This is a genomic window from Sporolactobacillus spathodeae (genome assembly GCF_016908935.1).
Taxonomy (GTDB): Bacteria; Bacillota; Bacilli; order Bacillales; family Sporolactobacillaceae; genus Sporolactobacillus; species Sporolactobacillus spathodeae.
In genome coordinates, this window is the sequence record NZ_JAFBEV010000010.1 from 1 (window position 1) to 57,671 (window position 57,671).

Sequence of the window (57,671 nt, forward strand, 5' to 3'; positions counted from 1 at the left end):
GCTTGCTTGAAAATGATTTAATACCTAAGGTGTACAAATTAAGAACTAAGAAGTCCTTCCCTAGTAAAGGCTTCCGAGAAAACCTTGACACATACGGTGAAAAAGATCTAATTTGATTTTTGCTTATTTGTAGGCTACACTAGGTATCAAATATAAGAAGAGAAGTGGCGCATGAAACAATTCAGTAGTTGTTTGCAGTTTGAAAGGTTCTGAACAGGTATGATCAGCTTGGATTAACCGGTCCATCGATCCGAATCAATAGCTGCATGCAATTATTTGAGCGCTTCTGCTTCAACGGTTATTGCGCTTTATGTCAGGAGAATGTGCGGAAAAGAGACAGAGCTTCGGGCTCGGTTTTTTTTTGCACGTTAGAAGGCATCGATTCCAGAGGAATGAAGGATAAGACAGACTAAGACTCAGCCATCTTCTACAAGACTTGGCTTCGCTATTTTTTTAAAGAAAGCTATGTTTAAAATTAATGTTGTTTTTTGGCTAAAGGCAATGTGTGAAACGCCAGCGGGAAAAACGATCAGCCGAAGTGCATAGTCACAAAAAATACTTGGCGGAGACTCATATTTCTAACAATTCTTTGTGTTTGACAGCGCGGTGATTGTTGGCAATAAAAAGGGGAATAGACGTGTTACTTATTGAAGCAAAAGATTTGAATTTTTCTTATGGTGATAAGCTGATTTTCCGTCAGATGAATTTTCGCCTTGTTGAAGGGGAACATATCGCGCTTGTGGGACCAAATGGCGCAGGAAAATCAACTTTTTTAAAACTGATCACTGGCAAGTTGTTGCCCGATGAAGGAACGCTCGAAAAGCGCCAGGGTCTTAAAGCCGGTGTGATCGAACAACATCTTCATTTTGGCACGGATAAAACAATTTATGACGTACTGAAAGGTGCGTTTCAAAAATTATTTGACGCTGAAGAGAAAATGATCCGGCTTGCAGAAGCGATGCAGCGTGCCGATGCCGATCCGTCGCTCATTGATGAATACGGCAAACTGCAGGATTTATTAATGACACATGATTTCTATACAATCGATGCGCGAATCAGCGAGTTGGCTGACGGGCTGGGCTTGTCAGCGCTCGGCATGGATACAAAAACGGGGCAGATGAGCGGCGGTCAGTTGACAAAACTTAGCCTAGGAAAGTTATTACTTGCGCAGCCGGAGATGCTGCTACTGGACGAACCAACCAACTATCTGGATACGGCGCACATTGACTGGCTCGTCGGTTATTTGCAGCATTATCAACATGCTTATCTTGTCGTATCCCATGATATAGAATTTTTAAACCAAATTTCGCAAATTGTTTATCATCTGGAGAATCATCAGCTGGTGCGCTACGTTGGTAATTATCAGTCTTTTTTGAAACAGCATGAAACAAGGCAAGAACAGCAGGCTGTAGCATTTCGTCAGCAGCAGCGTGAAATTAAAAAACTTGAAACTTATATTCAGAAGAATAAAGTGCGAACGGCTACGGCCAAGCAGGCAAAAAGCCGTGAAAAGATGCTAAACAGAATTGAACGCATTGATCCACCGGCTTCTGCGCAAAAACCGCATTTTCATTTTCAGGTCAGCAGGCAGCCGGTCCGTATCCTTTTTTCAGCGGAAAACTTGGTCGTCGGTTATGATCAACCACTTTTACCGCCAATTGAACGACAAATCATTCGTGGTGAAAAACTGGCGCTTGTCGGTCATAATGGAATTGGCAAAACAACTTTTCTGCGTACCCTGCTGGGTGAACTGGCGCCGTTCTCGGGAGACATTGTTCGAGGTGACCGCGTTGAGCCTGGCTATTTTGCCCAATTGTCGGCACCTCCTGATTTATCAGCGCTCGAATGGATGATGGCTCAATTTCCGACCATTCCGGAACGGGTGTTACGCCAGCATTTGGCACAATGCGGCGTTTTTGCGGAACACATGCGCCAGCCAATGCGGACGCTGAGTGGCGGTGAAGAAACGAAAGTTCGGATTGGTCGCTTGATGCTGCTACCCAGCAATGTGCTGATCTTTGATGAACCGACCAATCATCTTGATGTCGAGGCGAAAGAAGCGCTCAGCAAGGCGTTGCATGATTATTCGGGCACGGTGATCGTAGTCAGTCACGAAGCGGATTTTTATCAAGACTGGGTTGATAAAGTCTGGGACATTGAGGCGTGGTCTGAAAAAGTACTTGAGGAAAGTTGACGTAGATCAGGAGGAAGAGAATGGCAGATTTAAATGAGGAGATTCTGGCTGCTGTCGCGCAGATCTTCAAAGCATTGTCCCATCCGACGCGAATACGCATTCTTTATCTATTATCGCAAGGCGACCGATCGGTTTCAGAAATTGCTGAGCGGCTTGAAATGCAACAATCCGCTGTGTCACACCAACTCAGCTTTTTAAAAAACATCAATTTGGTCAAAGGACGACGTGAGGGGAAAACGGTTTACTACGCGGAAGCAGATGAGCATGTCATGAATCTTTTGGGACAGGCGATTGACCACGCGCGTCACGGTCGTTCCGAATAAAATCAGCATTTTAACGTGTACACACGCCGCTGAACGGCTTGGCAATGGATCATAAAATAGAATGAATCCATTCAAGCGGGAGGGGATACCGTGTATCAACAGTCGATTCCGGAACAATGTGGTCGTTTGATCAATCAATACGTCGAGATACGCTGTGCCGATGGATCTGTACACAGAGGTCTATTGACACACATTGATGAACACCACGCCTATCTTCAGAGCAACACGACACCGTACAACAGCCCGGGATTATTTGCCTGGGGTTGGAGCGGATGGGGTTTTCCCATTGCATTTGCTGCAATTGTGGCCATACTAGCCATTGGTCTACTTTGGTAAGTCGATCCAACCCACTTTTTTGAGAATGTCCTCAAGCCAATCCTTTCGAGCTTGAGGCATTCTTTTTTTATAGATTTTTAGTTATCACGACTCGCTTTGATCCTGTTAACTGTTCATTTACTTGAAAAATTGTTATTCTGTATGTAAGATCAACGGAACGGAAAAACAGGAATAGCGAATAAAGAGGCGTTCAAGGTGAATAAAGACGAAGCACTGATTGTTCTTAAAGCAAAAGGGTATAAGCATACGGATAAGCGCGAAGACATTCTTGATCTGTTCGATAAAAAAGGCGGCTATCTCTCGGCAAAAGATATCCAGTTCGCACTCCGCGAAGCCTATCCTGGGATTAGTTTCGATACAATCTATCGTAATTTATCATTGTTTAGAGATTTATCAATTTTGGAGGAAACAGAATTAGACGGTGAAAAAATTTTCCAGTTTCATTGTTCCGAGCACCATCATCATCATTTAATCTGTCTGCGCTGTGGACGAACCAAAACTATTGAAGTCTGCCCGATGCAGGATCTTTCGCGGCTTGATCCGGAATTTCTTGTGACTGGTCATAAATTTGAAATTTATGGTTACTGTAAGTCGTGCCAGAAAGCACTGCGCGAAGCAGATGAGTCGATTAATGAAGCGGATGCACTTCACATTCTGTGAGGGTTAACCCTATGGATTGGTAGTCCCATAATAGGTGGCAGATTTCCTCAGTCTTTGATTTTGGACAATGCACAACAAGAATAATTTGCGGCTCAGTCTTCTTTTTTCTCTTTCCCAGTATTACATTAATAAGGTAACCCGATAGAAAGCCGCCGACTGATGTGGCTATTCCCCAGATGATTGGACCAAGATTGAGATTAAAGCCGATACTTGCACCGATGGCGCCTGCAGCCGTCGCTAGGATAAACCCTAAATCCATACGGCGTTGAACGTCATCAATGGAGCGTTTCGTTGAATGGGGCGGTTGATCAAGCGGAAAAACGCCAATGTAGTTTTTATTGATATCTTTTTGCATCAAAGCGGATAAAACAATTTCAATAGAGAGCGAATGTTCGAATAAAGCGAGTATTTGCATCATGGTTATTCCTCTTTTCTTATTGGCAGGTTGATGTAAAAATGAGCAGGCTGCCATTCATTCCATAGATATTGTTTCTGCTCCAATGTAAAAATATGATTCTGTTCAACTGTCGAAGCAAGAGCATCGTAAGAAGCCCCGAAAATCAGTGATGGGAAAAAGAGGAGCCATTCCCCATCAACAATGCGCGTTGCTCCGATGATATCCCCGCTGACAAGTCGTTCTACGGCTTCAAGATCTTTCGAAAAATAACTGATGACCAGGGTCCAGATTAGCAGCGCAATTGCGGGAATGGTTCGTTTCGTGTAAATTTGGCCTAAGCCAGGCATAAAAAGAGAATAAATTGCGGCGATGAGTGGATTCCGTTTATCCAAGAAACAGATATCGCAGTTTTTGATCACCATTGCTTGCACAGTCAATTTCTCATCTTTAGCCAAATCATTTAATTTATTCATGTCAATCGCCGAACGATAACTGTCCCAGATGCAAAAAAAATAAAAAGGGATATAGAGCAATATCCAACGTGTATCTATTACGTTTTTGGCAGATTCGAATTTTCCACAAAAGGTATAGACCATGGCAAGATTCAGTTTGGCATTGACGTTGATTAATATTTCAAAAAGAAAGAAAAGATTTCCCCGAAGATGCATATTCAGAAGCATATGTCCGAAGCCGGGAAAAGCTGCCGACCACCATGCGACAACAAAAGGATTTCGATCGTACAGCTGTGCTATTCCCAAACAAGAGTGATAAGCTTTTATTCGTCGAGGCATTGGTGCTCACTCCAATCACATTTGCGGAAAATTGGGTCATATAAAGGTGTTACTCATTTTGTTGGCGTTTCGTCCTTATTTTTAGATAAAAAGACGTCATTCATGCATAAAGTGATGAATCCAGCTTTTGCGCTTTTTCTGTTTTTGAAGGTTAGAGAAAAACGATCTTTATCCTAAAAGGAGGGAAGAACAGATGATCTTTCCGGAACATTTGAATGAAGGGGATACAATCGGCGTGATTAGTCCAGCGGGACCCGCAGATCCGGAAAAAACGACGCGCGCCGCAGATTGGTTGAAGAGTCTTGGCTTTCAAATACGATTAGGCCGTCACATTTTTGATCGGGCGGCCTATCTTGCAGGTACGGATGAGGCACGTCTTGAAGATGTCCATACGATGTTTGCCGATAACGAAGTCAAAGCTATTGTTTGCGCGCGCGGTGGATACGGCAGTGCCAGATTTGTTGATAAGATCGATTTTTCACTAATTGGCGCGCATCCGAAAATCTTCTGGGGATACAGTGACATCACCTATTTGCATACAGCCATCCGCCAAGAAACCGGACTGGTTACCTTTCACGGACCGATGCTTGCCTCGGATATGGCTGAAGACGATGTACCGATGCTCTCTAAACAATTGTTTTCGCAGCTCTTTCAGCCAATTTCATTGCGCTATGATGAATCGATCGGACCTTTGACGATTCTCTCCCCAGGTTCGGCAAGCGGATATCTGGTCGGCGGTAATCTTTCATTACTTGTTAGCAGTCTGGGCACTTCTTTTGAGATTGATACACGGCGAAAGCTACTTCTGATTGAGGATGTCGATGAAGCGCCGTACCGCGTGGACAGTATGCTTAATCAATTACGACTGGCTGGAAAATTGGCACAAGCCGCTGGTTTTGTGATCGGCAACTTTAAATATGATAAAGCGCTAGATGATGAGGCAGGCAATTTTGATCCGATTTTTGAACATTATCTAGGTAATCTTCATAAGCCGGTACTCAAAGGGCTGATGATTGGACATTGCCAACCGCATTTTGCAGTGCCCCTTGGAACTGAGGCACTACTCGACGCAGACAGAAAACAATTATGGATTCAGCCCGGTGTCTGTTGATAGATACGGGAGAGGATGAGTCAAATGAAGATAGTGGCAATAGAAACAAAAAGATTAATGACACCGCTGAAAAAAACATTTAAGACAGCTATACGTACCGTAACCGCCGCAGAAAGTGTGATTGTCCTTATTCATTGTGACGATGGAACGACAGGGTTCGGGGGAGCAGCAGCGACACCGGTAATCACAGGAGAATCGCTTTCGAGTATTGAGGAAGCTGTTCTGAATATTATTGGCCCACAACTTATCGGCGAAGATATCCGTCAAAAGGCACGTATCGCGCGTAAAATTGATGGGGTGGTTCGACATAATACGAGTGCCTGCGCCGCCGTCAATATGGCTATTTATGATTGCTTGGCGAAAAAAGCGAATCTACCGCTTTATCAGCTTCTTGGCGGTTATTCAAACCAATTGAAAACGGATCTCACCGTAAGCGTCAACGCACCGGAGGAAATGATCGCCGATGCCAAACAATATATTCGCGAAGGTTTTGACACGTTGAAAATCAAAGTGGGCGGCGGCAGTATTGCTGAGGATATTGAGCGGGTTTCTATTATTCGGCAAGCGGTGGGTGAATCGGTGAAGCTGCGACTGGACGCCAATCAATCATGGTCGGAAAAAGAAGCTATCGCTGCCATCCGCCAAATGGAGGCTGATGGCTTGGCCATCGAACTGGTTGAACAGCCGCTTCCTGCATGGGATTTTGAAGGTATGAAGCGGGTCACACAAAGCGTTTTGACTCCAATCATGGCTGACGAGAGTGTTTTTAGTGTCCAAGATGCAGCAAAACTTCTTGCTATCCATGGCTGCGATATCATCAATATTAAATTGATGAAAACGGGAGGGATCGACGAAGCACTGAAGATTAATGCGCTTGCTGAAAGCTTCGGTGTGAACTGTATGATCGGCTGTATGATCGAATCAAGTGTGTCGCTGAGTGCGGCGATTCATTTCGCAGCAGCGCTCCCCAATGTAACCCGCTGCGATTTGGATGCGGCCTTGATGTTTCGTTCTGATCCGGTGATCAGCGGCATACGCTACGAAAAAGATCAGATCTTGCTCTCTTCGGACCCGGGCCTTGGTATCCAAAAAGTGATCTTTGATTAATCAGGAAAGGGAGTCGTGTGATGCCGCCAAATCGGGCAGCTAGGGTTCGTGTACCTGTCGCTACTGTCTGGTCTTTACCGGAAAGTCCTCGAAAAGTTGATGCCCCGGCTATTACGGCGTTGCCAAATTATCGTGAATGGTTAGCCAAGATGACACGAGAAGAGACCATTGCGCTCTGCGCGGAGAAAAGAATTCAGACACAGGTTTTGTTCGGTGATCCTTTAAACATCGAAGCATTTGATCGAGAATGGGCAAAAGTTTCGATTCCCTCACAAAGCACAAGCAAGTCCCGTACCGGCTACAGCGGATGGATTCCGACAGTCCAGCTAGAAATCGACCTTGACGGCTCGAAGGAAAGCGAATCTGTGGTGATTTTCCAGCCCTTTGCCACCTTGACCTTGTCAAACAATGCAGTGATTGAATTGAGCTATGCAACGCTGCTGGAACTGGTTGCAGAATATTCGGATCACCTTACCGTGTCAACGCCTCTTGGCAGGGGAACCCTTCTCCATAATGATTGTCTCTTTCTCCAAAGGAAAACTCAACCGTCTGATGGTTTATCTATTGTCCAACAGGCCAATCGTTTTCTTGGCCTACCCTATTTGTGGGGCGGCATGAGTGCTTATGGATTCGATTGTTCCGGCTTTTGCTATACGATTTATCGCGCGAGCGGTTATTTGATCCCAAGAGATGCCTGCGATCAATTTACTAGCGGTAGCGTCGTAAGCCGTGAGGAAATGCTACCTGGCGACTTGCTTTTTTTTGCCTATGAAAATGGTAAGGGAAAGGTGCATCATGTCGGCATTTATGTGGGTCATCAGCAGATGATCCATTCACCAACACCTGGCAGTAGGATCCGCATCAATGCCTTGCCGGGAACCATTTATGAGCGAGAATTATGCGGCGTCAGGCGATATTGGAAAAGCTGATTGACGATGAAACCGCACTTTAGCAAATATTGACAAAGTCTGAACACCGATTTAGTATGAAAGTAATTTGACAGGAAGTCTCGGTTCGCCAAAGTCAGGTACCGATGACTGAAGCAGTCTCTCTGGAATCGGGGAGGCCTTTTTTGCGAACGATACATAATAATTACGAAGTTTCACCAACACGCATCGGTGGATTTTTATTTTTTTATATGGCTTAAGAATGGATAAGATTTCAAAGGAATGAAGGATAAAAATAATTATAAGAGTAATTAATGGTTTTCCAAGTTCTTCTAATTCGGAGGTTGAAAACAATGGCTCAGCAAAATTTTGTCCGCGTCGCTACGGCTTGTCCCAAGGTCCGTGTGGCTGACATCACGTATAATTTGCAACAAATCAAGGATTGTATCGATCAATCCATAAAGAAGGAGGCCAAACTCATCATCTTTCCGGAACTTTGTTTGACCGGATACACATGTGCTGATCTCTTTCTTCAAAAGAAGTTGCTTGATGAAGCAGAACGGGGTATGGAAGCATTATGCCACTATTCAAAAGGCAAAGATATTGTCATTGCGGCAGGTCTGCCCCTTCGGATTCGGGCCGAAGTTTATAATTGTGCCTGTATTGTATTTGACGGGCGCATTCTCGGCATTGTGCCGAAAATCTATATCCCCAATTATGAGGAATTTTACGAACACCGCTGGTTTACTTCTGGACGATCGATTATCGGGGAAACCCTTGATTTGCCGTTTCAATCGTCCGTCCCCTTTGGTATTGATCTGTTGTTTGAGACTTCCAGTTTTGTTCTGGGCATTGAAATCTGCGAAGATCTATGGAGTGTTGTGCCGCCGAGCAGCTATCTCAGTCTTGGCGGAGCGACGATTATCGGTAACCTGAGCGCGTCGAACGAAGTTGTCAGCAAATCAGACTACCGTCGGTCATTGGTCAAAATGCAAAGTGCGAAATGTATGGGTGCATATGTTTATGCTGGTGCGGGAACGGGAGAATCAACAACAGATGTTGTATTCGGCGGCGAACTGCTGATTGCCGAAAATGGCACAATGTTAGCGGATAACAAACGCTTCCAGCGTCAAAATGAAGTCATGACCGCCTTGATTGACAAAGACCGTCTGGATTATCAGCGGACCAAAAATATTAGTTTCCGTGACGGACGCTATGCATTGCCGTTTCAACCGCGAATCATCGCATTTGCGCTGCAGGATGAGAAATTCGGATTATTTGATCGACTGGTGGACAAGTACCCGTTTGTTCCTTCTAATCTTGCAGACCGGGCCAAACGTTGCGCGGAAATCTTCAATATCCAGACGGCCGCGTTAGCCAAGCGTCTGGAACATACGGGTTTAAAACGAGCTGTTGTTGGGATCTCCGGAGGATTGGATTCCACGCTGGCGCTTCTAGTCGTTGCAAAAACCTATGATTTGCTGAATTGGCCGCGTCAGGATATTATCACAATTACTCTGCCTGGTTTTGGGACGACCGATCGAACGTATCGTAACGCAGTTGAATTGTGCAAACGCCTTGGCACCGATTTCCGCGAAGTGAACATTGTTGCCGCTTGTCTGCAGCATTTCAAAGATATTGGCCATGATCCGGCGAACCATGATGTCACTTATGAAAATGTTCAGGCGCGTGAGCGAACGCAGATTCTTATGGATGTCGCCAATAAAGAGGGCGGTCTTGTAATCGGAACCGGTGATTTATCCGAACTCGCACTTGGCTGGAGCACGTATAACGGCGATCATATGTCGATGTACGCGGTCAATTGTTCTGTTCCGAAGACGCTTGTCCGCTATCTTGTCCGCTATGTTGCTGAAGGCGAAATGGAAAAAGAAACAGCAACGATCCTGCTTGATATTCTTGATACGCCTGTTTCGCCTGAACTTTTACCGAAAAGCGCAACTGGTGAGATCGTGCAGAAAACAGAGGATATTGTCGGTCCTTATGCCCTACATGACTTTTTTCTCTATTATTTTGTCCGCAGCTCTTTTACGCCGGATCGGATTCTTTTTCTAGCCAAGCAGGCATTTAAAGAAGAATATGACGAAACAACGATTAAAAAATGGCTTCAATTATTTCTCCGCCGTTTCTTTACGCAGCAATTTAAGCGTTCAGCGATTCCTGATGGGCCGAAAGTGGGAACGGTCAGCCTTTCGCCGCGTGGTGACTGGCGGATGCCATCGGACGCTAGCTTTCAATTGTGGCTGAGCGGTATCGATGACTAACAAACAAGCCGGTACCATATTTTTGCGTTCACCATTTCGGATAAAAAGAGTTTTGGGTTTCGAATAAGATGTAAAAATCGATTTGCTTCAATAAAACATAATTAAAATTATGTTAACTAAATAATTTGTTTGACTTGGAACAAACAAATCCCCTGTCGATTGGATAGGGGATTTGTTTTAAGATAACATAGTATAAATTTTGTGCAAAAAATGCAGCGTAGGTGCGAGACGCCTGCGGGAACAGGTTGCCGGCGAGACCCCGCAGATTCTAGTCTGTTCGAGGAGGCTCGCGGTGCGCCCGCGGCAAGCGAGCAACCGAAGCGCATTGTTACAAAAAGGACTTGGCAAAGCTAAGTTTATCTTAATTTATAGGCGAAGGAGAGACAGTTAGGCGTGAGCCGTTTCGGCAAGAAGTTCATGCGCATCTTTGAAAGCATAGCCATGAGCGTCGGCAACGGCTTTAAATGTCACATAACCATCCAAGGTATTCAGACCTTTGAGAAGCGCTTCGTCTTCGAGACAAGCATTGATATAACCTTTGGCTGCGATTTTTGCAGCGTAAGGAATTGTGACGTTGGTAAGTGCGAGTGTGGATGTTCTCGGAACAGCGCCAGGCATATTAGCTACAGCGTAATGGATGACCCCGTGTTTGATGTAGATCGGATCATCGTGTGTTGTGCTGTGGTCAGAAGTTTCAACGACACCGCCTTGGTCAATCGCGACATCGACGATGACCGAGTTCTTCGGCATTGTGGCAACCATGTCTTCAGTGACAAGTTTTGGTGCTTTAGCACCCGGAATGAGTACGCAGCCGACAACTAAATCAGCATCTTTAACTGTTTCGGCAAGGTTATATGGATTGGACATAACCGTGTTGACCGATGTGCCGAAAATATCATCGAGATCACGCAAACGATCTGCACTAATGTCAAGAATTGTGACATCGGCGCCGAGACCAACAGCAATCTTAGCCGCATTTGTGCCGACAATGCCGCCGCCGACAATGACAACTTTACCACGGGAAACACCAGGTACACCGCCGAGCAGGATGCCTTTACCCTCGCCATCACTGAATTTTTCAAGGTATTGTGCGCCAATTTGCACAGCCATGCGGCCCGCTACCTCGCTCATAGGCTGCAGTAGTGGAAGTACACGATCAGCGCGTTGGACCGTTTCATAGGCAATTGAGACGACTTTATTGTCAACCAAAGCTTTGGTCAATTCAGCGCCGACAGCCGGAGCTAAATGTAGGTAAGTGAAGAGAATCAATCCCTCATGGAAAAAGTGATATTCTTCCGGCTCTGGTTCTTTAACTTTGATAACCATATCTGCGGCCCAAGCTTCAGCAGCAGTAACGATTTGAGCACCTGCATCTGCATATTCCTGATCGGAGAAACCGGCGCCTGTGCCGGCATTGGTTTCGACAAGCACTTTGTTGCCGTCTTTCGCCAAATGATAGGTTCCAGCTGGGGTAATAGCGACGCGGCGTTCGTTGTTCTTCAATTCTTTCGGGATGCCAATAATCAATTTAATTCCTCCTATTAATGAAAAGTGTAAGAGATACAAAGCGCAGCTTTGCTCAAATCTTTGAAACATTGTGTTATTCTATAGTTAAATCATACGAATTTAATACAAGATTTGCATCTTACATTTTGTCTAATTATTTAACAGAAAAAGTGACATTTTCTATCTATGTTATAAAATGTAACGTGATATGTAATATCACATAACGGGCGAATGGAGGGAAGATGATTGGCTGACGAAATGTCTTTTTGCGTGAAAGATGTGCTGAAGCGGCCGCTTTTTGCGCGAGCTCAATTGATCGCCGGTCAAAACGGCTGTTTTCGAGAGGTACGCTGGGTTCATATTCTTGAAATTACGCATGCGGCGCCTTACGTCAGTGAAAACGATCTGATACTGACAACCGGGTTATGGTTGAAGCAATCACTACAGTCTGAAATGGAATTTATGCGTCAAATCATCGAACATAAGACGTCAGGACTCTGCATTGAATTTGGAACGACCATTGATGAGATACCTGAAGAAATGATCGCAATGTGTGATGCTTATGATTTTCCCCTGATTTTATTCCGCCAGCCGGTACGATTTGAAGAAATCACGCAGGATATTCACTCATTTATTATTAACCGTCATTTTGATTTGCTCAAGCGACTCGAAGCTTATTCGCAGAAGCAGCAGCAATTGATTCTGCAGACTTCGGATATTCTGCCAGTTCTACGTCTATTACATACATACACGGAGATGCACGTCGTCTATCATTCGACAGTTAGTGGCACGCTTTATTATCCGGAGGTTGGTCAGGATTTATCAGAGAAACTGACTAAAAAATTACAAGATCTGCTCATGGCAGGCGAGCAGGCCCAAGAGACGAGGCTTGCGTCAATTGGTGAGCGGGAATTTCTATTTGTTGAACCCGTGATTTGTTTTGGACAAATCTTTTCCTATATAGGCGTTATCACGCAGCAGCCGCATCCAACCGAATATATGACGTTGCTCCTCGATTACACAGCCAAAGCTGTAGCAACCATATTGCTGCGTACACAGTTCCTTGAGGAGAAAATAATGCGCAGTCAGAATCAGCTGATTCAAGACATCCTCAGTCAGCAAATCGATAGCGAAGATCAGGCGCAAATGCGGATGGGATTGCCCTCTCCTGGTCAGCACAACTATAATTTTCTCAGTGGTATTATCGAATTTGAGCATAATGTTCTGGCTACTGGGCCGGAACGGATGGAAACAGTCAATCAAGATATTTCTGTGCTGCTTCGTTCCTTGCTGAAGAAATTTCAAATGCATCATTTATTGATGATGAAAAATAATCAATTTTATCTGCTCTGCGCTAAAGAAAAACGCGCGGAGTCCGCGGAAGAAGCGCTTCGCAAGCATATGCATGCGTTGATTGACGGTCTGCAACGGTTCGTTGATCAAAGCTTTGACGGGCTGGTTTATCATGTTGGGTTCGGGAAAATAAGGAACAGTCTGGTCGAATCATGGTTAAGCTTTAAAGAGGCTTATCAAGTGATTGAAGTCGCGCAGGCTATGCCTGATACAAAAAAACTATATTTTTACGATGATATCGGCATTTATCAATTATTGAAAGCTGTCCCGCAGGATTTTTTGGATCATTTTATCGCCGATCATTTGGGCGGTCTGATTGATTACGATGAAAAGCATCATCTGGATTTAGCACATACGCTTGCTGTTTTTTTTCGCTGTCGCGGCTCAAAAGGCGATACAGCCAAACAGCTCTATATTCATCGGCAGACCCTCTATAATCGTCTAGATAAAATCAGCCTCATTCTCGGAGATGATTTTACGTCGCCACAGCGCCGCTATTGTCTTGAGATGGCTTTGCTTAGCCATCAATTGCGTCAATCCGCAAAGAAGTAGGAAATGTTTAATCGTATTGGAATACAACGCGGAAAAGAGGGATTTGATGCATTTTTTACAACCCTATTGGCGGAAATACCGTCGCTTATTTTTTCTCGCGCTTCTTTTCCTGGCATTAGAAGCGATGGCGGATTTAGCCCAACCGGCGTTGATGGCGCAAATTATTGATCGCGGGGTCAAAGAGAGAAGCGTATCGCTCCTGATACACTATGGACTGTGGATGCTACTAATTACACTCGGTGGTGCGCTGTCTGCCTGTATGCGAAATATTTTGTCGGTCCACGTCTCGCAAAACTTTGCGAAAGACTTACGTGAGGATCTTTATCGCAGCATTCATCATTTTCCAATTGCGACAATTGATCATTTCGGCAGGGCAACGTTGATGACCCGTCTGACCAACGATGTGACCCGTGTACAGACCTTTGCGAATGGGACGATGCGGGTGATGATGAAAGCACCGTTAATCGGCATTGGTAGCCTAATAATGGCTGTGCGTCTGAATCCCAGGCTTTCGCTTATTCTGCTTGCGATCATCCCTGTGATTGCTTGCTGGATTCTCTTAAACGTGAAACTTAGCGCCCCCTTTTACATGAAGGTTCAGCAAGCGCTTGATCAATTAAATTTAAGGCTTCAAGACTATTTGCGAGGCGTCCGCGTTGTTAAAATATTTAATCGTTCCCGGGAAGAGGTGAAACGTTTCGCGGTCGATAGCCAAAATTTAGGCCAACTGTCTGTTTCAGCGGCTAGGGTTGGGAATTTCTTTGGGCCACTTGTCACACTGTCTGTGAATGCAGGGATTCTCGCGATTCTCTGGTTCGGAGCAATCGGTGTAGATGATGGTACAATGCAAGTGGGTACAGTTATCGCTTTTACAAACTATCTGATGCAGATTCTGTTTGCGATCATGATCGTCAATAACGCCTTTAATTTGTTTGTTCGCGCCAAAGCCTCTACTGAACGGATTAATGCGATTATGCGCTGCAGTCAGCCAAAAAAGTTGATTCACAAACCGTTCGCTGCGATGGAAGATGAGGGAACGCTTGAGTTCCAAGATGTGTTTTTCCATTATCCTGAAACGGTTAATAATTGGCAATTACAGGACATTTCATTTCGTGTTGAATCCGGTCAAATGATCGGTATCAGTGGTTCAGTTGCTTCGGGTAAAACGACGTTAACCCGGCTAATTCTACGTTTCTATGACGTTGACTCAGGTTCTATTCTGTTTGATGGACGCCGGATTGATTCTTTCTCAGTGGACATTTTGCGTCAGCGAATCGCAATTGTGCCTCAAGCACCTCGGCTTTTTTCCGGCACGATAAGGGAAAACATTTGTTGGGGGAAGCCCGGCGCGAGCGATGCGGAAGTTAAGCGCGCAGCAGAACTCGCCGAAGCGGATCCATTTATTAGAAGAACGCCGTTAGGCTATCAATCTCAGATTGGTCAAGGCGGCATTAATTTATCCGGGGGTCAAAAACAGCGTCTTTCGCTAGCTAGAGCTTTGATTAGAAATCCAGAGCTACTGATTCTGGACGAAGCAACCAGTGCAGTTGACGCATTGACGGACAAAAAAATTCGACGGAATCTCAAATCCATGGGGAAAAAAGTTACAATTTTGATGATTACGCAACGCGTGGCTGCATTGCGTGAGGCGGATCAAATAATTATCTTAGATGAGGGGAAAATTGAAGCAGTTGGAACACATCATCAATTAATTTGCAGCTCTCCCTACTATAAAACCATTTGCGAGGCACAGTCGCCAGTAGGAGGTGAATGCCATGGCTGAGCGCAAGAATCCGCTTACAGCGTTGGCACGCCGCCAGCAGCCCGTCAGACGCGGCGGACCGCGTGGCGCAGCCCGCTTTGCCCCTACAGAGAAACCAAAGAAACTGCGCGTTACTTTAAAACGTCTTTTGACGCTTTTCCGGCCAATAAAGGGTTCCCTGCTTTTCGTGTTTTTTCTAATAATCGTAGATTGTGCGGTTACACTATTAATTCCCTATTTGATTGGTCTTGGTATTAATCAAATCAGTACAGAAGTTCATCACGTCCGCTTTAGGTTGTTGATCGAAATTTTGCTTGTTCTTGCTGCCTTTTATCTATTGGATGCTTTGCTTACTTTCATGCAAGGGTGGGTGATGGCTGCTGCTGGACAGAAAATAGTGATACGCCTAAGAAAGGATCTTTTCAACAAATTACAGAAGTTGCCACTGCGTTTTTTTGACAGTCAGCCACACGGCGATACCATGAGCCGGTTGACCAATGATATCGAAAATATAGATGTGACACTGGCACAGTCAACCGTTCAGTTAATGAACGATTGTTTGATGATTGGTGGAACACTCGTTTTAATGTTGGAATTTAATCCCATTCTGACGGCTGCAAGTCTGATTACGGCGCCAATGGTTTTTCTTCTGACACGTCTGATTGCTCCACGCACCTCTCGTTTCTTTAGCCAACAGCAAAAGCAGCTTGGCGAGTTAAACAGCCGGATAGAGGAGTCGATTGCAGGGATTGATCTCGTAAAAGCATTCAACCATGAAGATGAAGAAATACAACGATTCGTAGAGACAAATGCCCGGCTGACTGATGTCGGCGCCAAAGCTCAAGTTTGGTCGGGTTACTTAATGCCGCTAATGAATGTGATTAATAATCTTGGATTTGCCGCTGTTGCGACGGTTGGCGGCTATCTCGCGCTGCGCCATCAGATAACGGTTGGCATGATTGCAAGTTTTTTAACCTATTCGCGCCAATTCACGCGGCCACTTAACGATGTCGCCAGCATCTTTAACACATTATTGTCGGCCATTGCTGGAGCTGAGCGGGTTTTTGAAATTCTCGATCAGCAGGAAGAAGTGCCTGACGCGAATCGTGCGATTCCAATTCAAAATTACAGGGGCCATCTGAGCTTTAATTCAGTCAGCTTCGGTTATCAAGCTGATCGGATGATCCTTAAAAAGGTTAGTTTTAATATTTTACCGGGGCAGCAGATTGCATTGGTCGGTCCGACAGGTGCAGGAAAAACGACAATTATTAATCTTTTGACACGATTCTATGAAGTGAATGAGGGACAGATTCTGCTTGATGGTTCACCTATTTCCAACTTTAAGCGGACTGAGTATCGCAACCTATTCGGTATGGTATTGCAGGAGCCCTATCTATTCAGAGGGACGTTTTTGGAAAATATTTGTTACGGAAATTCGGAAGCATCACGATCCGATGCTATTCGTGCGGCGAAAGCTGCAGGATGTGATGCATTTATTGAAAAGCTGCCTGCGGGTTATGACACAACACTCATTGAAAATGGGCAGGAACTGAGCGAGGGGCAAAAGCAATTACTGACGATTGCTCGGGCGCTCTTGAAAGATCCGCGTATTCTGATAATGGATGAGGCGACCAGCCATGTCGATTCACTGACAGAAATTGCTGTCCAGAATGCCTTACATCGTTTATTGAAAGGGCGAACCAGCGTTATTATCGCTCATCGATTAGCAACGATTCGATCGGCAGACTGTATCCTTGTTTTGGAAAACGGCCAAATTGCTGAACGGGGGACACATGAAGAATTGATGCGTCGGAATGGTCTTTATTCAGCGATGTATCGGAATCAATTTAAAGATTAAACGGTTGGTGCTGAAACGTGTTTTAAGAGAAACTTGATGCTTAAGCCGCATGCAAATTCTCATGTAAAAAGACCCCGGTTTCACTAAGGCTTTTACAAAGAAAGCTATATTTTATTTAATGTGGTTTTTCGAATCAAGTTCAGGGGCGTTTTTATTCGTGCGTCGGAACATGGCCATTATCATCGCGCAACTCCAGGAATTTGTGTCCATTGTACCTATGCTTTATTTGAGAAAGAGAGAAAATCAAGAACGATTTTTAAAATATGGTTGGGTCGGAAAATGCGTTGTGCGAGAAGCCTGTGGAAATAGCTTGCAAGACGGGTCGTGCAGATTTTAGCATGTCTGAGGAAGCTCGCGGATCGCCTGTGACAAGCGAGCGAGCGGCGTGCATGTGTAACAAAAGGACTTGGCTTCATAGCGTTTTTCTGAAAAAATTATTTATGGAAATGAAGACCCGTTCGCTTATTGAACGATTGATTACTAAGGAGCAAAGCAAACAGGCCGTATACCATAAAAATAAAAAAGGCAAAAAGCAGCGAAAATTCAACTGTGAAGCGATTAATACTCATCGATAGTTTATGAAGTAGGCTAAGCGGTTTGAGGATGTCCCACGAGTTAAGACGCAGGAAACGTCCAACATATACCGAGTAACCGCTGATCAGACAGAACATGACATTTGTCATCAGTGCCGTTGTCCGACCCCATGTCTGCAAAATCTGTTGTTCGATTAAGGCAAAAGAAAGCATTCCAGTACCGATTCCGGCGATCACAGCAATACCAATCTGGATAAGACTCATCCAAGCAAGCAGCGCGGTTGAATAGGAGACAGGTGAGTAAACGCTCGGTATAGCATAGATAAAAGTAATCCCTTGAAGATGAATAAAATCAGTTATTAAATAGGGAGAATTAGGAAAAAAGCAGAGCCAGAGAAGCCCGAAGATTCTTGCCATCATTACTTGTTTCTTCTCGCTGCTTCTGCAATACAAGTAGGCAAAAAGAAGCGGCAGCACAGCCAGAAAAAGGTTCCAAATCATCATTACGTGGACGAACTGTTGTGTAAGTGCGTATACCCCAAAACTAAACACGAAATAGACACCGCATGAAAAAAAGAAAATTTGTTGGAATTCATTGGATTGTTTAAACACCGTGACTTAGCTCCCCAATCTTTTGCCATCCGCTTGCTGTGAGAAAAAAGAGTGATCAGGTTTTGAGACGCGTTCTTTGGGTAGATACGCGTGGCGACTTGAACAAACGGATTATCTTGACAACGCCAAATGGTTTGATATTCTGCTCACTAGTATAAGTTAGTTTGTTGTTTCCGTCTAACTTTTTTCAAATGCTGTAGCTGCCGAAAAAAGCGAAGGCATGAGCTTCTCTCGTCTGAGTTTGTCAGCGAACTTTTAAAAGAACTTTATGAATATCGCATCAAACATACGCTTCGACATGTTGGTTACAATTTCTTACGGAATACTTTAAAAAGCAACATAAATTGACAGAATACAGAATAAAGCTTTATCTTAAAAAAGACGCAAACGAACGATAATATTTAGTAGAATCAATTTGGTGATGAATGTGATAAATGTTTGTAAAACAGTTAAATTAGATGGATTAACAGAGGCAGCAAAACAAGCTAAAGCTGTTCATGCGCCTGTTTTATTTAGTTTTGCAGAAATAATGGAAACAGAAGACCCATTTTCTTTTTTTGCGAAGGGCAGTTCGCTTTCTAGTGGAAAAAGGTTTATTTTCGGCAACGAAGAGATGATGATTGCCGGTTTGGGCGCGGCCTGCACTTTTTCGGCAACCGGCAACCAGCGGTTTGATCGCGTGAAACGGGATTGGCAGCAGGCAGCGGAACGGCTCGTTTTGCGTGCGCAACCAGGTGCTGAGACGGGAAAACCGATGCTCGTTGGTGGTTTTTCTTTTGATCCAGAAGCCGCACATTCGTCGCTTTGGGCCCCTTTCGCTGACGCACTTTTTTATTTACCGGCATGGTTTTTGCGCGTGCAGAATCAGCAGGTCATTCTAACCCATTCGATGATTTGTCGACCGGGGGTGCCGTTGGAACAATTGGTTGCTCAATTTTCTCGGGAAGAGGAACGTTTTCGGTTGGCAAAACCTATTTCCTCATTTGAAACCGAGAAGCGGTCATCAATTTTTCCGTTGCAAGACCGTGAGTCCTGGCGGGAACTTGTGACCAAGGCGATCGTGCAGATGCATCATTCTGATTTAAGAAAAATTGTTCTGGCACGGACGCTGCAGGCAGACTTGGTCGAAAAGCCCGATCTGGCATTACTGCTTAAACGATTAGCCGACCGTCAAAAAGGTAGCTATCTATTTTGTTTGGAAACTCCTGAAGGGGCATTCCTTGGTGCGACTCCTGAGCGATTGATAAAAAAACAAGGGGCCACAATTGAAACGGCTTGTGTAGCTGGATCAGCGCCGCGCGGCGACACGAAGGAGGCAGACATGAGATTGGCGGCTGCGCTTCTTGCGGATCCGAAAAACTGCAAGGAGCATCATTATGTGGTCACGATGATTACCAGTGAATTGCGGAAATTCGCACAAACGGTTGACTGGCCGGATCAACCACAAATTTTAAAAAATAAAAATATACAGCACCTATATACACCGGTTCATGCTGTCGCCGATCCTTCCGTATCGATTTTTGATTTGCTACAGACGCTTCATCCAACACCTGCACTTGGCGGTTTGCCGCAAGCGGATGCGTTGAATTGGCTTCGTACAAATGAAGCGATCGACAGAGGCTTTTATGGTGCGCCCATTGGCTGGTGCGATTGTGATGGAAACGGTGAATTTGTCGTCGGCATCCGATCGGCTCTTTTTGCTGGTTGTCGCGCCGTTTTATATGCTGGCTGTGGGGTTATTGAAGGATCGAATCCGGATAGTGAATTTACGGAAACAGCTTTAAAGTTTCGTCCGATTTTGGACGTTTTGCCGGGAGAGAATGAATGATGAATCATCAGCAGCAAATCACGCGCTATTTAAATGCCTGGATCGACGCAATGGTACTTTGCGACGTTCATGAAGTGGTGATTAGTCCGGGCTCACGTTCGACACCTCTTGCGCTCCTCTTTCAGGAACGCGAAGAAATCACAACATATATTGATGTTGATGAACGTTCTGCTGGTTTTCTTGCACTTGGACTCGCTAAAGCCCAGCGGAAACCCGTTGCGCTGCTCTGCACTTCGGGAACAGCGGCAGCTAATTATTATCCAGCTATTGTTGAGGCCAAGCTGTCCCGCGTGCCGCTCGTTGTACTCACAGCAGATCGACCGTACGAATTACAAAATGTCGGCGCCGCACAGACGATTGGCCAGGAAAATTTGTATGGAATCCATGTCAAAGGTTTTTATCAGCTACAAATTCCTGAAAGCAGTCTCGATTTGATTCAATATAATCAGATGATCGCCGCACGAGCGATTGAGCTAGCCTGCGATAAACCGCAGGGACCGGTGCACCTCAATTTTCCATTTCGGGAGCCGCTTTTGCCTGACCTCACGGCTGAACCCCAGGGAACGCAATCACTTGTGCCATTGATTCACAGCGGCGTTCGGACACTTTCGGAAAAGGAAATGACCGTCTCTGCTGCTTCACTTAATCATGCAAAACGCGGGGTGATCGTTTGCGGACCCTCCGATTCCATAGATTATTTGAAAGCCGTCGTCTCTTTATCGGCGACCACGGGCTTCCCGATACTGGCAGATCCACTATCGCAATTGCGTTGCGGCGATTGGTCGCACAATCTGATTATTGAAAGCTATGATACGTTTCTTCGAAATGAGACGGCTGTTTCACTGCTGGAAGCAGATTTTATTCTTCGTTTTGGCGCAATGCCTGTCTCTAAATCGTTGATGCAGTGGCTGAACAGACAGAAGGCAGAATATTGGGTTGTAGACAGTGGCGGCGGATGGCGCGATCCAACGGGGCGAGCGACGCAAATGTTTTATTGTGATGAGCGGATTTTTTGTGAGCAGTTGTGTGAAAAATTGGATCAAAAACAATCGGGTTTTTGGCAAATACTCTGGCAGAAACTGAATCGTTTGACACAAAGCGTTTTGCAGGATGTCACGGAATCAGAAGCGTTAACTGAAGAAACAGCATATATAGATTGTCTGCATTTGTTCCCCGAACGATCAGTTGTCTTCGCAGGTAACAGTATGCCGATACGGATGCTGGATACTTTTTTAGCCGGCGGTCAAAAACAATTAACGATTCAAGCAAATCGCGGAGCAAATGGTATTGATGGTGTCGTTTCGACCGCGGTAGGCGTTAGCCTAGTCAATCCAGGAACTTATTTAATGATTGGCGATCTCAGCTTTTTCCATGATATGAACGGACTGCTCGCCGCACGGCAGCTGAAGGCTGATCTGACCATCATTTTGATTAATAATGATGGCGGCGGTATTTTTTCCTTCCTGCCTCAGGCAGCTGAAGCGAAACACTTTGAGACTCTGTTTGGCACACCCCATGGTCTACAATTTGCCCACAGTGCAGCGCTTTACGGCGCTTTTTACCGGAAGGCTGCGACGCGCAATGAACTCGAAGAGGCGATGGAAGAGGCTACGGATCATCACGGATTGTCCCTAATTGAAATTCCAACGCAGCGTTCGGAAAACGTGGTAGCACGGCGCGTGATTGCAGATCGTCTCGAACAATTGATTGGCACGGTTTTGGCGGGTGAATCGCGTTGATAGTGACAGTTAATGGCGTAGCTTACCATGTTTGCAGCGATGGCGCGGGCAGTCCGATCGTTCTCTTGCACGGTTTTACTGGCAGTGTTTGCAGCTGGACACCTCTGCTTGCGGATTTCGTGCCTACTCACCAAGTGATTCGGATAGATTTGCTCGGTCATGGTCAGACGGATTGTCCGGAAACGGCAAAACGCTATTCAATGGAGCATCAAGTAGCGGATTTAGTCGCCATTCTTGATGCGCTCCATGTCAAAAAAACCGATTTGCTCGGTTATTCAATGGGTGGACGGACCGCGCTCAGCCTTGCTTGCCTGCATCCGGAACGGATTCGGACGCTTGTTCTTGAAAGTGCTTCACCAGGGCTAGAAAGTGAAGAGGAGCGAGAAGCCCGTCGCGCGCATGATCAGAAGCTGGCTCAGTTCATCAGTGATAAAGGGGTGGAAGCCTTTGCTCGTTTTTGGGAGACGATACCTCTTTTTGCTTCGCAAAAGAATTTACCGGAATTCGTTTGCGAACGACTTCGGCACGAACGGCTGATGAATCATGCCGAGGGTCTTGCTGGCAGTCTGCGAGGTATGGGGACAGGTGCTCAACCCTCTTGGTGGAAAGCCCTCCCTGAATTAGATCTACCTGTTTTATTAATCACCGGCAGCAAAGACGAAAAGTTCTGCAGCCTTGCGCGGCGAATGCGTCAGATTCTCAAAAATGCCGAATGGTCCGTTGTTAAGGGAAGCGGACATAATGTCCACCTTGAAAACCACTCGCGCTTTGCAGAGATTGTCCTTCAATTTTTGAAAGGACGGGTAGCGCATGAGGATTGATTCGATCACGGTACGTCTGATTGCGGCACCGCTAAAAGCATCGTTTGCCACGCATTTACAGACCGTAACGGAACGTGAAGCGATTATTCTCGAGGTGCGCGACTCAGACGGTCGATGTGGCTATGGTGAAGCCGATCCATTTTCGAGTCCCTGGTACTCGCCAGAAACCATCGATTCATGTCTCAATATCTTGACGAATGATTTAATTCCATTGCTGTCCCAACACACAATCGCTCAATTAGAAGAACTCGATAGGGCTTTTGATCCAGTGCGCGGGAATCACATGGCAAAATCCGGGCTAATTCAAGCAGTTTGGGATTTAATTGCCAAGCAGCAAAAGAAATCGATCCAAAATTTAGTGGGTGGCGACAAAAAAAGCATTTTAGCCGGTGCGGTTATCGCTGCAACTGATCCGGAACAGGCGATCGAACAAATCGCCGCTTACTCTGAAGCCGGCTACAAACGCTATAAAATAAAAATATCAAAAGAAAACGATCATCAGCTACTCACAGCTATCCGACAAAAATATCCGGAATTGCCGTTGATGGCAGATGCCAATTCTGCCTATTCACTCGCCGACATTCCGCATCTGAAGACACTCGATGATTACGGATTGCTAATGATTGAACAGCCGCTGGCATGGAATGATCTGGCCGACCACGCTTGTCTTCAGAAACAAATGCAAACGCCGATTTGTTTAGACGAAAGCATATGCAGTGCTGCCGATATGAAAGCTGCATTGCGGCTGGGCAGTTGCCGGGTCGCTGCGATCAAAATGGCACGGCTTGGCGGTTGGAACGAAACCCTCCGCGCGGTACAACTTTGCGCCGCAGCGTCGCTGCCTCTCTGGTGTGGAGGCATGATTGAATTTGGCATCGCTAAAGCACATAATTTGGCACTTGCTTCCCGAGCGGAGTTCGTACTTCCTGGTGACTTATTCGCTTCCTCACGCTACTGGGAGGAGGACATCATCGAACCGGAAATTCAAGTGGTTAATGGTTCGATTGATCTGCCAGAAAAAATCGGAATTGGATTTGCTGTGAATCAAAAACAGCTCGATAAACTGACAAAACAAAAATGGTTATTCAGACATTGAGCGTGTTTACTTGCGTGAATGCTTATTTTGTTTGCTAGATATACATATAATAATTTATGTAAACTAATGTTTCGAATGATGGTTATTGCTTAGAGATGTAATAAAATCTTTGAAAAAGCATTTTCACAATTGGAGGAACTGCGATGAAATTTGAAACCGTTCTTTTTGATTTTGATGGGACACTTGCGAACACATTGCCGCTGACCATTCACGGCATGCAGGCTGTTTTCGAAAAATATGACCAACGAATTCTTGACGGTCCAGGTATTATTGCAATGTTTGGTCCGACAGAAGACGGAATGATCGCCGATAATTTTCAACATCAGCATGCAATTAATGAAGCCATCCAGTTCTACTACACTATCTATGCACGTGATCATCAAGAGTACGTGGGTCAAAATCCGCAGATTAACAATTTATTGAGCGAATTAAGAAAACGAGACATTGTGACGGGCGTAATTACTGGGAAAAGCCGCCGTGCCTATGCCTTGTCTGAAAAAGCACTAGGTTTCGAAAATTTGTTTGATAGTGTGGTCACGGGTGATGACGTCGCTGAACCCAAGCCAAATCCAGAGGGCATTATAAAAACGATTGAAAAATTCCATGCCAATCCGGAAACAACGATTTATATTGGAGATAGTAATTGGGACGTTATGGCAGGCCAAGCAGCCGGCATTCATACGGCAGCTGTTCAGTGGCTGGAAATGGCGCAATCTAGCGAATATCCAGCCAATCCCGATTATTTATGGCACGACGTCGATGAAATGATTCGACTTCTCGAATAAACGCCTCGTTGATGTCCCTATCTTTCATGTTGAGACACAATAGAGGTGTGCTCTTTAAACTTAAAAAGCGAACGATGAATACTTTAACAAAGAGCGAGGTGTTATTAGGTGGAAGCCAGGCAATCGATGGATGATCTGATTAACAAATTAAAGCAAGATCCGAACTTGGCAAATTGGCAGACACTACCGGGGAAAGAGGCACAGCTAGTACCATATCCTGAGCAAATGGATCAACGTTTGCAAGCGGCGCTCCGCAAACGCGGGATTACGAGCCTTTACTCACATCAGGCAAAGGCGTTTCAAACAGCAATGAGCGGCAATGACTTGGTCTTAGTCACACCGACTGCCTCTGGTAAGACCCTCTGTTATAATTTGCCGGTGCTGCAAAGTATTTTAGACGATCCATCAAGCCGTGCTCTTTATTTTTTCCCAACGAAAGCTCTTGCTCAGGACCAAAAAAGCGAGATGACAGAACTGATCGGTGATATTGGTGTCGCGATCAAAAGTGATACTTATGATGGCGATACGGCAGGCAATATTCGGCAGAAAATCCGCGCGGCAGGTCAAATCATTATGACCAATCCGGATATGCTGCATAGCTCGATATTGCCGCATCATACAAAATGGGTATCGCTTTTTGAAAACCTGAAATTTGTCGTCATTGATGAACTTCATGTGTATAAGGGCGTCTTCGGCAGCCATGTGGCGAACGTGATTCGTCGCTTGAAACGCATTTGCGCGTATTACGGCAGTTCGCCACAATTTATCTGTACATCTGCGACAATTGCCAATCCCCAGTCGCATGCCGAGCAACTAACCGGCAGGAAAATGATATTACTCGATCAAAACGGCGCTCCGGCTGTGTGCAAGCATTTTGCTTTCTACAATCCGCCTGTCGTCAACAAACAGCTCAATCTTCGTGCGGATGAACTGCCGGTTGTAACTGATCTTGCCGGGCGGTTTATTCGAAACGGCATTCAAACCATCGTATTTGCACGAAGCCGTCTGAAGGTCGAACTACTGGTCAGTCATTTACAAAAAATAAACAGCGGGTTGAATGAACGGGCAAAAATCTGTGCTTATCGTGGCGGCTATCTGCCAACGGAACGTCGTAGGATTGAAAAAGGTTTGCGCAGCGGCGAAGTGATCGGCGTCGTCAGTACGAACGCGCTGGAACTCGGTGTCGACATCGGTCAACTTCAAGTTTGTATCATGGCGGGCTATCCTGGGAATATGGCTAGCGTTTGGCAGCAGGCGGGGCGTGCGGGACGACGCGCGCAAGATGCGTTAATCATACTTGTCGCTTCTGCTAATCCGCTCGACCAGTATATGGCCGCGCATCCTGATTATTTTTTCAGCGGCAACCCGGAAGACATTCGGATCAATCCGAATAACCTGATGATTATGATGGATCATATCAAGTGTTCCGCATACGAATTGCCTTTTAAAAAGGGGGATTTATTTGGTCAGGAGCCGGTTGACGACTTTTGCACATTCTTACAGGATGAAGATGTTTTGCATGAACAGCGCGGCCAATGGTATTGGATGAATGACGCATTTCCAGCTAATGAAATCAGTCTACGTTCAGCGGTCCAGGATTCTTTTGCGATCATCGACATCACGGATCGCGGGCACGCGCGGGTTATCGGAGAAATGGATCGTTTCGGTGCTATGACGATGCTCTATGAGGATGCGATTTATATCCATCAGGGGTTGCAATTTCATGTGGATGAACTTGATTTAAAAGAGCGAAAGGCTTATATCCGTAAAGTCAATGTCAACTATTATACTGATTCAGACCTAGCTGTCCAGCTCGATGTGCTTGAGGAAGATCAAACCAAACCCCTTCCTGGTTCGGCTCAAGCAGATACGGGTTACGGTGATGTCATGGTGCGCGCGCTACCAACTGTTTTTAAGAAAATTCGTTTCGAGACCTATGAGAATATCGGCTGGGGCCGTATCCATTTGCCTGAAATCGAAATGCATACCAATGCGGCTTGGATCAGCTTTCCGAAAACACTCATCGACCACTTTGGCAAAGACGTTTTTCAAAACGCATTGATCGGCTTCAGTCATGTGCTGCGCCACGCTGCGCCGCTTTTCGTTCTTACTGATCCCGCCGATCTGTCGGTTGTGGCAAAGATTAAAGCACCGCATAATCAATTGCCAACGATATTTATCTACGATAAATATCCCGGGGGGATTGGGCTTAGTCAGAAACTTTTTGAAACAATGCCAGAGCTCTTGCGCCGTGCAGAAGATATTATTGCTTCATGCTCATGTGACGCCGGCTGCCCCTCCTGTATCGGTTTTGTGCAAGAGGGAAGAAAAGCAAAAAAAGCATTAACAGAAATGTTTCTTCAGCTTTGAGAAACGACGAAGGGTCAAACAGCTTGAACCTTATTCGTTTTTTTCTGCAAGAAATTCCTTAATTCGCGTGACATACTCTGCGCGATCGTATTCCCTATAGAGTGTTCCAGCGAGCCGGACGGGATCGCCGAAGAAGAAACGCTCGTATAAGGTTTGCCTGCCGGCGAACGCACTCAGCGATAAATCCCAGGCGAGACGAAAGAGCTTAACTTTTTCATAGCCGTCCCGGTCTGTGCCCTGCAAATACTTGCGTAAATCCGCGCCCTGTGCAGAACTAAAATCTTTGGCTCCAGGGATAGAGACAAGACCGCTTGCACCAATTAACTGGATAATCTCAATCAGCCGTGGATAGATCCTTGGGAATATATTCATTGCTGCAAGCAACGGTTTGCGATCTGGAGTCATCGTGCCCCATCTGTCAAGTGACGCGTGTGTCTCCGCTGCTGTCAGTAAGGCTTTAAGGGTCTCTAAACTGATAATTACTTTCGCCGTTTTTTCTTGAATATGCTGGTATTCGCCAATATTTATTGAATCAATCATCGATTGGATGATGCCAAGTATAAATTCAATTTTTACGATATTCTTCGAAGTGACGTGGTGGACCTGATGGGGTATAAAGCCGCTCTCACTGTATAGTTTGCTCGCCGTTTCAGTATCTCCATGCAAAAAAACCCGATCCCATGGAACAATGACGTGATCGAATACAACAATACTGTCTGTTTCCTCGAAACGCGCGCCGAGCGGATGATCAAAAATACTTTTTCCATAATCAAAGGATTCACGAGATAGAAACTTCAATCCGGGCGTATTTGAGGGGATGCAGAAGGCGTAGGCATAGCCTTGATCAAAGTGAAAAGCGCCGGTTGGGAAGACCATGATTTCATCGGTAATCCCACCTTGTGTCGCGAGAAGACGTGCGCCGTGAATGACGATTCCTTGATCGTTCTGCGCAATCATTCGTGCGGCAATCGGATCGTCCGCATTATCAAAGTGAATAGCGGACCGATTGGTTTGCGGATTGATAAATGTATGGGTTAATGAAATATCATTCCCCTGACAAAAGTCATAATAACGCCGCATATTTTCAATTCCTTTTGGATTACCGAAAAATTCGGCACAAGCGGCAAAAGCCATCACAACGGTGTTCATATAGTCTGGCGAACGGCCCATCATGCCGCCATGGTAGCGGGCGCGGATCTGAAAAGCGAGACTTCTGCGCGACAAATCGGCTTTTGATTTCGGTTCAAGGTAGGACATGGGGACTCTTTGCCCAGTTTTTGACGAGATGAAAGTAAGCGAATCGAGCAAATCAGGCTGTCGCTGTAAGTCATAGAGCTTAGCTTGGCTAGACATCACGCCGCTGAATGCAGGATGATCGGAAATGTTGCCGGAAACCGGTTTGCCGTCGATCCAAACGTTATTTCCGAGCCGATTGATTCGGTTCAGGTAAGTTTTTCCGTCAACGCAAGTCATCATTCACGCTCCCCTTTTATTTGTCTTCCTAAAAAATTTATGTTCCAACAGGCGCGATCAGCACATAATTATTTCTTCAGGCGAATAGCTGTCATGGGCAAATGAAGAGGACGGGATTAGCGAACGTTTATTCGTTATGCTATAATGTCTAAAAATGTGGTCTGAACCATTTTTGGCGCCTGTCATTACGAGATTAAGAATAATAGCACTTTATGGGAACTTCTCTGTGTCTTGTTGCTTTAAAGCGGGGAGAATCGGAAACATGTCGTTGAAACAAAAGCTTCAGTTATATAAAAAACAATTGCACGAGGCGCAACAGGCCGAGCGAAGCACCCCGGAGAAAAACGATGGCTCGGAATCTGTTGTTGCAGCAGAAGAACGCTTAGCGGTTTGCCATGCAGCTCGTGAACTCGATGCAACGCTGCGTCAGTGGAAGGATCAATATGTGCTTGTTCATTCGGAAACGCTGCCGTTGACTAGCCAAACGGGTTTGTATCCATTTAGTGAGTTATTTGAAGCAGTGGCCGCTTGGCAGCAAGGTCCAGATGCTCACCCATTGTCGGCGCATGGATTAAAGGCAACTGATCTGCTTTTTTTCGATACGGAAACAACTGGTCTTTCTTCGGGTGCCGGACAAATGATTTTTCTAATTGGTCTTGCTCGCGTGACTTCGGGCGGCGTCGAATTGCGCCAGTATTTCCTGCCAGGACCTGGCCATGAGACAGCTTTCTATGACGCGTTTCTGCGCGATACGCAGTCGCTAAAGAATTTGGTTACATTTAACGGCAAAGCGTATGATTGGCCAAGGGTTAAGACGCGCCATCAATTTGTGCGCGAACATGTGCCGCGCCTGCCTCAATTCGGTCATTTTGACCTGCTTCATGCGGCACGGCGGCTATGGAAAAGGCGGCTCGATTCGGTCGGCCTGCAAAAAATTGAGCAAACGATACTGAAGATGGGTCGGTCAGAGGATGTGCCAGGCAAAATGGCGCCATTTCTTTATTTTCAGTTTCTGAAAAATCCACAGGCTTCCTTGGTGAAGGGCATTCTCGAGCATAATCGTGAGGATGTACTGACGCTCATTATACTCTATTGTCATCTGTCATTTAAAATTCTCGGACTGGCTACACCTGATACGGAAGAATCGTTTGAAATTGCTCGCTGGTTTGACCAAATCAAGGCAAAAAATTATGCGCAGCCACTATTTGAACGCTTAGCGGCTGCAGGTTCCGATTATTCGGTTGAAGCCAAAGCCTATCTTGCCCGCTATGCGAAACAAAAGGGCAACTTCGATCAGGCGTTAAGCCTTCTCAGGGAAGTCATACGGAGTGGTTCTGCTAACGACAGTCACTATATCCAGGCGGCGAAATTGTTGGAGCATCAATTTAAGAATAATCGACAGGCATTGCTCTATACACAGCAGGCCATTGCGCTGATGAATCATTGGCAGGGAAAATCGGAGCGCTTTTCGACGGCAAAATTGAACGCTTACCGCGAACGATTAAATCGTCTGGACACAAAATTGCTGAATAATCGCAATTGAACGGGAAAAAGAGGAAATGGGTATTTATTACCCGGGTAAGCGCAAAAACCGCCTGAAATCGGCAAAAAAAACATGACTCTTGCTTGATTCGACAATTTTTTCGGATAATAATATTTTCAGGACATGAGTTCTGAAGATGAAACATAATCTAGTCTTAGATTTCTAACAGAACTAGGGAGTGATGCGGATGGCGGGACATTCTTTTCTTGTATCAGGTTACACAGCGAATGAGTTGGGCGTTTTTGCTGCAAATCATCCGGGCATCCCGTCCATTCTTCATTGCCTCAAGAAAAAGTTGCGCGAATTGGTTGAGAACGGCACGGACTGGTTCGTGATCAGCGGTCAGGCAGGTGTTGAATTGTGGGCGGGTCAAACCGTTCTTACTTTAAAAAACGAAGAAAAACTGCCTGTGCATCTCGCAGTACTCCCGCCTTTTCTCGATCAAGAGAACCGTTACAAAGATTGGATGAAAGAAATCTATTATTCTGTTTTGGAGCAATCGGATTTTACGCAGCCGATCAGCAATCGCCCCTATGAACAGCCATTGCAGCTAAAGCAAAAAAATGATTTTCTTGTGAATAAAACAGACGGATTACTGTTGCTCTATGATGAAGAAGCGCCAGGTTCGCCGAATTATTATTTATCTGCGGCGAAGAAAAAAGCAGCGCGGACGCCTTATCCGATCCAATTGATAAATCGGTTCGATCTTGAGGACGCTGCAGAGGATTTACGCCAGCAAAACCCAGAGTATTGGGCGCAGATGTGATTGACAAGCGGCATAAAATTTGAAAAAATAAAATTAGATTTTAGTTGAGGTGATGAGTGGTATGACGGATCAGAAGACAATCAGACTAACAAAAGAAGAAATATTGAATAAGGAATTCAAGTCTTCGTTTCATGGGTACCAGCCTGATGAAGTGGATCAATTTCTTGACATCGTCATTAAGGATTATGAGGTTTTTAACGCAGAGGTTTTAAGATTACGCGAAGAAAATAAAAAGCTGAAAAATGAATTGATGAGTGAAGATACTACGCGAAACAAATCTGCCTATGATGAAGAACAGGGTCAGACAAATTATGACATTTTGAAAAGGCTTTCGAATCTTGAAAAACATGTATTCGGCAACCGAATCGGCAATTGAATGGATAAAAAAGAAAAAATAGGTTGCTTCTTTAAATAAAGTGGTTTATAATATGTATCCGTGACATTGTTTGTGTTCGGGTGATCGCTGTATTCCTTTGAGAATATAGAGGAAAGTCCATGCTCGCACGGTCTGTGACGACCGTAGTGTTCGTGCCTGGCGAAGTCATAAGCCAGGGTAGTCCGGAGCAATCTGGATTAACGGCAGAAGAAAGGCCTGTGTCCGTTTCGGCGGATATGGCTGACTATTCTTGAAAGTGCCATAGTGACGATGTCTTTCGGAAACGAAAGAAGTGGAACGCGGTAAACCCCTCGAGCGGGAAACTCAAACTTGGTAGAGGAACCCTTTGGAAGGAATCGAACGGAAAAAGGGACAGATATTTCTGTAGATAGATGATTGCCGCTTTTGTACGAGGAGCATTTGCTCCGGATGAAGTGCGAAAGTACAAAACATGGCTTACAGAACATGGATAATGCATATAAAAAAAGCCCTTTATGGGCTTTTTTTATTGCTTTAAATGGGCAAAATGCCGATACATAAAAGAGTATGAATTTCAGACAGGAGGTCAAGCTGTTGGCCAAAGAAATGACGCTTATTGCAACAACTGCAATGGGATTGGAAGCTGTAGCAGCAGACGAACTGCGAAAATTAGGGTACGCGGACTTAAAAGTTGATAATGGTAAAATAACATTCTCAGGTGATTCATTGGCGATTTGCCGGACGAATCTCTGGCTGCGAACCGCCGATCGTGTGCGGTTGAAAATGGGATCGTTCCGTGCCATCACGTTTGACAGCCTTTTTGAACAGACCAAGGCGCTACCTTGGTCGGATTTCTTACCTGAGAATGCCTGCTTCCCTGTGAAAGGAAAATCGCATAAATCGGGCTTGCACAGCGTTCCCGACTGTCAGGCGATTGTTAAAAAAGCGATTGTTGAACATATGAAAGCCCGCTATGGCAAGGAATGGTTTAATGAGGATGGACCGGTTTACAAAGTACAGGTCGCCGTTGAAAAAGATATCGCGACGTTGTCGATTGATACAAGCGGTGATGGTCTACATAAGCGTGGCTATCGTCAACTGCATAGCATTGCGCCACTGAAAGAGACATTGGCCAGTGCGATGATTCTGCTTAGTCGCTGGAGACCTGAACAACCATTTGTCGATCCATTTTGTGGATCTGGAACATTGCCGATTGAAGCGGCGATGATTGGTCAGAATATCGCTCCGGGTTTTAATCGATCGTTTGTATCGGAGACATGGCCATTGTTTGCGGATGAGTGGGATCGGGCACGTATTGAGGTTGAGGAAAAAGCAAACTATGATCAGGAGCTGAATATTCTTGGTAGCGATATTGATCATAAAATGGTTGAACTGTCCGAACATAACGCAATGGAAGCTGGGTTTGGCGGATTAATTCGCTTTAAACAGATGCAAGTCGCTGATTTTACAACACAAGAGCAATACGGCTGTCTCGTAGGGAATCCACCATATGGCCAGCGTATCGGTGATGAAACCGAGGTGCAGGCGATCTGTCACGATTTGGGCCGATTGTTTCGCACCTATGAGACTTGGTCTTTTTATCTGATCTCATCGTTTGAAACGTTTGAAACAGCATTTGGCCGTTCAGCTTCCAAGAAAAGGAAACTTTATAATGGCCGGATTCGCACAGATTTCTTTCAGTATTTTGGACGTAAGCAGCCGAGAGATCAGCACGGTGGCAGTTAAATGCGGCATACTTTTTTAAAATGCAAGCAGGAATTGACAAAATTGGAGAGAAAGAAATAAACAATGACAAAATAGCCGAAAAAGGCTGTGAACCGAAAAGAGTGAGAAAGACATGGATTTACAGGAGACGGAAGCGGCTTATTACCAATATGTAAAAAAAATAATGGATTTCAATGAAACAATCGCTCTTGCGGAATGGGATATGCGCACCGGCGCACCGAAAAAAGGCATTTCGCAGCGCTCAGAAGTGGTCGGAACGCTCGCTGATGAAGTATTTAGTCGTTCGACATCGGCAGAAATGAAAGCGTATCTGGATGTTTTAGCCGATCCGTCGATACAAAATCAGCTGAGTGCAGTGACGCGGCGAATGGTTGAAAAATCGAAAAAAACGTACGATCAAAACATTAAAATTCCTCAAGAAGAAAGCAAGGCTTTTACTATCTTGCAATCGGAGGCGCAGAGCGTCTGGGAAGATGCCAAAAAGGCAGACGATTTCTCGCTGCTGGAACCTTATCTGGAAAAAATGGTTGCACTAAAAAGGAAATTTATAAATTATTGGGGCGTAACCACGCATCGATATAATGCATTGCTTGATTTGTACGAACCTGGCGTAACGACTGAGACGATTGACCGGATATTCAGTCAACTACGTGCAGGCATTGTGCCGCTTGTTCAAGCTGTAAAAGATTCTTCCAATCAACCGGAAAAAGATTTCTTAACGACTCCTTTCCCGAAGGAACAGCTTCAGAAGTTTTGTCTCTATCTGCTAAGAGAAATCGGCTATGATTTTGACGCTGGGCGTCTTGATCAGACGGAGCACCCATTTGAGACAACGCTGAACCCTGGCGATGTTCGTGTAACAACAAATTATCTCGAAAATGATTTCATCTCGACTGTGCTTGGAACGATCCATGAAGGCGGTCATGCGCTGTATGAACAGCATATTTCTAGAGATTTGGTTGGCACACCACTTTGCGAAGGCACATCAATGGGCATCCATGAATCACAGTCTCTTTTCTTTGAGAATTTTATCGGACGAAGCAAAGCGTTTTGGCAGCATCATTACTCAGATTTAAATAAATATGCCGAAAACGCGTTCCGTGGACAAACAGTTGATGATTTTTATCGCGCCATCAACGCGTCGCATCCTTCTCTGATTCGCATCTTTGCCGATGAACTGACGTACCCGCTTCATATCATGGTACGTTATGATATTGAAAAGGCATTATTTGATGGCGATCTCGCTGTTCACGATTTACCTGCTGTCTGGAATGAAAAGATGCGGGAATACTTAGGCATCGTCCCGCCGACAGACCGTGAAGGTGTGCTTCAGGATATCCACTGGCCGAGTGGTGACTTTGGCTATTTTCCGTCATATGCATTGGGCTATGTCTACGCTGCTCAATTCCGACATAAGATGCTTAGCGATCTTCCAAATTTCAATGATTTAATTGCAAATGGCGAAATCGTTCAAATTACAGAATGGCTGAGCAAGAATATCCATCAATTTGGCAGCCTAAAAAAGCCGCTGGAAATTTTGCGCGATGCGACCGGCGAAGAACCAAATCCAAATTATCTCATCCAATACATGAAAGAGAAATACGGTGAAATCTATCGCTTGAAATGATGCGACAGAAGCAGGCTGACGAGAAAGAATTCGCATCAGTCAAGCAAAAGGATGTTTTTTCGCAGCCGTGAAAGGGGTTTTCTATTTGTCAAGACAGGTATCGGCTTACGATGATGATACAATTCAAATTCTCGAAGGATTGGAAGCCGTACGAAAACGGCCAGGTATGTATATCGGTTCTACGGATACGCGTGGACTTCATCACCTGGTTTATGAGATTGTTGATAATGCGGTTGATGAAGCACTTGCAGGTTTCGGCAATCAGATTCTTGTCACAATCCACACGGACGGCAGTCTGAGTGTCCGTGATTTTGGGCGCGGCATGCCGACAGGAATTCATAAAACAGGTAAACCGACAGTTGAAGTTATCTTTACGGTACTGCACGCTGGTGGCAAATTTGGGCAAACAGGCGGCTATAAAACGAGCGGTGGATTGCACGGTGTGGGTTCTTCGGTTGTCAATGCCCTTTCCGAATGGCTGGAAGTCACTATTTGGCGTGATGGCTCAATCTATCGGCAGCGGTTCGAAAATGGCGGTCACCCTGTCACAACGTTAGAGAAAATCGGAGCATCCCGAGAAACCGGATCACTCATTCATTTCAAACCCGATAGCAGCATTTTCAGCACGACGATTTTTCAATTTGATGTGCTCAGTGAACGGCTCCGTGAATCAGCCTTCCTCCAAAAGGGCATGAAAATCGTCTTATCTGATGAGCGAAGCGGGAAAGAAGAAATTTATCAATATGATGAAGGCATTAAAGCGTTTGTCGCGTATCTCAATGAAGATAAAGACGTCTTGCATCCTGTTGTTGCTTTTGAAGGCAAAACCAACGATATGGAAGTGGACGTGGCCTTCCAGTATAACGATGGTTATTCGGAAAGCTTGATTTCTTTCGTCAACAATGTTCGTACAAAAGACGGCGGGACACACGAATCGGGTTTCCGTACCGCGTTGACGCGCGTTTTCAATGACTATGCGCGAAAAAGCGGCTTGCTTAAGGAAAAAGATAAGAACCTTGAAGGTAGCGATGTCCGAGAAGGGTTTATGGGCATTGTTTCTGTGCGCATTCCGGAACATTTGCTGCAATTCGAAGGCCAGACCAAGGAGAAACTGGGAACGAATGAAGCGCGTTCGGCTGTCGATTCTGTTGTCTCTGAGCAATTATCCTATTTTCTTGAAGAAAATCCGCAGACGAGCGAAATGCTGATTCGTAAGTCAATTAAGGCGCGTCAAGTACGCATTGCCGCTCGAAAAGCACGAGAAGATGCGCGAAATGGCAAAAAGAATCGCCGCAAAGAATCGATTTTGAGCGGAAAATTGACACCAGCTTCCTCGAAAAACCCGGACCGTAATGAACTGTATTTGGTCGAAGGCGATTCAGCTGGCGGTTCAGCGAAACAGGGACGCGATCGCAAATTCCAAGCTGTTTTACCGCTGCGTGGAAAAGTGATTAATACACAAAAAGCGCGTCTCGATGATATTTTAAAGAATGAGGAAATCAATACGATTATCTATGCGATCGGTGCTGGCGTTGGCACTGATTTCACGATAAAAGACAGTAATTACGATAAAATCGTGATTATGACCGATGCCGATAATGACGGCGCTCACATCCAAGTTCTTTTGCTTACATTCTTTTTCCGCTATATGCGTCCACTCATTGAAGCGGGCAAAGTCTATATCGCACTCCCACCGCTCTATAAAGTCAGCAAAGGTACGGGCAAAAAAGAAGTTATCGAGTATGCTTGGGATGAGAACGGATTGAAAGAAGCGATTCAAAAAATCGGCAAGGGTTACGTGATTCAGCGGTATAAAGGGCTCGGTGAAATGAATGCCGACCAGCTTTGGGAAACGACAATGAATCCGGAAACGCGGACACTTATCCGGGTTAAAATCGATGATCAGTCTTATGCGGAGCGTCGGGTGACGACGTTGATGGGGGATAAGGTTGAGCCGAGACGAAAATGGATTGAATCGCATGTCGCGTTCGGTCTTGACGAAGAAACGAATATTCTCGAAAATGAGAATCTGACCGTTGTGAAAGGTGCTGAGACTGTATGAGCAAGAGAGAGAAATTGCTGGATTTGCCGCTTGAAGAAGTGATTGGCGATCGCTTCGGCATTTACAGCAAATATATTATTCAGGAACGTGCCCTGCCGGATGTCCGCGACGGATTGAAACCGGTTCAACGCCGTATTCTTTACGCAATGTTCCGTGATGGTAACACGAGCGACAAACCTTTTCGAAAATCAGCAAAAACTGTTGGTAACGTAATTGGCAATTATCATCCGCATGGTGATTCTTCCGTCTATGAAGCGATGGTACGGATGAGTCAGGATTGGAAAGTACGGATGCCGCTGATCGAAATGCATGGCAATAACGGTAGCTTAGACGGTGATCCGCCGGCGGCAATGCGCTATACTGAAGCCCGTCTCTCCAAAATTTCTGCTGAACTGATCCGCGATATCGATTCAAAAACTGTTGATTTTGTATCGAATTTCGACGATACGCTGGAAGAACCGATTGTTTTCCCTTCGAAGTTTCCCAATCTACTCGTCAATGGATCGACAGGAATTTCTGCGGGTTATGCAACAGAAATTCCGCCACATTCGCTTTCAGAAATTATTGATGCAACCATTCGTTTAATGGAGCATCCAGAAACAACCATCGATGATCTTATGACGCTTGTTAAAGGTCCTGATTTTCCATCGGGAGGCATAGTTCAGGGGATTGACGGCATTCGTAAAGCCTATCGCACCGGTAAAGGCAAAATTGTGATCCGCGCAAGAACTTCGGTTGAAACACTCCGTACAGGGAAACAGCAGATCATTATTACTGAACTACCCTATGAGGTCAATAAAGCATTACTCGTCAAGAAAATGGATGAGTTACGTCTGGATCATAAAGTCGAAGGCGTTGCCGAAGTTCGCGACGAAACGGATCGCAGCGGTATGCGAATGGTTGTTGAACTTAAAAGAGATGCCGATGCGCAAGGAATTCTCAATTATTATTTTAAAAATACCGATTTGCAAATTGCCTATAATTTCAATATGGTTGCAATCGATCACAAGACACCGAAACAGCTGGGCTTGAAAGAAATACTTGAAGCCTATATTCAGCATCAAAAAGAAGTGATCACGCGTCGCTCTCAGTTTGAATGGCAGAAGAGTAAGGATCGGATGCATATTGTCCAAGGTTTAATTAAAGCTGTATCGATTCTCGATGACGTGATTCGCACCATTCGCGCATCTAAAGATAAAAAAGACGCTAAATTAAACCTCTCACGTGCGTTCGGATTCAGCGAACCGCAGGCGGAAGCGATCGTTAGCCTTCAACTTTATCGACTGACGAATACAGATATTTTGACGCTGCAGCATGAGGAAGAAGAATTGAAAAAAACGATTGCGAGGCTTGAAGGCATTCTTTCCTCCGAACAGAAATTGATCGCGGTCATACGCGAAGAACTGATTGATGTTCGCAAAAAATATGCTGATACGAGACGGACAACCATTGAGCATGAAATCGAAGAGATAAAGATCGATCTCGAAGTCATGGTGGCTTCCGAAGAAGTCATGGTTTCGCTAACGAAACATGGCTATATCAAACGTTCGAGTCTCCGATCTTTTGCCGCAAGCAGCTCGGACGACGCGGCAATGAAAGAAACGGATCATATCCTCTTTCAGAAACAAATGAATACAACGGATACGCTACTTGTTTTTACCGATCAGGGGCGCTATCTCTTTCTGCCGATCCATGAAATTCAAGACAAAAGGTGGAAGGAAATGGGTCAGCACGTCGCCAGTCTTGTCCCTATCGACTCGGATGAGGAATTGATTACTGCTATCCCTGTTACCGATTTTGCCGAAAAAAACAAGTATCTCATTTTTATCACCGAGCAAGGCATGGTAAAACGGACGGATCTTGCTGACTACCAAGCGCAGCGCCGATCGAAACCATTAACCGCTTTAAAATTGAAAAAAGGCGATCGTTGCATGGATGCATATTTGACGGATGGAAAATCCGAATTGTTGATTGTAACGCGCGGCGGTTATGCCCTGCGTTTCTCTGAAGAGGAAGCGGGTCTCGTGGGTCAGCGTGCTGCTGGCGTCAAGTCGATATTATTAAAAGCGAACGATCGAGTGATCGGTGGTGTAGCTTTTCTATCTGAGGAAACACCGGAATTATTTGTGGCAACCGATCGTGGTGCTGTAAAGAAAATGTCTCTAGACGCTCAGATTGAACGAGGCACGCGTGCTCGGCGAGGTCTCACCATCATTCGTGAATTAAAAACAAAACCGCACCAGATTGCTGGCATAGCTCTTGCCGCACCTGAGGACGCTTTTGTACTCCTGACCAGTCAGGGAAAAGAGACGATCATTCATTCGGCAGATGTGCGATTGTCTGACCGCTATACGAACGGTTCTTTCGTCGTGGACCAGGAGGCAGACGGGACGGTTGTTGCCGTCTGGAAAAATGCCTCTGATGAAAATAAAAACCCAACTGTTTAAGACGTTTCAGACTGTTTCGACTTGTTCTTCTCTAATTGACCGATTTTGAGCGGTGGATCTCGGTAAAGGAACAGGTAAATGATCAGTGAAAGCGTAAGAACAAACAAATAGATTGGCAATGAATAAAACATTTGGTAGTTGTTGAGATAATGATAAACGCCTGCATGCCAAGAAACCGCTTCTGAGAAAATGGCAAAAAGCGACCAGACAGCAGTGTAAGTGAAATAGTTCCACCGTGTCTGACGCAACATGCTACATCCATAAAAGAAGAAATAGGCAAATGGGCCAAACATCAGCTGCGAGAGGTAGTCCCATTGATCAAAATGCGGGGTATCATTAATGGTGTAAAAATTAAACGGTTGCACGCAAAGTACATTATCGAAGAAAAGATCGAAATAGATACCGATAATGACTGCAAGTAAAGTCTGCGCTCGCGAAAAGCGTTTCGGCAAGAGGAAGAGCAGGGTATAACCAACGAAAATAATTATGAGAATGAATAGTTCATTGTAATTGAGCAGATCATTGTGCATGCGCATGGGACAACCCTCCTCTGGACTAAACTTCTCCGTTGCAATCGGACATTTGTGCGAAAACGTAGGATAGAAAACGAATAAAAAACAAGTAAAGAATAGAACCGGTGAGCCATATTGGCCAGCTAAGCGTATCCATTTGTACAAAGTGTTTTTCGATAAATAAATAAGCGTCGAAAATGAAGAGAAATAAAACATTGGTAAAGCGTCTACGCCAAATCTTCCTGTTCTGAACGGCCAGCAGATAAAGGACAGTCAGCAACGGTAAAATACCGTTTCGATTAATAAGCAACGCGAGAAATTCAGGAACAGAATAAGGTTTATGATCTGAATTCATCAGGAGCCCTGTCGCATTAAATAGGAGCATCAAAACGATTGAACTAGACATGAAAACAAAAAGCATCTGCTTGCTACTGAGTGATTTTCGGATACACAAGAACCAGCCAATTTCGGCCCAAAGTAGACAAATATTCGCTGCAAGTATCATAAAGGGATCTTCCATTCTGTTGATGAACTCTTATTAGAATGTGTTGCTGCACAAGATTCATTCGTTTAAAAAACTATTTTTTCGGGAAAGGTGCAAAACAGGTGTTGCTTTTACCTGTGAGAAAGCAATCTGTTCGCTTCTTTCGAAGAATTCCATTAAGATAAAGAATAGCTGAATGATTCATTGCAGCCAAAATAGAGAGTTGACATGTTTTGGAGGGATAATGGTGACAAGTCAAGACACTATATATGATGTAACAATTATCGGCGGTGGTCCGACTGGACTCTATACCGCTTTTTATGCGGGCATGCGCCAAATGAAAGTCAAATTGATTGAGAGTATGCCGCAGCTTGGTGGCCAACTCGGTGCGCTTTATCCGGAAAAAGAAATATTCGATGTGGCTGGTTTTCCAGCGATTAAAGCGAAGCATTTGGTTGCCAATTTAACCAAGCAAGCCCTTCAATTCAATCCAGATATTCTTCTTGATCAGAAGATTAATCAGTTAAACCGACAAGAGGACGGCACACTTGTCTTATCCGCGGAGGATGGGACGCAGCATTTGACGCGAACGGTGATTATTACAGCGGGAGTCGGTGCTTTTTCTCCGCGTCCATTAAAGGTCGATGGCGCAGAAAGCTACGAGGCAGGAAACCTGCATTATTATGTCAATGACTTACAGAAATTTGCTGGGCGACGCGTTGTGCTTCTCGGCGGTGGTGACTCTGCTGTTGACTGGGCGAACACGCTGGCACCGATTGCAGCTCATGTAACAATCGTTCATCGGCGCAATGAGTTTCGAGCGCATGAGAGTAGTGTTATGCAAATGAAGCAATCTTCTATATCAATTCTTACACCGTACACAGCTAAGGCGATTGTTGGCGATGGGACAACAATTGAGAAACTGATTGTTGAAGAAGTTAAGGGAACGAAAGAAGAAGTACTCCCACTCGATGATTTGATCGTCAATTACGGCTTTGTCTCAGCGCTCGGGCCGATCAAAGATTGGGGTTTAGCGCTCGATAAAAATTCAATCCTCGTGAATTCAAAAATGGAAACTAATCTGCCAGGTGTATACGCAGCCGGTGATATAGCTGTTTATCCGGGTAAGGTGAAACTGATTGCAACAGGTTTCGGCGAAGCGCCTACCGCAGTCAATAATGCCAAACATTTGATTGATCCGGATGCGCGGACACAGCCAATGCATAGTTCAAGCGCGGGCGAATTATTTTCAAAATAAATGGCCAGTGCCGCTCTAAAATTGAGCGGCATTTTTGCTGACTTACAAAAATAAGATTTCTAATAAATGGCGGTGACTTCATGCAAGACGATCAACGATTAACGTCCCTGTTTCAAATCCTTGCACTTCTAAACGCCCATCAGATCAGTTATACAATTGAAGGGGCAATGGCTCTAGCACTGCAAGGTGTTCCATCTGTGGAAAATGAAGAAGAGGCTTGCCGGATACTTTTTCAATGGGACGCTTTTGAAAAGATATCTCAACTCTTCGCAGACTATCCAGATTTTTGTATTATCGATGAGACGGACGGAAAGGCGATTACGCTAGCTTACGATCGTTGGTCTTATTATCTTCATTGTACATATGGGACAGTCATTCGAACCGATCCGGATCGTGTATTGACTCCTTGCCAGGGTAATGAGATTCCTGTCAAATGTTTTGATTCTTATTTGCGGGAATTAAATATTAATTCTCCGATGCGTCGCGCTGTCAAAGAATATTTAGCCCAATTGCAGCAAACGGATGCATCAGCAAATGGTGAAGCTTGGAATGAAGATGCCTTCCAAGCTTGGATTCATCGTTTTGGTACACCGCAGCAGGCTGCAGAGAAAATCAGGAAAAATCCAAAAGCAAAGCTCGGTACACTAGCACCTTATTTTTCGGAGAATGAAGTCATTGGTCGCCGGATTCTTAATATGCTTGGGTCTCATGGTGGCAAGGCTATCGCACTCGCTTCGATGGGCGCAGAAGTGACTGTTGTCGATATTTCATCCGAAAACGCCGCCTATGCCAGACAGACTGCAGCGGCAATCGAAGTTCCCCTTCATTATGTGGTCTCGGATGTACTCAATCTCCCTGAGGAAGAGAAAGCAAAGAGCTACGATTGCGTGTTTATGGAACTTGGCATTCTACATTATTTTATTGATTTAGAGCCTCTTGCAGCACTTATTATGGGGATGTTGCGGACTGGCGGGACGATGATTCTTCAAGATTTTCATCCTGTATCAACAAAGCTTGTGACCACAAAAGGGAAAAAGCAAGTTGTTTTCGGTAATTACTTTGATAAAAAATTAATCACACGTTCGGTTGCATACGAAAAGCATTTGGATCAAGATCGTCATCAGCAACTGAAGCATCACGTATATTTAAGAGAATGGACGTTAGGCGAAATCGTCACTGCTTTTGCCGCAGCTGGACTGCGTGTGGAACGGCTGGATGAGGCACCAAATATGAAGATTGCCGATATCGGTTTACCAAAGTTATTTACCCTTGTCTGTACCAAGGATTGATTAGCAAGTCAAACGGCATTTTTTAAAAGATACGAATGCATAAGATTTTGTATAAAAAAATGCAGCGAAGGCGCGCGGCGTCCGCGGCAAGCGAACAGCAGGAGAAAAAATTATCAAAAAAGGATGGGCATAACCAAGTTTATCTTATCTTGAGGAATACCTATGGCACTTTCAACACTAATGGATCATAAATTTCTCGTTCAAGTCATTAAGTTATTCAGTTTCATACTAAACTGATAATAAGCTGGTTTGAAGAAGGTGAATCGGGTTGAAAGAAAACAAACAAGGGAGTCGCTTAGACAAGAAACTGAAAACGAGTCTCGAATTATCGGATACTCTATCAAAGGCTTATCATTCTCAGACGAAAGCGTATAATCTTTTCCTAAAAAGGTGGGGATTGTCCTTACCGCAATACTCGATTTTGAAACAGATTCAGAGACATCAGCGCCTCTCACAAAAGGAGCTTGCGGAACATCTTCTTGTTTCAAAAGGCAATATTACACAGTTGATCGGAAAATTAGAGCGCGCTGGATGGATTGCACGCGAACAAGAATGGAAAACAAAATACCTGACATTGACTTCAAGCGGCACAGTATTGATGAATCAAATAGAACCTGAGCAAAAACAGTTTTTGCTTCAACTCTATCAGGACTTGACGAGGAAAGAGCAAAAAATGATGATCCGCTTATTGCAACCATTAGTTGACTAGATACTTTGCCAATCAAAAAATAAACATAGCTCTAATGGTTTTCCTAATGACGGAAGACCATTTTTTATGGGCATAAATGCGAACATATCTATTAATCAAACGTTTAATTAAGACATGTGTTCCATTCGACGCCTCTTTTCTTTGAATGAATTTTAGTTAGAAAAAATTGGTGTAGCCAAGTCATTTTTGCAGCATTACGCTTCGGCTGCTCGCTTGACGCAGGCGAAGCGTGTTTTCTCAGTAGGGTCGATATCCTGCTGGTTCTCAATTGGCTCGCTTCACTTTTTGTGCTAAGAGAATTTGATACAGTCTTATCTTTTGAGATAAACCAGCTACGCTACGTGCTTCGTCGTATAGAGATCCTCGCCGATTAACCGAGGATGGATCCCGAACTTCTTGTTTTATATGCATAATATAAGCATATTTAGTCGCCTTTTGTACGGTGCTTATCCTTTATTTATACGTATAACACGTGTATATTTATATGTATAAAACGAATAGACTCGTTCAAATCTTAGGGAGGATGTACGTGATGCCTAATAAAACGATTTATGTGCCGGATGCTGACCTGCAAGTTTTTGATGACGCTCAAAATGTTTCGGGAAAGAATTTATCCGCAACGATCGTTCAGGCACTTCGCTTTTATATCAAAATTGGCGAAGGTAAAGGATTCGAGCATATCGAAATCTCTGAGGGCGAGAAGGGTTTTTACACACGGAAACGGTTTATTGGCAGAGAACTCGCTTCAGCAAATGTCAGCGATCGGAACGGTGAACGGATGACAACATATGTTGTCTATGAAACGGCTCATGGTCGGTACGCTGTTTTTATTACTATCGAGATGAAGATGCCGTTTGAGCAGTCAATAGAGAGAGAGTTGGAGAAACGGATTATGGAACGTTTAGCTAGAACAGATAAAAATATCTTCGAACTGTCGAAAGAGGAGAGTCAGCCGCCAGAAGTCCGTCGACTTGAAATCTATCAATCGATCGATGCGCTCTCCGGTCATATTCCGAGTGATTTATATCGAGCGCTTCATGAAATCAGAGATGGAGAATTTCTTGACATCTGATTTTATTCCAATGCTGTCGAAGGATAAAAGGAGATTATGGAATGATTCGCATACTTGCAGTCTCAGACGGTAATCTGCAGGACAAGCTGAGTTTGTACGAACTATTCAAGCAAGAACCGAAGGACTGGTATTGGGTGGATATCAGTGCACCAAGTGAGAAAGAAGAAGCGGAGATTGCCCAATTCTTACCAGCCTCGCACAATCCATCAAAAAAAGAACCGCAAGTGAACCGGCGGCCACAGTTAAAATTTTTTGGTGACAGCTATCGATTGACACTGATTGTGATCAGTCCGAACACGCTGAAAGCTCATGAGCTGCATCTTTATATCAGCGGCAATACATTAATTAGCCGACACCATGATAATTTAAAAGCAATAAATGATGTCTGGCATGAATGCCGACCCATTGGGAAGACTCCTGATCCTGAAAATATTCATAATATTCTTCACCGTCTGTTTGATCGACTCCTCGAACAGTATTTTATGGTGGCCAACCAACTTGAAGATCAGATTGATCTGCTCGATGACAATTTGAAAGGTGAATCTATCCGCAAGCTGGACAATCGCGTCTTCCGGATTCGTCATCAATTACTTGGCTTTCGACGCAGTATCTCGCCGCTTCAGGATATCATTCAACGAATGATTGCATCACCGCTTATTGAGACGGCGGAGCAAGAAACCTTATATTTACGTGAGTTTAGTGAAAATCTGGCGCGTATTGTTCATATTATTGAAGCGAATTTGGAGATTACATCGGATATTCGCGACAGCTATCTTTCACTGACTTCTTACCGAATGAATAGTATTATGCAGACACTGACCGTGATCACAGTCATTTTTATGCCGCTCACTTTTATCGCTGGCGTATATGGTATGAATTTTAAGTATATGCCTGAACTGAAGTGGCATTACGGATATTACATCGTTTTAATCCTAATGATGGGCATAGCTATCAGCATGTACTTTTGGTTCAGAAGAAAAGGTTGGTTTAGAGATTAATCCAGATCAGCTGTTGGCCGTTATCCACGAACCATTACAGCTGATTTTCTTTTTTCCCGAGACATTTGAGTTATTGCATTTCTCGCATGCAAATCAACAAGATATCTTGTAAAACCCATTTTTACATCTACGCATCAAATCAGGTTATGTTACACTAATTGTTAAAAAGAACAGATCGCAAGTAAGGGAGAGCTGAAATGGAAGAATTGAAGGAACGGATACTCAGGGAAGGCGAAGTGATTGGCAATAACATTATCAAAGTTGATCGATTTCTCAATCACCAAATTGATCCGGTTTTTATGCAAGCAATTGGGAGGCAATTTGCTGCACAATTTGCTGATCAAAAAATAACCAAGGTCATTACAATTGAATCGTCAGGGATTGCTCCAGCGGTTATGACGGGTCTGGCACTCGAAGTTCCAGTTATTTTTATACGAAAGAAGAAACCAACTACATCAAAGGGTGAGGTTTTCGTTGCGGAAGTTTACTCCTATACGAAGAAAGAAACAAATGCCATCTATATTGAGAAAGAGTTATTGACGAATCAAGATCGCGTCCTGATTATCGACGACTTTCTGGCAAATGGGGAGGCTTCACTTGGTCTCGCTAAATTAGTAGAGATGTCAGGCGCTTTGGTCGCAGGTGTGGGCATTGTAGTTGAAAAATCATTTCAGAATGGGCGACATCGGCTCGATCATGCCGGTTATCGCGTTCATGCACTGGCTAGAATCGCTTCACTTGAAGGGGGAGAAGTGCGCTTTCTTGATTGAACGACATAACAAATTATTTTAAAGAGTACATAAATATTATTATGTAAACTTATTGAAAGATAGGGCACGGCTAGACAGTTCAGCCGTGTCTTCTTAGTTTTTTAGAGAAGGTCGCCGCCATGTTTCTCTTCATCAAAATGATCATCCATTTGATCAACTGCTTTTTTCAGCTCGTCATTTGTTAAATGCGTATAGATCATCGTTGTTTGAATGGATGAATGGCCAAGTTGACGTCGTAATTTTGGAATATCATTATTTTCCGCTTGGTAGCGTGTGGCAAATGAATGGCGCAGTTTATGGACAGATAAAGATGGTTTACCGAACGCCGTCGCGTATTTTTTGACAAGATTTTCAATTGCGCGTGGGCTGAGACGCCGCGTCGTGTCTCTCGGTCCCATCGCGTCAGAAACAAAAAGTGCCTTGTTCGTCGCAGGAATTTGATATTTTTTGGCGCGAACGGATAAATAATCTTCAAGATCGAGGCTGGCTTGCTCGCTGAAGAAGACATACTGCTCTTTGTTCCCTTTGCGAAGAACGCGCGCCATTCGCTTGCTCAAATCGATATCTGACAAATCAAGACCGACTACTTCAGAAAGTCGCAGCCCGGATCCAAGAATTAACGAAACAATCGCAGTATCTCGGATTGCATTTTGCTCATGAAAATTTAAGAGCTTTTTGTTATTTTTTACAGTTTCACGATAATCATTGGCTACAAACTGCCGGAATTGTTCATATTCATCATTCCAGAGGATTTTCCCGGCCATTTTCTGAGCAACGGTTTCTTGATCCTCTTTAATTTTATTAAAGGCAATCTTAGCCATCACATTGCGAACGATATATGGCTTCAGATCGTCCGTTTCAGCCACATTTTGCAAATAATTGAACAAAGATTTCAAAGAAGACAATTTGCGATTGATTGTAAACTTGTCGTTTTGCAGACGGAATTGTAGATAGGAGAGAAAATTTTCAACCGTCTGAGGGGTAAGCTTTTCTAAGCAATCGAGTGGTATGTCCGTTCGTTTTCCTTGATAGAAGCCTTCACTGAGCAACCAATTAAAGAAAATGAGATAGTCATGGCAATAATTCAGCAGCGATCTTGGTGACATCACACGCATTTTCTTATTGACGTACTCGGTGACATACCATGGGAGTAGTGCTGTTTTTTCATCAATACGATCATAAAGGTGAGGGGTACGTTCATCAGCCATAATAAAGTCTCCAGTCCTTAATTGTCCGTTAAGCAAGTATAAAATTTCAGAAGAATTAAGTATAAGATAAACTAAGTTTCAGCCGTCATTCAAAAGACTTGGCTTCGTCAAGTTTTTCTAAAGAAAATATGTAAATGACAAGTCAATCGTAGCATGCAGGAAAAGAGCAGTCAATATTTTACGCAGTAATGTCAATAAATAATAAAAGCCTCCAATTTAATGGAGACATTATTTGTGCAGATTTTTAATAACCGTTAGTATCTCTGCCGGATCAGTACGTTCTTTATAATCCGAGCTGACATGAGCGAAAGCAATGATTCCATTTTGATCAAGTACATAAGTCGCTGGCTTAGGCAACTCCCATTTTTCATTGCCATTACTTAGTTCGAGATCAAATCCTGACTGTTTATACAATTCGATCAGGTAGTCCTGAAGTTTGAATACCAATTGATATTGATTGGCCACTTTACCATCTTTGTCACTGAGTACGGCAAATTCAAGATTATTCTTTTCCTGTGTGGATAAAGATGCATCAGGTGTTTGAGGACTGATCGCAATCAATTGGGCACCAAGTTCCTGGATCTTGGGAAGGGCGCGTTGATAGGCTCTGAGTTCTAAATTGCAATAGGGACACCATCCGCCACGATAGAAATCGATGATGATCGGTCCCTTGGCAAGTTCCTGTGAAAGAGTGACGCGCTTCCCGGTAGCGTCAAGGAGAGAAAAATCAGGAGCTAAATCGCCAACTTTAAGGCCTTGCGCAACATGGGATTCCTCAAGTTCATAAATGGATTGCGCGTATAGGCGCTGCTTTTCCGGAGATGCTTTTTTCTTAAATGTAGCTTTGTATGCTTCGATATCGTCTATCAATGATGTCATGTTTGACAAACCTCCAAATCCAAAAGGGATATTTCTTTGTTTTTTATTTTATTAAAGCCCCGATAGTTTTGCAAAACATATTGACTCAATATTAAAAAGCTAGATAATAAAAACATGATTCTATTAAATTGTGGAGTGATTTGCTATGGCATTCGCAGAATATTCCGTATTAATCCGGAAACCCGTTCATGATGTTTATGAATTTATATTAAATGGTGAGAATAATAAACTTTGGCGACCATCCGTCACTGCGGTAAGCAAAGTGACAGCGGGGGAGATAAGAGTCGGCACCCAATTTTCGCAAATGATGAAAGGGCCTTTTGGAAAAAGCATCAGTGGTGATTACGAGATAATAAGCAGTGATCTAGATAAAGCAATCGCCTTCAAGGTCATTTCCGGGCCAGCAAGACCTACAGGAAATTACGTTCTTGAAGAGAACGGTGAAGAAACAAAAGTCACATTTACTTTATCCTACACACCAACAGGGTTTGCTAAACTCATGGATCCGATGATTAACAAACAGATGCAGCAAGAGACGGCAATGCTGATCAATATTAAAAATTATTTTGAAAATTAACTTCAAAGAAAGCAGAGAAAAAACGGGATTGAAAAGTGCAATAAAGTTTTACGCAGTGTTCAGAGTCCTTGATCACGTTGACCAGAGAATCTTCTAATGAAAATTGCAAAACGATACATGACATAGAGCTGGTCAATTTGAACCTTTTTATAAAGTGGAGAATCTGTATTTGTTGAACGATAAATAAATCATCGTAAATTTCTATTTTCGTTCCGTCAAACGCTGGGGAAAATGAATTGGTGTTGAAAAACAGATTTTTAGTGGGATTGGATCAATCAAGTAAAAAACAGCCAGTTAGAAGCACCTAACAAAAATATCTTGAGTTTACTTCGTCAAAATTATATTTTACGTAGTAAATATTCGGCAAGAAATTCTTCACCCCATCGTTGCAACCTTTCATTTTGTCTGGCGACACAAACTTGGGGACTGTTTTGACACAAACCTGGGGACTATATAAAAATTTAATGATTTGCGACACAAATCTGGTGACTGTTTGGTAAAATATTCAAGTTATTTTCTTCTAATGCGACACAAACCTGGGGACTGAATTACAATATCTGGTAAATTGTCGACACAAACCTGGGGACTCTCTGTTATTCTTCGGCATAAAGTTTTTGGATCCCCCTTTCTAATGGGTTTATATATCGTTCGTATTCTCTTTTATGATTGTGAATTGGACATGTTTTCGAACTAATATCACTGACATGATATAGCCGTCTTATAAAAACCATTTTCTTTTTTCCCTCTTTTGGGACCAATGCTAAATAAAAAGGTGTACCTCTGTTAATTAGCGGTTTATGGAATAATTCTGTTGAGACTTTATTCTTCCAGTATAAAAATCGTCCGATTAATAAATCGCTTGACATATGAAATAATAACCAGTTCAAAATTTCCTTATCTTCAATTTCTGAAAAATCCTTCAACCTGAAATTATTAAATGTATCATCAATATAAATTGAAATGACACCACCAAAATAAAAAGAAAAGTTATCATGATCGTTATATCTGATTTTCAGAGTCGAACCATTACCCCACCCTGATTCTACTTCCCACAATTCATTAATTTGTTCTGCCTCTTTTCTCCAGAGTAAATAGGCGAATGCGTCCGGGCACACGTCCCCTCCATGTGCTGCATTTTGAAAAATTTTTATACATTTCTTATGATCCTTAAGTAATTTCTTTCTGATAAATCGTGCTACCGACTTGTAGATGGCTTTGGAAAGATCATATACATACTTCTGATGATCATAACTTTTTTGTAATTTTAAATACTTTGCATTGTGCTTTCTGATCTTTTTATCTAAATTAGTAACATTCGATGTGGTAAAGATAAACCCTTTACTTTTCATTTGATTGTTTGATTCTTTATCATCGTTATTGTGAGTATGCTGAAATAATATAAGAGCCTTTCTTAATTCCGAGTGATTTTCATTTTTATCATGATCACTCAAAAAGGGATAATAGAGATAATTATCGTTAATAGTTTCTCTATCAAAATTGATCCAATCAGTATATAAATTTTTACTTGAATAATTATTACTCCAGGTCATAATAAATGTAAATGTGTTGTTTTGGGTTAACGGATGTTTACATTTGCAACAGAATGGATCATTACTTTGGGATAGTTCATAGCGTGTCTTGGCATGACATTGTCTACATGTGTTTTCTAAGCTCACGCCGTGAAAGACACATTTGTCAAAGAGTTTTATTTGATGAAAAAAACTGTGGTATCCTGTTTCGATACAGATAGGACAGAAAGTTAGATTTTCTCTAAAGTACTTCTCTCTGTGAGCTATTGGGTTTAAGATTGGTTGCAGTAGTTGATTAATCATTTTATCGTAGTATTCACATAAATCTAGACCTAAAACTTTTTTGGTTTTCTCACCATCAAAACACGAAAAAGAAATTAGGTTTCGGTAAGACTTTACAGTGGGATTAATGTTTCTTTTTTTTCGTAGATCCTTGTTTGCAAAAAAACGAATAACTTCGATAGTTTCAAGCTTATTTGCATACCGAAATTTTTCAAGTATTCCCCAAATTGATTCATAAGGCTGTATCCATTCATTTTTCCATGTAACACTTGATACATTTTCTTTTTCCATAGCTAAATGTCCTTCCTTCAATTCATTTCTGAATAAGTCTCTGAATTTATATACCCAGAGAATTCAATAGCGTTCTTTATTTCTTCTTTCGTGAGTGCATCAACATTAACTCCATCAAAACCATACTGGGTAAGAATGAACTCTACTGTTGTAGTTAGATATTGCATAGGTATTTCAAATTTACCGGGAATATTTGCTTTACGACGCATCTCTTGAAAGGTCTCATAAACTAAATCAGCATAAGTGGCTAGACGGAATCCTTCAGCATATAATTTTGGAAAGAAAAATTGTGTAAATGAGCAATCGCTCCCTTCCGGATACGATGATTCATCATCATAGCCAACGAGACAAGTTGTGATATCGTCTACTGTGCAAACTCCTTTAAAAGGGTATTCATGCACCATAAACCGTCCGATAATTTGTGCTCGTTTCATAGCAATGAAAGCACTTTTTTGATTTATTAACTCTTTTTGTCCTACAAGGATGACGGTTAATTGGACATTGGCTCGATCAAGTTCATTATGAATATCCATTAACCATTTATAATGCATTTCGTGGAGTTCTTGAGCGTCATCCATTATCACAATTACTCTATTTTCTTTTGAGGAAAGTCCACGCTCGATAAGAAACATGGATAAACGTCCCCGTTTGACATTTGCTTTCCCATTTGCAAAAAATTCGTGTCCTACATCTCTCAACATATCTTCAAAGAAGACTGATTCATTTGGGGTTTTGTAGTGGCGACAATTTATTATAAAAATTGGTAAATCTTCGCCATATTCTTCGGGTAGTTGACTCAATAAAAATTTTAAAGCCCTTGTTTTTCCTATCCTTGGACGCCCATAAATGATGCCTCCGGGCGTTCGACAATCAATCCATCTTGATATCGTATTGTACAAGTTACTAATTTCATTTGTTGCTAGAAGATATCTTCCCGTATAAACCGGGTGTGACTTAGGTGGTATAAAAGGTCTGTTAGCAGGTGTTTGATGATTTCCTTGCCTTAACATACTGCCACCTCCTCCATATCAATAAGTTATCGTCTTTTTAAATATTCTTTTGATCGGATTTTGTGACTTTCTAGAATCATTCATATTCTCTTTACCCTTACTTTCAGCTTTTTTATTCGTTAATTCTTCATCAACATACTGTGTTTTAGTTTTATTACCTTTTTTGGAACTCTCTTGATTTCTTTCTTTATTAAGCATTGACAAGCTGTTTCTAGTCTTTTTACTTTTTCTTGATTTATCAGCTAAATATTTATAGAACACATCAATTGGATCTTCGTTGTTGGTAAAATGAATTAATTTTTTGTTCTTTAGTTGATTAATTGCTTTACGAACTTTGAGCGAATGTTTCTGAATAGACCACTTACCTGTAGCATATAAGTAACCCAAGGAACTACCATCTGGTAAGAATGCTTGAATGACACGTAAATCGTCTATATTTATTAATAGTGTCAATTTAGTTCCGATTAGTTGAGGACTTCGTTCAATAATTTCATTACGGTAGATAACGTTTTCATACTGAATGTGAGGTCGTCTACCAGATGAAACATTTCCAGATATTTTTCTAACATCTTTCTTCGAGAAAAATATTACATTATTTCTTTCGTTTTCAGTCAGTTTTCTCAATATTGATCCGTTGCTCAAATTTACTTTTAAGGCTTCAAGCGGAGACAGATTATTTAACCCCGAATGCGGTGTTCCATTGTAAGTTGCAATTATTAACTCTGTTAGTTCTTCAATCTCTTGCTCTGTTATTTCATACTTGATTGCATTTTTTTCTGCATCAATTCTTTTTGGATCTTGCGGATTACTTCCTGTTGTATTTGGTAACCTATGATAAAAGTTTTCTTCCAGTGTACCAAAAAAGCGTTCAATAATAGCTCTTCGTTCTGGTGTATCTACAGGTCCAGCATTAATTGAGCATTTAACAATGTGCTCTAGTCTATCCTGAACAATGGCTGCTAAATTTGATTTACCATTATCAAACAAAAATTCATCCCATAAAGCCCATTGAGTGTCCTCTATCGCTTGGGAATGAAATCCCCCATTGTCAGGATACCTAAAACCAGGAATAGTGAAATTAAAAAGCTCCTTAGGCACAACTGCATTCCTGATACACTTTAATACGTCCGCAGATGAATATTCGGTATTTAAGCAGATATGATATCCGAGGACAAGCCGAGTAGCTTCGTCAATAATAGTCAATAGCCAGATTCGATTCATGATATCAGTTACTTCATGACCGTCAGGTGTTTTAAACTTGATAGCAAGAAGCAAATCAATTCGATGTCCATCAAATTGTACACGTTGGAAGGGCTCAGTTATTGCAGGCGTGTTTTTCTCACCTATCCCAGTATGAATTGCTGTCTTAAATGCCGCTTTGCTCTGTCGTTTTGCTGCTTTAGCAAAATGATTAAGATCGACCCTTTTTAAATATCGCTCAAGCGATCTTTTGGCACGATCTTTTGTAGTAAATGGATATTCATTAAAATTAATTTTTTCCGCTTTACACGCTTCAATAAATTTTCGATGAATATTCTTTTTGCGTATTATTGGCTCATGGAGTGCTTTATTCCCTTGTTTTAAGTATAAATTATCAATCGTATCTTTTATTTTGGGGTATTCTTCGAGCAAAAGTGTAAATGCTCCTGTAGCCTTTTTCATATGGTCCGAGGGAAGCTCTTCACGTGTATATGTTTTTATATTCTTATAAGGAATTAATGCTCGATAACCAAAGACATTGCCATATTCATCAAGCGTGAGGCAGCGATCAATGAAATTGTATAGGTCTTTCTTTTTCATTCCTGTTTGTCTTTCAATTTCTGGTATGGATAGGAGCGTATTAAAGTATAAATCGATACCTTTTTTTCTTTGTAGAAAGATAGGACGATCACTCTCATTTAAGTTAGTAATTTCGATTACTGACCAGTTTGCCGTGTATAGTTGCTCATCCGTCAGATGAGTATATTGACTGATCTTATGTCTATGCACCATCTATCCATACCTCCATTTTTCTGTTAATTGTCTGGATAGCAATATTTGACTGTACCTTTCCCGAATAAATCAAATACATGAGAGCAACCATAATGTCATCTTGAGATTCATTTTTCAAATGAAAAATCTGTTCTAATGTTCTTCTTTCGCCTTTAATTGCTTGGATAATGTCTAGTGTCAGTGCGTTCAGATCAGCAGGATTAAATTGCCTGACAAAAGAAATTATTTTACGGTAATTATTCAGCAGAATACGACTTTCTCTGATTTTATCCTCTGAAATAACAAAATGACTCATGTTATTTCGTTTCGCCCACTTTTTCTGAATCTCTATTTGTCTCATTGTTTGTAAATATTTAGGATGTTCTTCTAATAAGAAATTCAAATATTTAATTTCAATAATTGCTTCCTCTTTATTTTCATATAGAACCCACATATCAGGAATTGAATGGAATTGTTCACCATGAATTGTCTCTTCAATGATTAATGGTTGTTCGCAGAACCGTATAATCTTTGGGTCGCATTCAACTGAAAGCCAATGGTCATATTCTAGATCACTGAACAATTCAATTGTTCGTTTCATTTTATGACTATATCCTGTCCAATAATTATTGCCGTATTTCGAACTTCTTTTCATATGAATCGGATTATTATACACAGGAGTCACCTAGGCAGAGAAATTTTATTTTGTAAGTATTCTTCAACGCAGTTTAAGAGTCCTTTATACAGCAACACTTCGTATTAGGTACTTTATATATTACTGATTTAATTTGACTTATTAGACTCAATAAAGAAAAAGCTAGTTAAGTTATTCCATAATTAAGTAATAACTAAACCAGCTTTGTATATCTTTTCATCAAAGTGCAACTTACAGGATATAGTAGCACATTTTAGCACTACTCGTTCTTTATTCTCAAAACACGCATTGCGTTGAGCACTGCTAACAGGGTTACACCGACATCTGAAAATACGGCTTCCCACATCGTTGCAAACCCAACTGCACCAAGAATAAGGAAAATTCCTTTTACTCCCATGGCAAAGATAATATTTTGCCATACAATACGACGCGTACGTTTCGCGATATTGATTGCTGTTGCAATTTTTGAAGGTTCGTCTGTCATGATCACAACATCCGCTGCTTCAATCGCTGCATCGGATCCTAACCCTCCCATGGCTATACCTACATCCGCTCTAGCTAGTACAGGCGTATCGTTAATGCCATCTCCGACAAAAATAAGCTTTTCCTTTGCTGTTTTTTGCTGATCGATTTTTTCTATTTCATCTACTTTCTGGTCAGGCAATAGTTCTGCATGTATTTCATCCAGTCCTAGCTTGCGACCAACTGCTTCACCTACAGATTTTGCGTCACCCGTCAACATTACTGTTTTCTTAATTCCTAATTCTTTTAGCTTTTGAATCGCACGAGCTGAATCTTCTTTAACTTCATCGGAGATAACGATGTATCCTCCATATTGCTTATCGATCGCAACATGTACTAGGGTACCGACCACGTCTTTCTGTTCAAATGCAATGTGTTCTTTATTCATGAGTTTGGCATTACCGGCTAGAATCTCTTTTCCATTGACGGTTACTTGAATGCCATGCCCTGATATTTCGTTGTAGTTCTGAATGCGGCTTTCATCGATTTCTTGACCATAAGCCTTTCGGATTGACAGAGCAATCGGGTGATTAGAATGGACTTCTGCAAAAGCGGCATACTCTAATAGTTCCTCTGACGTAAGATTATTCTTCGGCTGGATACTTGTCACATCAAAAACACCTTTGGTCAATGTTCCAGTCTTATCGAAAACGACGTACTTGACAGCATTCAAAGCTTCAAGATAATTGCTCCCTTTAACGAGAATGCCGCTTTTAGATGCTCCCCCAATACCTCCAAAGAAGCCCAAAGGTATGGAAACAACCAAGGCACAGGGACAAGAGATCACTAAGAACACAAGTGCACGGTAAATCCACTCAGAAAAGGTTGCCCCTTGGATCACCAAAGGTGGAATAAAAGCTAAAGCCGCAGCTGCAATGACGACAACAGGTGTGTAATAACGAGCAAATTTCGTAATAAAATTTTCTGTAGGTGCTTTTTTGCTGCTGGCATTTTGAACTAAGTCCAAGATTTTGGCGACGGTGGATTCACCGTAGACTTTGGTTACCTCGACCGTTAAGAGACCATTTTTATTAATGAATCCACCGAGTACATCACTGCCCGCTTCAATTTCCCTTGGAACCGATTCTCCCGTCAAGGCTGATGTATCGACCATTGATTGACCCTCGATAACTTTTCCATCAAGAGGTACTTTTTCTCCTGGTTTTATGATAATGACATCACCAATGCTAATATCTTCTGGTGCAACTTTTTTAATGTCATTGCCCACTTTTAGATTGGCATAATCCGGACGAATGTCCATCAGTGCACTAATTGATTTACGGGAACGATTGACCGCAATCTCCTGAAACAATTCTCCGATTTGATAAAACAGCATAACAGCTACGCCCTCAGGAAACTGTCTGACCGCAAAAGCTCCAAGAGTTGCGATTGTCATTAAGAAATTTTCATCAAATACTTGTCCTTTAAGGATATTTCTAAATGCCCGATAAACGATGTCGCCACCGATGATGGCATAAGCAATCACAAATAGCGATACGTCCAAAATGAAAGGAAGGGGTGAAAAGGCTGCGATAGCTGTCAATGCCCCACTCACTGCTAAACGAATGATCAATTGTTGTGTCTTGCTGCCCTTGTGGTCGTGACCGTGATCGTGTTCATTTCCTTTGTTCTCAGATTTTAAGGAAACACTGACCTCTGGTTCAACGTGTGCCACTGTTTTTTTGATGTCATCGATCAATTTATCTGTTTTTACATCACCTGTCAGCTCGACAAACAATTTTTGTGTCGCAAAGTCAACCGTTGAAGCCTTTATCCCATTAATTTTCCCGACTGCTCTTTCAATTTTTTTAGCACAACTTGCACAATCGATGCCCTCTAAATATATTGGATCCATCACTGTCTTTTTCTCAGTCTTTATTCTCTTTTTGTTAATATTAGCTTCTGGTGTACTCAATTGGATTCCTCCTCCCATTTTTCATTCTTTGATGTGATCATAAGCTTGAACCAAAATCTGCATGACATGCTGATCAGACAATGAATAATAAACCACTTTTCCTTCTCTCCGGTTCTTCACCAATTTTGCCTGTTTAAGAACACGTAGTTGATGAGAAACGGCTGACTGTGTCATATCCAGCAAATAAGCCAGATCACAGACACACATTTCGGATTGATACAAGGCACGTAACAAGCGAATTCTTGTACGATCACCAAATAGTTTAAACAGATCAGCAACATTATCCATGTCTTCATCGTTTGACATGGCTTCACTTACTGTTTGAACGACGTCTGTATGAATAACGGTTTGTTCACAAGTTTCTACATCAACATCTGAAATTTTCTTCGTTTGAACCACAAAAGCACCACCTTAATTAAATATATGAGCATATGTTCAAATGAACGGCACAACATTATCTTATTCTCTGTATATATAAATTGTTAACCGATTTTTGTCCCACATTCCTGACAAAATTTTGCACCGTTTTTAATAGGTGCCTTACAATTCGGACAAATTGCTATTGATTGCAGGTTATTCCCACACTCATTACAGAATTTGGCAGTAGCACTGTTAGAAATCCCACACTTTTGACAGACGATTCCACGCGAATTATTTTGGAAATCATTGTATCTGTCATTTTGATATGGTGGATAATCATTATAATAATCGTTACGACGATGGTCATGTTCTTCATTATGATGCTTTTCACCATGGTGACCATACCTACGACGATCGTGGTTTTTTTCGTGATGATGATCGTCACGATCTCCAAACAA

Annotated in this window: 47 protein-coding genes and 1 other RNA gene (1 of these 48 running past the window's edge); 32 read left to right on the forward strand and 16 right to left on the reverse strand. The window is 43.1% G+C overall.

Translation table 11 applies throughout. The annotated features are described in order from the left end of the window. Positions 1–637: 637 nt before the first annotated feature. The 4 genes from JOC27_RS06640 to JOC27_RS06655 all read left to right on the forward strand — a co-directional run bounded on the left by JOC27_RS06640 (position 638) and on the right by JOC27_RS06655 (position 3,513). Positions 638–2,194: an ABC-F family ATP-binding cassette domain-containing protein gene (locus tag JOC27_RS06640; RefSeq protein ID WP_338062781.1), complete on the forward strand. Its 1,557-nt coding sequence runs from the start codon at positions 638–640 to the stop codon at positions 2,192–2,194. A gap of 20 nt (positions 2,195–2,214) precedes the next feature. After that, the gene (locus JOC27_RS06645; RefSeq protein WP_205006262.1) at positions 2,215–2,517 is read left to right on the forward strand and encodes an ArsR/SmtB family transcription factor; all 303 of its coding nucleotides are present in this window, start codon (positions 2,215–2,217) and stop codon (positions 2,515–2,517) included. A gap of 90 nt (positions 2,518–2,607) precedes the next feature. After that, a complete protein-coding gene (locus tag JOC27_RS06650) occupies positions 2,608–2,853 on the forward strand; it encodes a hypothetical protein (protein ID WP_205006264.1) in 246 nt (81 codons plus the stop codon). 195 nt (positions 2,854–3,048) lie between these two features. After that, positions 3,049–3,513 (forward strand): transcriptional repressor, encoded by a 465-nt coding sequence (locus JOC27_RS06655; RefSeq protein ID WP_205006266.1) that lies wholly within the window; start codon positions 3,049–3,051, stop codon positions 3,511–3,513. Here JOC27_RS06655 and JOC27_RS06660 read toward each other — a convergent pair. Then, complete coding sequence (locus JOC27_RS06660; RefSeq protein ID WP_205006268.1) at positions 3,482–3,931, reverse strand: hypothetical protein; 450 nt, start codon at positions 3,929–3,931, stop codon at positions 3,482–3,484. The two genes, JOC27_RS06655 and JOC27_RS06660, sit on opposite strands and share 32 nt — an antisense overlap. Before the next feature lie 2 nt (positions 3,932–3,933). Further along, positions 3,934–4,701 (reverse strand): hypothetical protein, encoded by a 768-nt coding sequence (locus tag JOC27_RS06665; RefSeq protein ID WP_205006269.1) that lies wholly within the window; start codon positions 4,699–4,701, stop codon positions 3,934–3,936. Positions 4,702–4,894: 193 nt separating this feature from the next. Here JOC27_RS06665 and JOC27_RS06670 point away from each other — a divergent pair, with 193 nt between their 5' ends. From JOC27_RS06670 to JOC27_RS06685, 4 genes are all read left to right on the forward strand, one after another. Further along, complete coding sequence (locus JOC27_RS06670) at positions 4,895–5,812, forward strand: S66 peptidase family protein (protein WP_205006271.1); 918 nt, start codon at positions 4,895–4,897, stop codon at positions 5,810–5,812. 24 nt (positions 5,813–5,836) lie between these two features. Then, positions 5,837–6,919: a mandelate racemase/muconate lactonizing enzyme family protein gene (locus tag JOC27_RS06675; RefSeq protein WP_205006273.1), complete on the forward strand. Its 1,083-nt coding sequence runs from the start codon at positions 5,837–5,839 to the stop codon at positions 6,917–6,919. 20 nt (positions 6,920–6,939) lie between these two features. Next, complete coding sequence (locus JOC27_RS06680) at positions 6,940–7,848, forward strand: C40 family peptidase (RefSeq protein ID WP_205006275.1); 909 nt, start codon at positions 6,940–6,942, stop codon at positions 7,846–7,848. A 311-nt stretch (positions 7,849–8,159) separates the two neighbouring features. Next, entirely contained in the window at positions 8,160–10,088 is a 1,929-nt protein-coding gene (locus tag JOC27_RS06685) for an NAD(+) synthase (protein ID WP_205006277.1), read from the forward strand. Between the two features lie 387 nt (positions 10,089–10,475). Here the strand turns inward: JOC27_RS06685 and ald are convergent, their stop codons facing one another. Next, entirely contained in the window at positions 10,476–11,615 is a 1,140-nt protein-coding gene (gene ald / locus JOC27_RS06690) for an alanine dehydrogenase (protein ID WP_205006279.1), read from the reverse strand. Between the two features lie 225 nt (positions 11,616–11,840). On the opposite strand from ald, the gene JOC27_RS06695 reads away from it, so the two are divergent. From JOC27_RS06695 to JOC27_RS06705, 3 genes are read left to right on the forward strand one after another with little or no spacing between them, the layout of a single operon-like run. Beyond that, positions 11,841–13,499 (forward strand): PucR family transcriptional regulator, encoded by a 1,659-nt coding sequence (locus JOC27_RS06695; RefSeq protein WP_205006282.1) that lies wholly within the window; start codon positions 11,841–11,843, stop codon positions 13,497–13,499. 46 nt (positions 13,500–13,545) lie between these two features. Further along, positions 13,546–15,282: an ABC transporter ATP-binding protein gene (locus tag JOC27_RS06700; protein WP_205006284.1), complete on the forward strand. Its 1,737-nt coding sequence runs from the start codon at positions 13,546–13,548 to the stop codon at positions 15,280–15,282. Next, positions 15,275–17,119: an ABC transporter ATP-binding protein gene (locus JOC27_RS06705; protein ID WP_205006286.1), complete on the forward strand. Its 1,845-nt coding sequence runs from the start codon at positions 15,275–15,277 to the stop codon at positions 17,117–17,119. The genes JOC27_RS06700 and JOC27_RS06705 overlap by 8 nt, the downstream gene beginning before the upstream one ends. A 434-nt stretch (positions 17,120–17,553) precedes the next feature. Here the strand turns inward: JOC27_RS06705 and JOC27_RS06710 are convergent, their stop codons facing one another. After that, a complete protein-coding gene (locus JOC27_RS06710; RefSeq protein ID WP_205006288.1) occupies positions 17,554–18,264 on the reverse strand; it encodes a DUF1361 domain-containing protein in 711 nt (236 codons plus the stop codon). 421 nt (positions 18,265–18,685) lie between these two features. Here JOC27_RS06710 and JOC27_RS06715 point away from each other — a divergent pair, with 421 nt between their 5' ends. From JOC27_RS06715 to JOC27_RS06740, 6 genes are all read left to right on the forward strand, one after another. Then, complete coding sequence (locus tag JOC27_RS06715; RefSeq protein ID WP_205006290.1) at positions 18,686–20,092, forward strand: isochorismate synthase; 1,407 nt, start codon at positions 18,686–18,688, stop codon at positions 20,090–20,092. Beyond that, positions 20,089–21,831, forward strand: a complete 1,743-nt coding sequence (menD, locus tag JOC27_RS06720) for a 2-succinyl-5-enolpyruvyl-6-hydroxy-3-cyclohexene-1-carboxylic-acid synthase (protein ID WP_239529978.1) — start codon at positions 20,089–20,091, stop codon at positions 21,829–21,831. The genes JOC27_RS06715 and menD overlap by 4 nt, the downstream gene beginning before the upstream one ends. Further along, positions 21,828–22,652 (forward strand): 2-succinyl-6-hydroxy-2,4-cyclohexadiene-1-carboxylate synthase, encoded by an 825-nt coding sequence (menH, locus tag JOC27_RS06725; RefSeq protein ID WP_205006292.1) that lies wholly within the window; start codon positions 21,828–21,830, stop codon positions 22,650–22,652. Before menD ends, menH begins: the two co-directional genes overlap by 4 nt. Next, positions 22,642–23,748, forward strand: coding sequence for an o-succinylbenzoate synthase (gene menC / locus JOC27_RS06730; RefSeq protein WP_205006294.1), 1,107 nt, complete (start codon positions 22,642–22,644; stop codon positions 23,746–23,748). Before menH ends, menC begins: the two co-directional genes overlap by 11 nt. A gap of 143 nt (positions 23,749–23,891) precedes the next feature. Further along, positions 23,892–24,533, forward strand: a complete 642-nt coding sequence (locus JOC27_RS06735; RefSeq protein WP_205006296.1) for an HAD family hydrolase — start codon at positions 23,892–23,894, stop codon at positions 24,531–24,533. A gap of 108 nt (positions 24,534–24,641) precedes the next feature. After that, on the forward strand, positions 24,642–26,903 hold the full coding sequence (locus tag JOC27_RS06740) for a DEAD/DEAH box helicase (protein WP_338062782.1): 2,262 nt from the start codon (positions 24,642–24,644) through the stop codon (positions 26,901–26,903). A 30-nt stretch (positions 26,904–26,933) separates the two neighbouring features. On the opposite strand, the gene hpaB is transcribed toward JOC27_RS06740, so the two are convergent. Next, positions 26,934–28,379, reverse strand: coding sequence for a 4-hydroxyphenylacetate 3-monooxygenase, oxygenase component (gene hpaB / locus JOC27_RS06745; protein WP_338062783.1), 1,446 nt, complete (start codon positions 28,377–28,379; stop codon positions 26,934–26,936). Positions 28,380–28,638: 259 nt separating this feature from the next. Between hpaB and JOC27_RS06750 the strand changes: the two genes are divergently transcribed. The 8 genes from JOC27_RS06750 to parC all read left to right on the forward strand — a co-directional run bounded on the left by JOC27_RS06750 (position 28,639) and on the right by parC (position 38,922). Next, complete coding sequence (locus JOC27_RS06750; RefSeq protein ID WP_205006298.1) at positions 28,639–29,919, forward strand: ribonuclease H-like domain-containing protein; 1,281 nt, start codon at positions 28,639–28,641, stop codon at positions 29,917–29,919. A gap of 187 nt (positions 29,920–30,106) precedes the next feature. Then, the gene (locus JOC27_RS06755; RefSeq protein WP_239529979.1) at positions 30,107–30,685 is read left to right on the forward strand and encodes an SLOG family protein; all 579 of its coding nucleotides are present in this window, start codon (positions 30,107–30,109) and stop codon (positions 30,683–30,685) included. A 61-nt stretch (positions 30,686–30,746) separates the two neighbouring features. Continuing rightward, positions 30,747–31,061: a cell division regulator GpsB gene (gene gpsB, locus JOC27_RS06760; RefSeq protein WP_205006300.1), complete on the forward strand. Its 315-nt coding sequence runs from the start codon at positions 30,747–30,749 to the stop codon at positions 31,059–31,061. Between the two features lie 72 nt (positions 31,062–31,133). Then, positions 31,134–31,525, forward strand: an RNA gene (gene rnpB, locus JOC27_RS06765) — RNase P RNA component class B. 121 nt (positions 31,526–31,646) lie between these two features. Further along, positions 31,647–32,786 carry a THUMP domain-containing class I SAM-dependent RNA methyltransferase gene (locus JOC27_RS06770; RefSeq protein WP_415641041.1) on the forward strand — a complete coding sequence of 380 codons (1,140 nt, stop codon included), beginning with the start codon at positions 31,647–31,649 and terminating at the stop codon, positions 32,784–32,786. 112 nt (positions 32,787–32,898) lie between these two features. Next, the gene (locus tag JOC27_RS06775) at positions 32,899–34,413 is read left to right on the forward strand and encodes a carboxypeptidase M32 (RefSeq protein ID WP_205006310.1); all 1,515 of its coding nucleotides are present in this window, start codon (positions 32,899–32,901) and stop codon (positions 34,411–34,413) included. Positions 34,414–34,498: 85 nt separating this feature from the next. Continuing rightward, entirely contained in the window at positions 34,499–36,475 is a 1,977-nt protein-coding gene (parE, locus tag JOC27_RS06780; RefSeq protein ID WP_205006312.1) for a DNA topoisomerase IV subunit B, read from the forward strand. Next, entirely contained in the window at positions 36,472–38,922 is a 2,451-nt protein-coding gene (gene parC, locus JOC27_RS06785) for a DNA topoisomerase IV subunit A (RefSeq protein WP_205006314.1), read from the forward strand. Before parE ends, parC begins: the two co-directional genes overlap by 4 nt. Here parC and JOC27_RS06790 read toward each other — a convergent pair. Beyond that, complete coding sequence (locus JOC27_RS06790) at positions 38,919–39,458, reverse strand: hypothetical protein (protein ID WP_205006315.1); 540 nt, start codon at positions 39,456–39,458, stop codon at positions 38,919–38,921. The two genes, parC and JOC27_RS06790, sit on opposite strands and share 4 nt — an antisense overlap. Before the next feature lie 19 nt (positions 39,459–39,477). Beyond that, entirely contained in the window at positions 39,478–39,789 is a 312-nt protein-coding gene (locus JOC27_RS06795) for a hypothetical protein (RefSeq protein ID WP_205006317.1), read from the reverse strand. A 376-nt stretch (positions 39,790–40,165) separates the two neighbouring features. On the opposite strand from JOC27_RS06795, the gene JOC27_RS06800 reads away from it, so the two are divergent. From JOC27_RS06800 to JOC27_RS06825, 6 genes are all read left to right on the forward strand, one after another. Further along, a complete protein-coding gene (locus tag JOC27_RS06800) occupies positions 40,166–41,176 on the forward strand; it encodes an NAD(P)/FAD-dependent oxidoreductase (RefSeq protein ID WP_415641042.1) in 1,011 nt (336 codons plus the stop codon). A gap of 80 nt (positions 41,177–41,256) precedes the next feature. Then, entirely contained in the window at positions 41,257–42,465 is a 1,209-nt protein-coding gene (locus tag JOC27_RS06805) for a class I SAM-dependent methyltransferase (RefSeq protein WP_205006321.1), read from the forward strand. 268 nt (positions 42,466–42,733) lie between these two features. Then, a complete protein-coding gene (locus JOC27_RS06810; protein ID WP_205006323.1) occupies positions 42,734–43,174 on the forward strand; it encodes a MarR family winged helix-turn-helix transcriptional regulator in 441 nt (146 codons plus the stop codon). 532 nt (positions 43,175–43,706) lie between these two features. Then, positions 43,707–44,246, forward strand: coding sequence for an EXLDI protein (locus JOC27_RS06815; RefSeq protein WP_205006325.1), 540 nt, complete (start codon positions 43,707–43,709; stop codon positions 44,244–44,246). 41 nt (positions 44,247–44,287) lie between these two features. Continuing rightward, entirely contained in the window at positions 44,288–45,244 is a 957-nt protein-coding gene (corA, locus tag JOC27_RS06820) for a magnesium/cobalt transporter CorA (RefSeq protein WP_205006327.1), read from the forward strand. A gap of 197 nt (positions 45,245–45,441) precedes the next feature. Next, positions 45,442–46,014, forward strand: a complete 573-nt coding sequence (locus tag JOC27_RS06825; protein ID WP_205006329.1) for a xanthine phosphoribosyltransferase — start codon at positions 45,442–45,444, stop codon at positions 46,012–46,014. A 101-nt stretch (positions 46,015–46,115) separates the two neighbouring features. Here the strand turns inward: JOC27_RS06825 and xerS are convergent, their stop codons facing one another. After that, positions 46,116–47,222, reverse strand: a complete 1,107-nt coding sequence (xerS, locus tag JOC27_RS06830) for a tyrosine recombinase XerS (protein ID WP_205006337.1) — start codon at positions 47,220–47,222, stop codon at positions 46,116–46,118. 228 nt (positions 47,223–47,450) lie between these two features. Beyond that, positions 47,451–48,101, reverse strand: coding sequence for a peroxiredoxin-like family protein (locus JOC27_RS06835; RefSeq protein ID WP_205006339.1), 651 nt, complete (start codon positions 48,099–48,101; stop codon positions 47,451–47,453). 145 nt (positions 48,102–48,246) lie between these two features. Here JOC27_RS06835 and JOC27_RS06840 point away from each other — a divergent pair, with 145 nt between their 5' ends. Beyond that, positions 48,247–48,678: an SRPBCC family protein gene (locus JOC27_RS06840; protein ID WP_205006341.1), complete on the forward strand. Its 432-nt coding sequence runs from the start codon at positions 48,247–48,249 to the stop codon at positions 48,676–48,678. 593 nt (positions 48,679–49,271) lie between these two features. Here JOC27_RS06840 and JOC27_RS06845 read toward each other — a convergent pair. The 7 genes from JOC27_RS06845 to JOC27_RS06875 form a co-directional block, all read right to left on the reverse strand. Next, complete coding sequence (locus JOC27_RS06845; RefSeq protein ID WP_205006343.1) at positions 49,272–50,780, reverse strand: hypothetical protein; 1,509 nt, start codon at positions 50,778–50,780, stop codon at positions 49,272–49,274. Positions 50,781–50,797: 17 nt separating this feature from the next. Then, the gene (locus tag JOC27_RS06850; RefSeq protein ID WP_205006345.1) at positions 50,798–51,790 is read right to left on the reverse strand and encodes an ATP-binding protein; all 993 of its coding nucleotides are present in this window, start codon (positions 51,788–51,790) and stop codon (positions 50,798–50,800) included. 18 nt (positions 51,791–51,808) lie between these two features. Further along, on the reverse strand, positions 51,809–53,782 hold the full coding sequence (locus tag JOC27_RS06855; RefSeq protein WP_205006347.1) for a hypothetical protein: 1,974 nt from the start codon (positions 53,780–53,782) through the stop codon (positions 51,809–51,811). Continuing rightward, positions 53,772–54,362 carry a TnsA endonuclease N-terminal domain-containing protein gene (locus JOC27_RS06860; protein WP_205006349.1) on the reverse strand — a complete coding sequence of 197 codons (591 nt, stop codon included), beginning with the start codon at positions 54,360–54,362 and terminating at the stop codon, positions 53,772–53,774. Before JOC27_RS06860 ends, JOC27_RS06855 begins: the two co-directional genes overlap by 11 nt. Before the next feature lie 313 nt (positions 54,363–54,675). Continuing rightward, complete coding sequence (locus JOC27_RS06865; protein WP_239529994.1) at positions 54,676–56,793, reverse strand: heavy metal translocating P-type ATPase; 2,118 nt, start codon at positions 56,791–56,793, stop codon at positions 54,676–54,678. An 81-nt stretch (positions 56,794–56,874) separates the two neighbouring features. Beyond that, entirely contained in the window at positions 56,875–57,234 is a 360-nt protein-coding gene (locus tag JOC27_RS06870) for an ArsR/SmtB family transcription factor (protein WP_338062784.1), read from the reverse strand. A 101-nt stretch (positions 57,235–57,335) separates the two neighbouring features. Next, positions 57,336–57,671: the 3' portion of a zinc ribbon domain-containing protein gene (locus JOC27_RS06875; RefSeq protein ID WP_205006353.1), read on the reverse strand. Its footprint extends 21 nt past the window's final position; 336 of the gene's 357 nt are visible here — the last part of the coding sequence; its start codon lies off the right edge, out of view — the gene reads right to left on this strand; its stop codon occupies positions 57,336–57,338.

What these genes read in the sequence shown, in the direction of transcription:
- JOC27_RS06645 (WP_205006262.1), top strand. Translation starts at nt 2,215, where the DNA reads ATGGCAGATTTAAATGAGGAGATTCTGGCTGCTGTCGCGCAGATCTTC.
- JOC27_RS06660 (WP_205006268.1), bottom strand. Translation starts at nt 3,931, where the DNA reads ATGATGCAAATACTCGCTTTATTCGAACATTCGCTCTCTATTGAAATT.
- JOC27_RS06665 (WP_205006269.1), bottom strand. Translation starts at nt 4,701, where the DNA reads ATGCCTCGACGAATAAAAGCTTATCACTCTTGTTTGGGAATAGCACAG.
- JOC27_RS06670 (WP_205006271.1), top strand. Translation starts at nt 4,895, where the DNA reads ATGATCTTTCCGGAACATTTGAATGAAGGGGATACAATCGGCGTGATT.
- JOC27_RS06675 (WP_205006273.1), top strand. Translation starts at nt 5,837, where the DNA reads ATGAAGATAGTGGCAATAGAAACAAAAAGATTAATGACACCGCTGAAA.
- JOC27_RS06680 (WP_205006275.1), top strand. Translation starts at nt 6,940, where the DNA reads ATGCCGCCAAATCGGGCAGCTAGGGTTCGTGTACCTGTCGCTACTGTC.
- JOC27_RS06685 (WP_205006277.1), top strand. Translation starts at nt 8,160, where the DNA reads ATGGCTCAGCAAAATTTTGTCCGCGTCGCTACGGCTTGTCCCAAGGTC.
- JOC27_RS06700 (WP_205006284.1), top strand. Translation starts at nt 13,546, where the DNA reads ATGCATTTTTTACAACCCTATTGGCGGAAATACCGTCGCTTATTTTTT.
- JOC27_RS06705 (WP_205006286.1), top strand. Translation starts at nt 15,275, where the DNA reads ATGGCTGAGCGCAAGAATCCGCTTACAGCGTTGGCACGCCGCCAGCAG.
- JOC27_RS06715 (WP_205006290.1), top strand. Translation starts at nt 18,686, where the DNA reads ATGAATGTGATAAATGTTTGTAAAACAGTTAAATTAGATGGATTAACA.
- menD (WP_239529978.1), top strand. Translation starts at nt 20,089, where the DNA reads ATGATGAATCATCAGCAGCAAATCACGCGCTATTTAAATGCCTGGATC.
- menC (WP_205006294.1), top strand. Translation starts at nt 22,642, where the DNA reads ATGAGGATTGATTCGATCACGGTACGTCTGATTGCGGCACCGCTAAAA.
- JOC27_RS06735 (WP_205006296.1), top strand. Translation starts at nt 23,892, where the DNA reads ATGAAATTTGAAACCGTTCTTTTTGATTTTGATGGGACACTTGCGAAC.
- hpaB (WP_338062783.1), bottom strand. Translation starts at nt 28,379, where the DNA reads ATGATGACTTGCGTTGACGGAAAAACTTACCTGAACCGAATCAATCGG.
- JOC27_RS06750 (WP_205006298.1), top strand. Translation starts at nt 28,639, where the DNA reads ATGTCGTTGAAACAAAAGCTTCAGTTATATAAAAAACAATTGCACGAG.
- JOC27_RS06755 (WP_239529979.1), top strand. Translation starts at nt 30,107, where the DNA reads ATGGCGGGACATTCTTTTCTTGTATCAGGTTACACAGCGAATGAGTTG.
- gpsB (WP_205006300.1), top strand. Translation starts at nt 30,747, where the DNA reads ATGACGGATCAGAAGACAATCAGACTAACAAAAGAAGAAATATTGAAT.
- JOC27_RS06770 (WP_415641041.1), top strand. Translation starts at nt 31,647, where the DNA reads ATGACGCTTATTGCAACAACTGCAATGGGATTGGAAGCTGTAGCAGCA.
- JOC27_RS06775 (WP_205006310.1), top strand. Translation starts at nt 32,899, where the DNA reads ATGGATTTACAGGAGACGGAAGCGGCTTATTACCAATATGTAAAAAAA.
- parC (WP_205006314.1), top strand. Translation starts at nt 36,472, where the DNA reads ATGAGCAAGAGAGAGAAATTGCTGGATTTGCCGCTTGAAGAAGTGATT.
- JOC27_RS06790 (WP_205006315.1), bottom strand. Translation starts at nt 39,458, where the DNA reads ATGCGCATGCACAATGATCTGCTCAATTACAATGAACTATTCATTCTC.
- JOC27_RS06795 (WP_205006317.1), bottom strand. Translation starts at nt 39,789, where the DNA reads ATGAATTCAGATCATAAACCTTATTCTGTTCCTGAATTTCTCGCGTTG.
- JOC27_RS06805 (WP_205006321.1), top strand. Translation starts at nt 41,257, where the DNA reads ATGCAAGACGATCAACGATTAACGTCCCTGTTTCAAATCCTTGCACTT.
- JOC27_RS06815 (WP_205006325.1), top strand. Translation starts at nt 43,707, where the DNA reads ATGCCTAATAAAACGATTTATGTGCCGGATGCTGACCTGCAAGTTTTT.
- corA (WP_205006327.1), top strand. Translation starts at nt 44,288, where the DNA reads ATGATTCGCATACTTGCAGTCTCAGACGGTAATCTGCAGGACAAGCTG.
- JOC27_RS06825 (WP_205006329.1), top strand. Translation starts at nt 45,442, where the DNA reads ATGGAAGAATTGAAGGAACGGATACTCAGGGAAGGCGAAGTGATTGGC.
- xerS (WP_205006337.1), bottom strand. Translation starts at nt 47,222, where the DNA reads ATGGCTGATGAACGTACCCCTCACCTTTATGATCGTATTGATGAAAAA.
- JOC27_RS06835 (WP_205006339.1), bottom strand. Translation starts at nt 48,101, where the DNA reads ATGACATCATTGATAGACGATATCGAAGCATACAAAGCTACATTTAAG.
- JOC27_RS06840 (WP_205006341.1), top strand. Translation starts at nt 48,247, where the DNA reads ATGGCATTCGCAGAATATTCCGTATTAATCCGGAAACCCGTTCATGAT.
- JOC27_RS06845 (WP_205006343.1), bottom strand. Translation starts at nt 50,780, where the DNA reads ATGGAAAAAGAAAATGTATCAAGTGTTACATGGAAAAATGAATGGATA.
- JOC27_RS06850 (WP_205006345.1), bottom strand. Translation starts at nt 51,790, where the DNA reads ATGTTAAGGCAAGGAAATCATCAAACACCTGCTAACAGACCTTTTATA.
- JOC27_RS06855 (WP_205006347.1), bottom strand. Translation starts at nt 53,782, where the DNA reads ATGGTGCATAGACATAAGATCAGTCAATATACTCATCTGACGGATGAG.
- JOC27_RS06860 (WP_205006349.1), bottom strand. Translation starts at nt 54,362, where the DNA reads ATGAAACGAACAATTGAATTGTTCAGTGATCTAGAATATGACCATTGG.
- JOC27_RS06865 (WP_239529994.1), bottom strand. Translation starts at nt 56,793, where the DNA reads ATGGATCCAATATATTTAGAGGGCATCGATTGTGCAAGTTGTGCTAAA.